This is a genomic window from Herbidospora sp. RD11066 (assembly GCF_054661255.1).
Window position 1 is genome coordinate 312,533 of sequence record NZ_BAAGDO010000006.1, and the last position, 54,974, is coordinate 367,506.

At 71.3% G+C, this 54,974-nt stretch carries 56 protein-coding genes (1 of these 56 cut by a window edge); 26 read left to right on the forward strand and 30 right to left on the reverse strand.

What is annotated here, in order from left to right; all coding sequences use genetic code 11:
* Positions 1–183: 183 nt before the first annotated feature.
* Positions 184–2,028, reverse strand: a complete 1,845-nt coding sequence (locus ACYQ78_RS24330) for a C1 family peptidase (RefSeq protein ID WP_459803201.1) — start codon at positions 2,026–2,028, stop codon at positions 184–186.
* Between the two features lie 125 nt (positions 2,029–2,153).
* On the opposite strand from ACYQ78_RS24330, the gene ACYQ78_RS24335 reads away from it, so the two are divergent.
* The 7 genes from ACYQ78_RS24335 (at position 2,154) to ACYQ78_RS24365 (ending at position 9,478) form a co-directional block, all read left to right on the forward strand.
* Positions 2,154–3,872 (forward strand): S1 family peptidase, encoded by a 1,719-nt coding sequence (locus tag ACYQ78_RS24335; protein ID WP_459803202.1) that lies wholly within the window; start codon positions 2,154–2,156, stop codon positions 3,870–3,872.
* A gap of 173 nt (positions 3,873–4,045) precedes the next feature.
* Positions 4,046–4,552 carry a hypothetical protein gene (locus ACYQ78_RS24340; RefSeq protein WP_459803203.1) on the forward strand — a complete coding sequence of 169 codons (507 nt, stop codon included), beginning with the start codon at positions 4,046–4,048 and terminating at the stop codon, positions 4,550–4,552.
* Positions 4,549–5,562, forward strand: a complete 1,014-nt coding sequence (locus ACYQ78_RS24345; protein WP_459803204.1) for a peptidoglycan-binding protein — start codon at positions 4,549–4,551, stop codon at positions 5,560–5,562. The genes ACYQ78_RS24340 and ACYQ78_RS24345 overlap by 4 nt, the downstream gene beginning before the upstream one ends.
* A 65-nt stretch (positions 5,563–5,627) precedes the next feature.
* Positions 5,628–6,419: an ABC transporter ATP-binding protein gene (locus tag ACYQ78_RS24350; protein WP_459803205.1), complete on the forward strand. Its 792-nt coding sequence runs from the start codon at positions 5,628–5,630 to the stop codon at positions 6,417–6,419.
* A complete protein-coding gene (locus tag ACYQ78_RS24355) occupies positions 6,412–7,602 on the forward strand; it encodes an ABC transporter permease (protein WP_459803206.1) in 1,191 nt (396 codons plus the stop codon). The genes ACYQ78_RS24350 and ACYQ78_RS24355 overlap by 8 nt, the downstream gene beginning before the upstream one ends.
* A 35-nt stretch (positions 7,603–7,637) precedes the next feature.
* Positions 7,638–8,291, forward strand: a complete 654-nt coding sequence (locus ACYQ78_RS24360; RefSeq protein WP_459803207.1) for a response regulator transcription factor — start codon at positions 7,638–7,640, stop codon at positions 8,289–8,291.
* Between the two features lie 5 nt (positions 8,292–8,296).
* The gene (locus ACYQ78_RS24365) at positions 8,297–9,478 is read left to right on the forward strand and encodes a sensor histidine kinase (protein ID WP_459803385.1); all 1,182 of its coding nucleotides are present in this window, start codon (positions 8,297–8,299) and stop codon (positions 9,476–9,478) included.
* On the opposite strand, the gene ACYQ78_RS24370 is transcribed toward ACYQ78_RS24365, so the two are convergent.
* Positions 9,393–10,328, reverse strand: a complete 936-nt coding sequence (locus ACYQ78_RS24370; protein ID WP_459803208.1) for a hypothetical protein — start codon at positions 10,326–10,328, stop codon at positions 9,393–9,395. The genes ACYQ78_RS24365 and ACYQ78_RS24370 overlap by 86 nt on opposite strands.
* Before the next feature lie 61 nt (positions 10,329–10,389).
* The gene (locus ACYQ78_RS24375) at positions 10,390–10,779 is read right to left on the reverse strand and encodes a GntR family transcriptional regulator (RefSeq protein ID WP_459803209.1); all 390 of its coding nucleotides are present in this window, start codon (positions 10,777–10,779) and stop codon (positions 10,390–10,392) included.
* Positions 10,780–11,054: 275 nt separating this feature from the next.
* On the opposite strand from ACYQ78_RS24375, the gene ACYQ78_RS24380 reads away from it, so the two are divergent.
* The 4 genes from ACYQ78_RS24380 to ACYQ78_RS24395 are packed head-to-tail and all read left to right on the forward strand — an operon-like array spanning position 11,055 to position 13,649.
* Positions 11,055–11,555 carry a hypothetical protein gene (locus ACYQ78_RS24380; protein WP_459803210.1) on the forward strand — a complete coding sequence of 167 codons (501 nt, stop codon included), beginning with the start codon at positions 11,055–11,057 and terminating at the stop codon, positions 11,553–11,555.
* A complete protein-coding gene (locus ACYQ78_RS24385; protein WP_459803211.1) occupies positions 11,552–12,103 on the forward strand; it encodes an SdpA family antimicrobial peptide system protein in 552 nt (183 codons plus the stop codon). Before ACYQ78_RS24380 ends, ACYQ78_RS24385 begins: the two co-directional genes overlap by 4 nt.
* Entirely contained in the window at positions 12,097–13,002 is a 906-nt protein-coding gene (locus tag ACYQ78_RS24390) for a sporulation-delaying protein SdpB family protein (protein ID WP_459803212.1), read from the forward strand. The genes ACYQ78_RS24385 and ACYQ78_RS24390 overlap by 7 nt, the downstream gene beginning before the upstream one ends.
* A complete protein-coding gene (locus tag ACYQ78_RS24395; RefSeq protein WP_459803213.1) occupies positions 12,999–13,649 on the forward strand; it encodes an LmbU family transcriptional regulator in 651 nt (216 codons plus the stop codon). The genes ACYQ78_RS24390 and ACYQ78_RS24395 overlap by 4 nt, the downstream gene beginning before the upstream one ends.
* A 53-nt stretch (positions 13,650–13,702) precedes the next feature.
* Here ACYQ78_RS24395 and ACYQ78_RS24400 read toward each other — a convergent pair whose 3' ends face one another.
* Together ACYQ78_RS24400 and ACYQ78_RS24405 are read right to left on the reverse strand one after the other, a co-directional pair.
* Positions 13,703–14,077 carry an SSI family serine proteinase inhibitor gene (locus ACYQ78_RS24400; RefSeq protein ID WP_459803214.1) on the reverse strand — a complete coding sequence of 125 codons (375 nt, stop codon included), beginning with the start codon at positions 14,075–14,077 and terminating at the stop codon, positions 13,703–13,705.
* 131 nt (positions 14,078–14,208) lie between these two features.
* Positions 14,209–14,589 (reverse strand): hypothetical protein, encoded by a 381-nt coding sequence (locus tag ACYQ78_RS24405; protein ID WP_459803215.1) that lies wholly within the window; start codon positions 14,587–14,589, stop codon positions 14,209–14,211.
* A gap of 90 nt (positions 14,590–14,679) precedes the next feature.
* On the opposite strand from ACYQ78_RS24405, the gene ACYQ78_RS24410 reads away from it, so the two are divergent.
* Entirely contained in the window at positions 14,680–14,892 is a 213-nt protein-coding gene (locus ACYQ78_RS24410; protein ID WP_459803216.1) for a hypothetical protein, read from the forward strand.
* Between the two features lie 4 nt (positions 14,893–14,896).
* Entirely contained in the window at positions 14,897–15,571 is a 675-nt protein-coding gene (locus ACYQ78_RS24415; RefSeq protein ID WP_459803217.1) for a YqeB family protein, read from the forward strand.
* A gap of 193 nt (positions 15,572–15,764) precedes the next feature.
* Here the strand turns inward: ACYQ78_RS24415 and ACYQ78_RS24420 are convergent, their stop codons facing one another.
* From ACYQ78_RS24420 to ACYQ78_RS24430, 3 genes are read right to left on the reverse strand one after another with little or no spacing between them, the layout of a single operon-like run.
* Positions 15,765–16,454, reverse strand: coding sequence for a helix-turn-helix transcriptional regulator (locus ACYQ78_RS24420; protein WP_459803218.1), 690 nt, complete (start codon positions 16,452–16,454; stop codon positions 15,765–15,767).
* Between the two features lie 9 nt (positions 16,455–16,463).
* A complete protein-coding gene (locus tag ACYQ78_RS24425) occupies positions 16,464–17,396 on the reverse strand; it encodes an alpha/beta hydrolase (RefSeq protein ID WP_459803219.1) in 933 nt (310 codons plus the stop codon).
* 13 nt (positions 17,397–17,409) lie between these two features.
* Positions 17,410–17,625 (reverse strand): hypothetical protein, encoded by a 216-nt coding sequence (locus ACYQ78_RS24430; protein WP_459803220.1) that lies wholly within the window; start codon positions 17,623–17,625, stop codon positions 17,410–17,412.
* Positions 17,626–17,774: 149 nt separating this feature from the next.
* Between ACYQ78_RS24430 and ACYQ78_RS24435 the strand changes: the two genes are divergently transcribed.
* Genes ACYQ78_RS24435 through ACYQ78_RS24445 form a run of 3 tightly spaced genes read left to right on the forward strand, consistent with a single transcriptional unit; the run spans position 17,775 to position 20,703 of the window.
* Positions 17,775–18,908, forward strand: a complete 1,134-nt coding sequence (locus ACYQ78_RS24435; protein WP_459803221.1) for an ATP-binding protein — start codon at positions 17,775–17,777, stop codon at positions 18,906–18,908.
* Positions 18,905–20,020, forward strand: a complete 1,116-nt coding sequence (locus tag ACYQ78_RS24440; RefSeq protein ID WP_459803222.1) for a hypothetical protein — start codon at positions 18,905–18,907, stop codon at positions 20,018–20,020. Before ACYQ78_RS24435 ends, ACYQ78_RS24440 begins: the two co-directional genes overlap by 4 nt.
* Entirely contained in the window at positions 19,990–20,703 is a 714-nt protein-coding gene (locus ACYQ78_RS24445; RefSeq protein ID WP_459803223.1) for a response regulator, read from the forward strand. The genes ACYQ78_RS24440 and ACYQ78_RS24445 overlap by 31 nt, the downstream gene beginning before the upstream one ends.
* Here the strand turns inward: ACYQ78_RS24445 and ACYQ78_RS24450 are convergent.
* Genes ACYQ78_RS24450 through ACYQ78_RS24460 form a run of 3 tightly spaced genes read right to left on the reverse strand, consistent with a single transcriptional unit; the run spans position 20,688 to position 22,836 of the window.
* Positions 20,688–21,749, reverse strand: coding sequence for a Gfo/Idh/MocA family protein (locus tag ACYQ78_RS24450; protein ID WP_459803224.1), 1,062 nt, complete (start codon positions 21,747–21,749; stop codon positions 20,688–20,690). The genes ACYQ78_RS24445 and ACYQ78_RS24450 overlap by 16 nt on opposite strands.
* Positions 21,734–22,393, reverse strand: coding sequence for a ThuA domain-containing protein (locus tag ACYQ78_RS24455; RefSeq protein WP_459803225.1), 660 nt, complete (start codon positions 22,391–22,393; stop codon positions 21,734–21,736). The genes ACYQ78_RS24450 and ACYQ78_RS24455 overlap by 16 nt, the downstream gene beginning before the upstream one ends.
* Positions 22,394–22,401: 8 nt before the next feature.
* Positions 22,402–22,836, reverse strand: a complete 435-nt coding sequence (locus ACYQ78_RS24460; RefSeq protein WP_459803226.1) for an Rrf2 family transcriptional regulator — start codon at positions 22,834–22,836, stop codon at positions 22,402–22,404.
* A gap of 72 nt (positions 22,837–22,908) precedes the next feature.
* On the opposite strand from ACYQ78_RS24460, the gene ACYQ78_RS24465 reads away from it, so the two are divergent.
* The 3 genes from ACYQ78_RS24465 to ACYQ78_RS24475 are packed head-to-tail and all read left to right on the forward strand — an operon-like array spanning position 22,909 to position 25,075.
* Positions 22,909–23,649, forward strand: a complete 741-nt coding sequence (locus tag ACYQ78_RS24465; protein ID WP_459803227.1) for an SDR family oxidoreductase — start codon at positions 22,909–22,911, stop codon at positions 23,647–23,649.
* 20 nt (positions 23,650–23,669) lie between these two features.
* On the forward strand, positions 23,670–24,482 hold the full coding sequence (locus tag ACYQ78_RS24470) for a M55 family metallopeptidase (RefSeq protein ID WP_459803228.1): 813 nt from the start codon (positions 23,670–23,672) through the stop codon (positions 24,480–24,482).
* 11 nt (positions 24,483–24,493) lie between these two features.
* Complete coding sequence (locus ACYQ78_RS24475; RefSeq protein ID WP_459803229.1) at positions 24,494–25,075, forward strand: DUF6518 family protein; 582 nt, start codon at positions 24,494–24,496, stop codon at positions 25,073–25,075.
* On the opposite strand, the gene ACYQ78_RS24480 is transcribed toward ACYQ78_RS24475, so the two are convergent.
* Positions 25,044–26,795 (reverse strand): ABC transporter ATP-binding protein, encoded by a 1,752-nt coding sequence (locus tag ACYQ78_RS24480; RefSeq protein WP_459803230.1) that lies wholly within the window; start codon positions 26,793–26,795, stop codon positions 25,044–25,046. The genes ACYQ78_RS24475 and ACYQ78_RS24480 overlap by 32 nt on opposite strands.
* A gap of 52 nt (positions 26,796–26,847) precedes the next feature.
* Here ACYQ78_RS24480 and ACYQ78_RS24485 point away from each other — a divergent pair, with 52 nt between their 5' ends.
* The 3 genes from ACYQ78_RS24485 to ACYQ78_RS24495 are packed head-to-tail and all read left to right on the forward strand — an operon-like array spanning position 26,848 to position 28,337.
* Complete coding sequence (locus tag ACYQ78_RS24485) at positions 26,848–27,258, forward strand: MarR family winged helix-turn-helix transcriptional regulator (RefSeq protein ID WP_459803231.1); 411 nt, start codon at positions 26,848–26,850, stop codon at positions 27,256–27,258.
* Positions 27,259–27,291: 33 nt separating this feature from the next.
* Positions 27,292–27,657: an MmcQ/YjbR family DNA-binding protein gene (locus tag ACYQ78_RS24490; RefSeq protein ID WP_459803232.1), complete on the forward strand. Its 366-nt coding sequence runs from the start codon at positions 27,292–27,294 to the stop codon at positions 27,655–27,657.
* A gap of 11 nt (positions 27,658–27,668) precedes the next feature.
* Complete coding sequence (locus tag ACYQ78_RS24495; protein WP_459803233.1) at positions 27,669–28,337, forward strand: hypothetical protein; 669 nt, start codon at positions 27,669–27,671, stop codon at positions 28,335–28,337.
* Here ACYQ78_RS24495 and ACYQ78_RS24500 read toward each other — a convergent pair.
* The 12 genes from ACYQ78_RS24500 to ACYQ78_RS24555 all read right to left on the reverse strand — a co-directional run bounded on the left by ACYQ78_RS24500 (position 28,324) and on the right by ACYQ78_RS24555 (position 39,669).
* Positions 28,324–28,656 carry a helix-turn-helix domain-containing protein gene (locus ACYQ78_RS24500; protein WP_459803234.1) on the reverse strand — a complete coding sequence of 111 codons (333 nt, stop codon included), beginning with the start codon at positions 28,654–28,656 and terminating at the stop codon, positions 28,324–28,326. The two genes, ACYQ78_RS24495 and ACYQ78_RS24500, sit on opposite strands and share 14 nt — an antisense overlap.
* Positions 28,653–28,808: a type II toxin-antitoxin system RelE/ParE family toxin gene (locus ACYQ78_RS24505; RefSeq protein ID WP_459803235.1), complete on the reverse strand. Its 156-nt coding sequence runs from the start codon at positions 28,806–28,808 to the stop codon at positions 28,653–28,655. Before ACYQ78_RS24505 ends, ACYQ78_RS24500 begins: the two co-directional genes overlap by 4 nt.
* Positions 28,809–29,035: 227 nt before the next feature.
* Positions 29,036–29,410 (reverse strand): hypothetical protein, encoded by a 375-nt coding sequence (locus ACYQ78_RS24510; RefSeq protein WP_459803236.1) that lies wholly within the window; start codon positions 29,408–29,410, stop codon positions 29,036–29,038.
* A 22-nt stretch (positions 29,411–29,432) separates the two neighbouring features.
* Positions 29,433–32,048, reverse strand: coding sequence for a beta-L-arabinofuranosidase domain-containing protein (locus ACYQ78_RS24515; RefSeq protein WP_459803237.1), 2,616 nt, complete (start codon positions 32,046–32,048; stop codon positions 29,433–29,435).
* Between the two features lie 142 nt (positions 32,049–32,190).
* On the reverse strand, positions 32,191–32,460 hold the full coding sequence (locus ACYQ78_RS24520) for an HPr family phosphocarrier protein (protein ID WP_459803238.1): 270 nt from the start codon (positions 32,458–32,460) through the stop codon (positions 32,191–32,193).
* Entirely contained in the window at positions 32,460–33,485 is a 1,026-nt protein-coding gene (locus ACYQ78_RS24525; protein ID WP_459803239.1) for a zinc-dependent dehydrogenase, read from the reverse strand. The genes ACYQ78_RS24520 and ACYQ78_RS24525 overlap by 1 nt, the downstream gene beginning before the upstream one ends.
* A complete protein-coding gene (locus tag ACYQ78_RS24530; RefSeq protein ID WP_459803240.1) occupies positions 33,482–33,919 on the reverse strand; it encodes a PTS sugar transporter subunit IIA in 438 nt (145 codons plus the stop codon). Before ACYQ78_RS24530 ends, ACYQ78_RS24525 begins: the two co-directional genes overlap by 4 nt.
* On the reverse strand, positions 33,912–34,223 hold the full coding sequence (locus ACYQ78_RS24535) for a PTS lactose transporter subunit IIB (RefSeq protein ID WP_459803241.1): 312 nt from the start codon (positions 34,221–34,223) through the stop codon (positions 33,912–33,914). The genes ACYQ78_RS24530 and ACYQ78_RS24535 overlap by 8 nt, the downstream gene beginning before the upstream one ends.
* A 5-nt stretch (positions 34,224–34,228) precedes the next feature.
* Positions 34,229–35,329, reverse strand: a complete 1,101-nt coding sequence (mtlA, locus tag ACYQ78_RS24540; RefSeq protein ID WP_459803242.1) for a mannitol-specific PTS transporter subunit IIC — start codon at positions 35,327–35,329, stop codon at positions 34,229–34,231.
* 72 nt (positions 35,330–35,401) lie between these two features.
* The gene (gene pfkB / locus ACYQ78_RS24545; RefSeq protein WP_459803243.1) at positions 35,402–36,340 is read right to left on the reverse strand and encodes a 1-phosphofructokinase; all 939 of its coding nucleotides are present in this window, start codon (positions 36,338–36,340) and stop codon (positions 35,402–35,404) included.
* Complete coding sequence (locus ACYQ78_RS24550) at positions 36,337–37,098, reverse strand: DeoR/GlpR family DNA-binding transcription regulator (protein WP_459803244.1); 762 nt, start codon at positions 37,096–37,098, stop codon at positions 36,337–36,339. The genes pfkB and ACYQ78_RS24550 overlap by 4 nt, the downstream gene beginning before the upstream one ends.
* A gap of 93 nt (positions 37,099–37,191) precedes the next feature.
* Complete coding sequence (locus ACYQ78_RS24555) at positions 37,192–39,669, reverse strand: ABC transporter substrate-binding protein (RefSeq protein WP_459803245.1); 2,478 nt, start codon at positions 39,667–39,669, stop codon at positions 37,192–37,194.
* Positions 39,670–39,853: 184 nt separating this feature from the next.
* Here ACYQ78_RS24555 and ACYQ78_RS24560 point away from each other — a divergent pair, with 184 nt between their 5' ends.
* The 4 genes from ACYQ78_RS24560 to ACYQ78_RS24575 all read left to right on the forward strand — a co-directional run bounded on the left by ACYQ78_RS24560 (position 39,854) and on the right by ACYQ78_RS24575 (position 43,530).
* Entirely contained in the window at positions 39,854–40,981 is a 1,128-nt protein-coding gene (locus ACYQ78_RS24560) for an ROK family transcriptional regulator (protein ID WP_459803246.1), read from the forward strand.
* 62 nt (positions 40,982–41,043) lie between these two features.
* Positions 41,044–41,187: a hypothetical protein gene (locus ACYQ78_RS24565; protein WP_459803247.1), complete on the forward strand. Its 144-nt coding sequence runs from the start codon at positions 41,044–41,046 to the stop codon at positions 41,185–41,187.
* An 88-nt stretch (positions 41,188–41,275) separates the two neighbouring features.
* Complete coding sequence (locus ACYQ78_RS24570; protein WP_459803248.1) at positions 41,276–42,850, forward strand: asparagine synthase-related protein; 1,575 nt, start codon at positions 41,276–41,278, stop codon at positions 42,848–42,850.
* On the forward strand, positions 42,847–43,530 hold the full coding sequence (locus ACYQ78_RS24575) for a lasso peptide biosynthesis B2 protein (protein WP_459803249.1): 684 nt from the start codon (positions 42,847–42,849) through the stop codon (positions 43,528–43,530). The genes ACYQ78_RS24570 and ACYQ78_RS24575 overlap by 4 nt, the downstream gene beginning before the upstream one ends.
* Here the strand turns inward: ACYQ78_RS24575 and ACYQ78_RS24580 are convergent.
* The 6 genes from ACYQ78_RS24580 to ACYQ78_RS24605 all read right to left on the reverse strand — a co-directional run.
* Entirely contained in the window at positions 43,506–44,522 is a 1,017-nt protein-coding gene (locus ACYQ78_RS24580) for a hypothetical protein (RefSeq protein WP_459803250.1), read from the reverse strand. The two genes, ACYQ78_RS24575 and ACYQ78_RS24580, sit on opposite strands and share 25 nt — an antisense overlap.
* A 35-nt stretch (positions 44,523–44,557) precedes the next feature.
* Positions 44,558–46,984, reverse strand: a complete 2,427-nt coding sequence (locus ACYQ78_RS24585) for a helix-turn-helix transcriptional regulator (RefSeq protein WP_459803251.1) — start codon at positions 46,982–46,984, stop codon at positions 44,558–44,560.
* A gap of 123 nt (positions 46,985–47,107) precedes the next feature.
* Positions 47,108–48,445, reverse strand: a complete 1,338-nt coding sequence (locus ACYQ78_RS24590; RefSeq protein ID WP_459803252.1) for a DUF1996 domain-containing protein — start codon at positions 48,443–48,445, stop codon at positions 47,108–47,110.
* A gap of 161 nt (positions 48,446–48,606) precedes the next feature.
* Complete coding sequence (locus ACYQ78_RS24595) at positions 48,607–49,494, reverse strand: GNAT family N-acetyltransferase (RefSeq protein ID WP_459803253.1); 888 nt, start codon at positions 49,492–49,494, stop codon at positions 48,607–48,609.
* 112 nt (positions 49,495–49,606) lie between these two features.
* The gene (locus tag ACYQ78_RS24600) at positions 49,607–52,225 is read right to left on the reverse strand and encodes a glycoside hydrolase family 3 C-terminal domain-containing protein (RefSeq protein WP_459803254.1); all 2,619 of its coding nucleotides are present in this window, start codon (positions 52,223–52,225) and stop codon (positions 49,607–49,609) included.
* An 80-nt stretch (positions 52,226–52,305) separates the two neighbouring features.
* On the reverse strand, positions 52,306–54,974 hold the 3' portion of the coding sequence (locus tag ACYQ78_RS24605) for a non-ribosomal peptide synthetase (protein ID WP_459803255.1). 367 nt of this gene lie beyond the right edge of the window; 2,669 of the gene's 3,036 nt are visible here — the last part of the coding sequence; its start codon lies beyond the right edge, outside the window; it ends in the stop codon at positions 52,306–52,308.

Here is a 54,974-nt window from a genome sequence, read left to right on the forward strand (position 1 = left end):
TAATCGGCTGGGCGAGGCCAACGCCGACGGAGAACTGGGAACCCTTTACCGGCTGCGTGGACGGAGCAGGGAAGCTGCCGCGCACTACTCTGCAGCCCGCGATGTCTATCTGGCGTTGGGCCGCGTCCAAGACGCTGAGTGGTGCTCGAACCGGCTGGCTTGAGGGACGTCACACCCGAATGGTCAGTGGTACGGCGTGAGCGTCACGTCCAGGGCCGACCGGCCCAGCATGCGGAGGAGGGCCGAGGTCATGGTGGCCGCGTCGGTGTCGAAGTCGGCGTGGCCTCGCGCGGCGCAGTGGTCGGTGATCGGGGTCATGGTCCCCGAGAGGACCACGGGGAGGTCCAGGCCGGTCAGGTGCTTGGCCATGCCGAGGATCGGGACCTCGCCGCCCGCCTGCTCGGGGCGTTCGAAGGCCCGCGAGACCAGGTAGAGGATCGACTTGCGGTAGATCGCGCCGCACGTGTCGTCGAGCTCCCGTTCGTCCGTCAGGGCGAAGGTGGTGAAGCGGCCGATCTTGGGCCGGAGCGGCTCCATGGTGCGGCGGAAGTCGGCCACGGTGATCGCGGGGGCCAGGAAGGTCGTGGACGCGATGGGGACCTCCGCCGCCACCAGCCGCTCGGCCAGTGCGGCCAGGAAGATCGAACCGGCGCTGTGGCCGACCAGGTGGACCCGGGTGCCCGGCTGCACGTGGTTCCTCAGGGCCAGGGCGGTCAGGGTGGCGCCGGGGTGCGCCGACCGCGTCGCCGTCCAGTCGACCGGGCCCGCGACGGGCTCGGAGGCGGCTCTCGCGTTCTGTTTCATCTGGTCCCAGGCCCAGGCCAGGCTGCTGCGGGCCAGGACCTCCACGGCGCGGTCGGCGCCTTCGGCCAGCCATTCGGCCGGGCCTCCGGCGGGCAGGAAGCGGCCGGTCAGGTCGGCGAGCTGGTCGAGGAGGGTCTCGATCGCGCCGGTCTGCCAGGCGAAGGTGATCGGGTAGATCCGGTTGGCCAGCCACCAGCCGAGGTCCCGGCGCGCGATGTCCTGGCCGGTGCCGCCGCTGGTCAGGCCGCCGTGGGCGTAGAGGACGACGTGGCGCTCCTGGCCGCCCCACTTGGCGTGGGTGGCGTCCATCTGGGTGAGGGCGGCCTCGATCTGGCGCGGGGAGCTCTCGAAGGAGCCGATCTTGGCCAGGCGGCCGTCGTTGCCGAGGTTGACGACATAGGGGGCCAGGTCGATGGCCGACGCGCCCGCCTGAGCGTCTTCCGCCGCTCTGGTGCGGGTGTTCAGGGGGGTGCCCCGGACGCCGGGGCGTACCGCGTAGGCGTCGTAGGCGGTGGCGAGCCACTCGGTGTAGGGGAGGGTGGCGAAGCCCTGTCCGGCCCAGCCGGGGCCCCAGGAGTTCTGGACGAGGAAGCCCGTCTCGTCGTAGCCGACCAGGGCGAAGGCGTGGCCGCCCAGAGCTCTGTGGTCGGGGAGGCGGCGGATGACGTGGGCGCCGTTCTCGGTGACCGGGTCGATCCAGCCCTCGTGGATGACGGCCGACACGCAGACCGCGCCCGCCTCGGTGATGGCCGACTGGAGGTCGTCGAGGTTGCCCGGGGTCACGCGGTAGTAGGCGCCCATCGGGATGCGGGCCGCCTCCGCGGCGACCAGGGGGTCGTTGAGGTCGGGCTCGGGGGTCGTCCACGACTGCTCGGGGAGCACGCCGTGGTGGTACCAGCCCTTGAGGACGCCCCGGAGCGACGAGCCGACGTCCTCCTCGCCGGCGAACTCGTCGTAGCGCCGTCCGAGGCGGTAGAGCATGTACGGGCTGACCGCCGGGCCGCGCCGGGCGGCGGCGATGACGGCGGCCAGGGCGTGGCCCGTGCAGGAGGCCCCCTCCTGGGTGAGGACCCGCCGGCCGGCGCGGTTGTCGACCACGTCGGGCAGCGGCCGCAGGAGGGGGCGGTACGGGAGGTCGCGGGCGTCGTACACATCGGGGAGGACGGCCGCGACGAAGGGGCGGCCGTCGATGGAGATGGTCCCGGGCGGGACGGCTTTGGCCATGTCCGCCACGGTAGGAACGGGCCAAACGTCTCACCACCGGGTCTGCCCTGGGGTTTTCCCTCGGGTAATGGAAACCCCAAGTCACTCACAAGTGGTGGACAAGGCGCCTATCCGACGATCAGTCCGTGAACCTCAGAAACCTCATCGTCGCCGCCGCGGCGGTGTCGGTGCTCGCCGCATCTCCCGCGTACGCCGATGAGACGCCAGACGTCCCGATCGGCACCCGGCTCGCCGCGCAGACCCACCCCGCCGTCCAGCTCACCAGCCTCACCTACACCGGACAGGTCAGCGTGCCCACGCCGGCCGTCAACGAGGGCAACCTGTACGCCCTCGTCGACAAGATCACCAACGACGTGCTCGCGGGGAAGATCGCGCAGGACCAGCGCAGCATCGCGAAGTACATGTTCGAGCAGATGAACGCCAACGTCGGCGCCTACCTCGTGCCCGGCACCCCGATGCGGACCGTGGACGCCGAGGTCGGCGGCATGTGCACCGGCTGGTGGGTCACCCCCGACGGCTACATGGTCACCGGCGCGCACTGCGTCGAGATGGGCGACAAGGAGCTCAACGACGTCTTCGCCCAGCAGGCGCTCTCCAAGTTCTACGAGGAGGACGCGCAGGGCATCCTGGAGATGGTCAAGGACCTCTCACCCGACGAAGAGATGATCAAGCTCGCCGAGAACCTGTTCATCAACTTCAACGCGGCCAACATGCAGATCGACGGTCTCAAGAAGGAGATCGCGGTCCTCCAGGCCCACCCGGGCGGCGGCGTCGACAAGACCGCCAAGCCGATCGTCGCCGAACTCGTCGACGTCGGCGAGAGCTACCCGGGCAAGGACTACGCGCTGCTCAAGGTCAACGGGCAGCAGAACCTGCCGACCGTGCCGCTCGGCAACGACACCGACGTGCAGGTCGGGTCGACCGTCTACATCAGCGGGTTCCCCGGGCTGGTCACCAACACGCCGTTCTTCAGCCTGGAGTCGAAGCTCGACCCGGCGCTGACCGAGGGGCCGTACAACGCGCTGCGGACCACCGACAAGGGCGTGCCGTACATCCAGACGCAGGCGCCGTCGTACCACGGCAACTCCGGCGGGCCGGTGTTCTCCAAGGACGGCAACGTGATCGGCATGCTGATCGCGGGCACGGTCTCCCAGGGCGGGGAGGCCTCGGAGAACGAGTCGTTCGTGCTACCGGTCTCGGTCATCAAGGAGAAGCTGAACGAGAAGGGCATCAAGCCCGCCGCCTCGGCCACCACGACCCGCTGGAACGCGGCACTGGACGCCTTCTTCCTGCACCACTACTCGCAAGCGCTGCCGATCTTCCGCGAGGTCCAGGCGCTGCACCCGACCCACCCGTGGGTCGCCGAGTACATCACCAACTCGCAGCAGTTCATCACCGCGGGCAAGGACGAGACGCCGCAGTCGTCGAGCTTCTGGCTGCTCATCGGCGCCGGGGTGATTGTCGCGATCCTGCTCGGGCTGGTCCTGCTCCGCCTCGTGGTGAAGAGCGCCAAGCGTAAGAAGCGGGCCCAGATCCCGGTCTACAACGGCGCGCCGCCCTACCAGGCCGCCGCCCAGCAGATCCCGGCCTACCAGCCGCCGCCCGCCCACTCGCTCCCGCCGGCCGCCGAGAACACCACGCGCTACCGCCCGCCATCGCAGCCCTACCAGGCCTACCAGCAGGCCCACGGCCAGTACCCGGGCCAGCCTTACGGGCAGCAGCCGCAGGGGGGCGGCCCGGTTCCGCAGCAGCAGCCGCCGCAGCCGCAAGAGCGGAACGTGGCCGACTTGGAGCGCGAGCTGGAGCAGCTCCGCCGCCAGCTCGGCAACCGTCCGCCGCAGTAGGGTCCGGTCCGTTCATCGGCGCGGGTCCCGTCGTCCGGAGAAGCTCATTTTCCGTTACGCCTCCGGAGTGGCCGGCCTCCTTCCGGAGCAGAATTCCCTTATCCGTTCGCATAAACATCGGATAAGGGAATTCGCTTAGCGGGTGTTTAACGGCGGCTCGCTAGAAATTCCCCATGACTCGATTCAGAATGGCCGTCATCGCGGCCCTGCCGCTGTTCCTGGCGGCCTGCGGCACCGGTCAGACCGCCGGTGTGGCCACGGCCGGAGGCGTTTCCGCGTCGGCCGCCGCGCCCAGTCCTTCGGCCTCGGGGGACGGCGTGAAATTCGCCCAGTGCATGCGTGAGCACGGCATCGACGTGCCCGATCCCGAGCCCGGGGGCAACGCGGTCAGGGTGCGGGTGGGGCAGGGCGTCGATCCCGCGACGGTCGACAAGGCCAATGAGGAATGCGCGCAGTACCGGCCCATCGGAGCCGGGCCGAAAATGGGCGACGCGGCGTTCGCGGACGCCGTGCAGAAATACGCGAAATGCATGCGGGACAACGGCGTCGACCTGCCCGACCCGGAGGTCGACGGCGGGCGGATGATGATCAAGGCGCCCAAGGGCGGGCTCGACTCCCCGGAGGCGAAGAAGGCGCAGGAACTCTGCGAGAAGCACCTGCCCGGCGGGGGACCTCAGTGAGGAGGGCGCTGCTCGTCGGCGGAGTGGCGGTGGCCGCCCTGGCCGGGGGCGGGGTCGCGGCGGCCTCGTTCGACGAACCCGCCGCCCCGCCGCCACCTCCGGTGAAGACGGCGGAGATCACCCGGGGCGACCTGGCCGACGCCGAGACCGTCGGCGGCACCCTCGGCTACGAGAACCGGCGCGAACTGCCCAACGCGGCCCGGGGCACGGTCACCTGGACCCCCGAGGAGGGCGCCGTCGTCCGCCGCGGCAAGCGGCTCTACTCCGTCTCGGGCAAGCCCGTCACTCTCCTGTACGGCACCACCCCCATGTACCGCGAGCTCTCCACCGGCACCTCGGGGCGGGACGTCCGCCAGCTGGAGCGCAACCTCAAGGCGCTCGGCTACGACCCCGGCACGGTCGACGACGACTTCACGTGGTCGACGCGGGAGGCCGTACAGGACTGGCAGGAGGACCTGAACCTCGACGAGACCGGTGTGGTCGGGCCCGAGGAGGTGGTGATCGCCTCCGGCGCGGTGCGGGTCGCCGAGGTGACCACCGAGGCCGGGATGCAGGCCGGCCGGTCCGTCATCGTCACGACCGGGACGAAACGCGTCGTCCACGTCGACCTCGCGGCCTCCGACCAGCAGCTCGCGAGGCTGGGTGCGGCGGTCACGCTGGAGACCCCCGACGGCCGGACCGGAAAGGGACGGATCACCTCGATCGGCACGGTCGCCCGCCCGCCCGCGCAGGACGGCGGCGAGGCGACGATCGACGTCGAGATCACCGCCCAGGGCGGCCTCGGCCGCTTCGACCAGGCCCCGGTGGACGTCGGCCTGACCAGCGAGACCCGCGAGAACGTCCTGTCGGTCCCGGTCGAGGCGCTGTTGGCGCTCCGCGAGGGCGGCTACGGCGTGCGTGTCGCGGGCACCACGATCACGGTCACGACCGGCCTGTTCGCCGCCGGCCGCGTCGAGATCGAGGGCGCCGGACTCTCCGAGGGCATGAAGGTCGAGGTACCGGCCGAATGAGGGCAAGTCACCAAATGGAGCCACAGGGCACAGAGCTGCCGGGCGCACAGCGGCCAGGTGCGGAGATGCCAGGTGCGGAGCCGCCGGGGAAGGAGCGGCCACGCAAGGAGCCGCCGGGTGCGGAGTCGGCGGGCGCGGAACCTCCAGGTCAGGAGGGGGCGGGCGCGGTCTTGAATGTGCGGGCCGGGGTGTCGGCTGTTGTTGAGCTGGTGGGGGCCTCGAAGCTCTACCCGGGTGGTGTTCGCGCCCTCCACGGCGTCGACCTCCAGATCGAAGAGGGGGAGTTGCTGGCCATCGTCGGGCCGTCGGGGTCGGGGAAGTCGACGATGCTGCACCTGATCGGCACGCTCGACCGGCCCTCCGAGGGCACGGTCAAGATCGCCGGATACGACGTCGCCACGCTCTCGGACCGTGAGCTGTCGGCGCTGCGGGCCCGGCACATCGGGTTCGTGTTCCAGCGGTTCCACCTCTCCGACGGCGTGAGCGCGCTCGACAACGTCGCCGAAGGGCTTCTCTACGCCGGGACGAACCGCCGCGAACGCCGCGAGAGGGCCGCCGAGGCCCTCGAACGGGTCGGGCTCGGGCGCCGGATCGGGCACCGGCCGAACGAGCTGTCGGGCGGCGAACGCCAGCGGGTGGCGGTGGCCCGCGCGGTCGTGGGGGAGCCGTCCCTGCTGCTCGCCGACGAGCCGACCGGGAACCTCGACTCGGTCTCCGGCACGGGGGTGCTCACCCTGCTGCGGGAACTGAACACCGCCGGGACCACCGTGGTGATCATCACCCATGACGCCGAGGTGGCCGCGTCGGCGCCGCGCCGGGTGCGGCTGCGCGACGGATCGGTGGTGTCGGATGGCTGAGCTGAGACCGGCCCGGCTCACGTGGGGCGACCTGGTCAGGGTCGGCGCGGCCGGGCTGCGGGCGCGGCCCGCGCGGGCGGTGCTGTCGGCGCTCGGGATCGCCATCGGCATCGCGACGATGGTCGCGGTCGTGGGGGTGTCGTCGTCGTCCAAGGCGCAACTGCTGGCCGAGCTCGACCGGCTCGGCACCAACCTGCTGCGGGTGACCCCCGGGCAGAGCCTGTTCGGCGAACCCACCTCGCTGCCGGAGACCGCTCTGGCGATGGTCGGGCGGATCGGTCCCGTCCAGGTGGCGGGCGCGACCGGTGACACCCGCACCCCCGTCTACCGCACCGACCGCATCGACCCGCACGAGACCGGCGGGCTGACCACCCGGGCCGCCTCGACCGACCTGCCGCGCGCGTTGCAGACCTCGATGGCGAAGGGCGCGTGGCTGAACGCGGCGACCGCGGAACAGCGGGCCGTCGTGCTCGGGGCGGTGGCCTCGGAGCGGCTCGGGGTGCGGGCCGCCGGGGAGCAGGTGTGGATCGGCGGCCGGTGGTGGACCGTGGTCGGGATCCTCGCCGCCTCACCGCTGGCGCCGGAGGTCGACCGGTCGGCGCTGGTCGGGTTCGGGGCGGCGGGGACGTACCTGAACTTCGACGGGCATCCCACCACGATCTACACCCGCACCGACCCCGGCCAGGTCGACGCCGTGCGGGCGGTGCTGCCGGTCACGGCGAGCCCGGAGGGCCCGGAGGAGGTGGAGGTCAGCCGTCCCTCCGACGCGCTGGCGGCGCGGGCTGCGGCCGACTCGGCGTTCACGAACCTGCTGCTGGGGATCGGCGCGGTCGCGCTGCTCGTCGGCGGGGTCGGGGTGGCCAACACGATGGTCATCTCGGTGCTGGAGCGGCGGCGCGAGATCGGGCTGCGGCGCTCGCTCGGAGCGACCCGTGGGCAGGTGCGCGGGCAGTTCCTCACCGAGTCGCTGCTGCTCTCGGGGCTGGGCGGGGTGGCCGGGGCGGTGCTGGGGGCGGCGGTGACGGTGGCGTACGCGACCTGGATGGATCTGCCCCCGACGGTGCCGGCCTGGGCGCCGGCCGGAGCGCTCGCGGCGACCCTGCTCGTCGGGACGGTCGCCGGGATCTACCCGGCGATGCGGGCGGCCCGCATGTCGCCCACCCTCGCCCTCGGCAGCGCTTAACCGGTGTTTACCCCCCGACCGGCAGGATGCGGACCATGCGGGTACTGGTGGCCGAAGACGAGAAGGTGCTGGCCCGGGTCGTGGCGGCCGGGCTCAGAAGAGAGACGATGGCGGTGGACGTCGTCCACGACGGCGACGCCGCCCTCGAACGCGCGATGACGAACGACTACGACGTCATCGTGCTCGACCGCGACCTGCCGGCGGTGCACGGCGACGACGTGTGCCGCCGCCTGGTCGCCGAGCGGATCCCGGCCCGCATCATCATGCTGACCGCCGCGGGCGACCTGCGGTCGAAGGTCGAGGGCCTGTCGATCGGCGCCGACGACTACCTGCCGAAACCGTTCGACTTCCCCGAGCTGGTCGCCAGATTGCGGGCGCTGGCCCGGCGGGTGCCGTCGGCGCATCCGCCGGTGCTGGCGCGGGCCGGGGTGACGCTCGACCCGGGACGCCGCGAGGTGTTCCGCGACGGCCGCTACGTCGCGCTCAGCCCGAAGGAGTTCGCCGTGCTGGAGATCCTGCTGCGCGCGGGCGGCACGGTGGTCAGCGCGGAGGACCTGCTGGAGAAGGCCTGGGACGAGAACATCAGCTACTTCACCAACTCGGTGCGGGTCACCGTCATGACCCTGCGGAAGAAGCTCGGCGACCCGCCCGTCATCGAGACGATCACCGGCGCGGGATACCGGCTGTGACCCCGATGCCGGTGCGGATGCGCCTCACCCTGGTCTACGGCGGCCTGTTCTTCGCGGCGGCGCTGGTGCTGGTGACGATCAACTACTTCGTCGTCAGCAGCCGCCTCGCCCAGCGGGTGAGGATCCAGCTCCCGCCCGGCGACCTGCCGCCGCCCACCGGCGACAAGCAGCTGTTCGTGGGGGTCTTCAACAAGCTGGTCGACGACTACCACTCGTCGGTGCTGAGCTCCCTGGTCCAGTGGTCGCTCCTGGCCGCCGTGCTCGTCGGCCTCGTCGCGCTCGTCTCCGGCTGGTACGTCGCCAAGCGCGCCCTCGACCCACTCCAGCGCGTCACCGAGACGGCCCGCCGCCTGTCGACCGACACCCTCCACCGGCGCATCTCGATGACCGGGCCGAACGACGAGATCAAGGACCTGGCCGACACGTTCGACTCCATGCTCGAACGCCTCGACAACGCCTTCGACGGCCAGCGCAGGTTCGTCGCCAACGCCTCCCACGAGCTGCGCACCCCGCTGGCCATCAACCGGGCGCTGCTCCAGGTCTCCATGTCCGACGGGCTGATCCCCGACACCCTGCGCCCGGTGCGCGACGAGCTGCTCGCGTCCAACTCCCGGCAGGAACGCCTGATCGAGGGCCTGCTCACCCTGGCCCTGAGCGAACGCGACCTGACCGGCAAGGAACCCGGCGACCTGGCCGAACTCGCCCATCCGTCGCTGCTGGCGCACGGCCTGACGCTGCCGCGCCAGCTCCCGGCGCCGGTGGTGGGCGACGGGGTGCTGCTGGAGCGGATGATCCGCAACCTGGTCGACAACGCGGTCGCCTACAACGACGACCGCGCCGAGGTGAGGCTCCGCACCGGCAGCGCGGCCGGGCATTCGTACGTGACGGTCGAGAACACCGGCCGGGAGATCGCCCCCGCGCAGGCGGCCCGGCTGTTCGACCCCTTCACCCGGCTCGACGCCGACCGCACGGGCTCGGCGGGCGGCGCGGGCCTGGGGCTGTCGATCGTCCGGGCCATCGCGCGGGCCCACGGCGGCTCGGCGGAGGCCCGCCCGAGGGAGGGCGGCGGCCTGATCGTGACGATCCGGCTGCCCGTCCCGGCTAGGGGCGGGGAAGTCCGGCCGCCGAGCGCAGCGCGCGGCGGATCTCCTCGGCGCCCAGGGCCGCGTGGTCGACCGTCACGGTGAACTCGGTGCCGTCGCGGAGCGCGACCAGCAGCGCCTCACCCTTGCGGATGACGACCGCGCGGGTGCGCAGGCTGCGGATACGCCAGCCCCAGCCCCACTGGCCCGGGTCGACCTCGATGGCCTCGGCGGTCTCCATGTCGGCCAGGTCGATGCGGCGCAGCGCGGGGCGGGGGAGACGGCCGCGTACCGTCAGGGTCCGCCCGTCGAAGACGGCGGTCACCCGGGACCACAGGTGGAGCGTGGCCAGCGACAGCGCCAGGGGAATGACCACCCAGATGACGCCCGCGACGACCAGACCGGCCAGCAGGCAGGCGGTCACCAGGCTCCGCCAGAACAGCGGGCGGTTCTTCGCGGAGCCGATCCAGACCGAGCGGCCCTGCCGGGGCGGTCCGGCCACCGGATCGTCGGGCAGCACGTCGTCGAGGTCGGCGGGGCGGCGCCGGGGGCTGACACAGACGTAGGCGAACACCGCCGACGCGAGGGCCGCGCAGATGGCGACGGCGGGGGCCCATGACGTCGCGTGGGCCTCCTGCCAGACGGTGGCGCCGTAGTTGCCGACCACGGTGGCCATCACCGACGCCGTGTCGAGCAGGACGGCCAGGCCGACCGACACCCCGGCGGCGGCACGTCGGCCGATCGACCCGGCCGGGCGGAGCAGCGCGACCAGCGCGAAGACGGCCCACACGAAACAGGAGAGCAGCAGGTCTTCGACGACCGACGTCCACAGGCCGATGGCCTGGTCGGCGACACCCGCCGTGAAATGGACGGCGATCGGGTCGGGTAACCGGGACTCGAAGGCCCACGGGAGGAACAGGGCGGCGAGGTGGAACACCGCCGGGAAGAGGATCACGACCCCCGCAAAGCGTGAGCCTGACCTTTTCACATTCGGTTCCTGAAGGTGCGACCGGATTTCACTGGTCCAGGATCTTGTCATAGGAAGCCCCGCTTTGGAAGGCTTCCGAGACCAGTTCGATCAAGCGCGCCCGCGTGACGCCCACGCGGTGGGCCTCGGCCGCCACATGCGCGATCGCGCGGGCCAGCCGGGGGTCTCCGACGCCGGGCGGCTGGGCGACCACGACCGTGCCCCGGCCGCGCCGCACCTCCAGCAGGCCCTCGTCGCGCAGCAGCGCGTAGGCCCGGAGCACCGTGTGCAGGTTCACCTGGATGTCGTTGGCCAGGTCTCTGGCCGGGGGCAGCCGGTCGCCCGGCTGGAGCAGACCGTTGGCGAGGGCGTGGCGCAGGCTGTTGGCGATCTGGTCGAACAAGGGTTCCGCCGAGCTCGGATTGATGCTCAGGCGCATGCTCTCACTCCCCGCCTTCTGCCCGGCCGTCGGCCCCTGGAACGGTTGAACACGCTCTTCATCCTGTCACCGCCCCCGAAGTGGAATATGTCGCCGGCTCATGTTACGTCCAGTCGGGGATCATGACTTGTTATAGGGCAAATGCCGCCAATGCGTCTTTACCTGGGCTTATTTACAAGGTTGTTCGAGAAGTTATATAACAACTCGCGTTGGGATCAAGACGGCAACGCCCTGGAGTTGGCATGCGACCAATGATCGTCGGAACCATACTGGCCGTGAGCCTCGTCACCGCGGGATCGGCCGCCGGAGCGGCCGTCCCCTCCTCCACCCGGTTCACCGGCGAAGAGCTGTTCATGGGGCTCTTCCTCACCCAGGGCCCGGCCGCCGAGGTCTACTCCGACATCCGGGGCCCCCACTCGGACGCCGTCTGGACGAGCTCCGAGGCGACCACGCTCACCGCCCGCATGAACGCGCTCGACCCGGCGTTCTTCGCCGCCTTCGAGGCCGACCTCACGAGCGGCGACCGGGTGCGGGTCAAGAGGGCTGCCGACCGGGCCGGGGCGCTCGCGGCCAAGGTGGCCACGGTGCAGAACGGCGCCGCCGTGTCGGGGGAGTTCGGGCTCAGCGGCTCGTTCATCATGGTCGACCGGACGATCTACAAGAGCACCAGCGTGGTCGTCAACAAGAACAAGTACTGGGGCGAGCGCGACGCGGTCTCCTCCGAGCTCGACCGCGAGCGGTGGGCCGACGACGTGGCCGACGCCCTGGCGCGGTGAACGACCACAGACTCGGGGCGGTCGCCGTCGCGCTGGGGATCGGCTGGTTCCTGGTGGCCGCCTATGTGGTGATCGGCCAGCTCCCGTCGGCCGCGCTCGAACTGCCCGGCCAGCGCGACGTGAAGGAGCAGGCCATGGTGGTGGCGCCGCAGGGCTGGGCGTTCTTCACCAAGTCGGCCCGCGACCCCAACGACGTGGTCTGGCGGCGCGGCGCCGGGGGCGGCTGGCACCCCGCGGAGGCCGGACCCCACTCCGAGGCGCGCAACCTCTTCGGCTGGAACCGGGGCTCCCGGGCCCAGGCCGCCGACCTGGGAATCCTCGTCACGGCCGTGCCGGCCGCCCAATGGGCGACCTGCGACGACGGCCGGACCGAGGAGTGCCTCTCCCGGGTCACGGCCGCGTTCCCCCTGCGCAACCCGGCGCCCGAGCCGCGACTGTGCGGGGAGATCGGCGTCGCGCGGCAGGAACCCCTGCCGTGGGCGTGGGCCGGGGCCGCCGACCGCACCCGCATGCCGGTGTCGGTCGTCCGGCTGGAGGTCGCGTGCTGACCCGCCTCGGGGTGGCGGTCCGCTCGGTCGCCGAGGTCTCTCCCTGGACCAATGTGTACGGACTCGCCCGCACGATCCTGGCCCTGAGCACCCTGGTGACGCTCCTGGCCACCCGAGCCACCGACCTGTTCCGGCCGGTGGCGGGGGTGCCCGGCTTCCCGCACTGCACGGGGCTCAGCCGATATGGATTGTTCTGCGTCGTCGATCCGGCGGCCGGGCGGCTGGTCGCGATCGCCGTTCTGCTGGTCGTCGCCTCGGGCTGGCGGCCGAGGTTCACCGCGCTGCCCCACTGGTGGGTGACGGTCAGCTTCCAGGCCAACGGGAGCCTCCCCGACGGAGGCGACCAGGTCGCGGCGGTGCTGACGTTGCTGCTGCTGCCGATCGCCCTCACCGACGGCCGTGCCTGGCACTGGGAGTCGCCGCGGCGGGTGGCCGATCCGGTCGCGTCGCTGGTGGCCTGGTCGGCGTTCCTGGTCATCCGCGTGCAGGTGGCGGGCATCTACTTCCAGGCCTCGGTGGCCAAGTTCGGCCGCGAGGAATGGGCCAACGGCACCGCCCTCTACTACTGGCTCGGCGACCCCGTGTTCGGCGCCCCCGGATGGATCTCCCCGCTCCTCCAGCCGGTGCTCGCGACCCAGCTGGGGGTCACGCTGTTCACGTGGGGGGCGCTCGCCGTCGAGTTCGCCCTGTTCATGGGGCTGGTGGCGCGCCGGGCCGTCCGGCCCTACCTGCTGGCCGCCGGGCTGGCGCTGCACGGGTCGATCGCGCTGCTGATGGGCCTCGGGAGCTTCGCGTTCATCATGGCGGGTGCCCTGGTGCTGTACCTGCGCCCACCCGACCTGCCCTTTTCCCGCCCGATGCCCGTTTCCCGAGTGCCGAGCAATGCGGAGGTGCCATGAGTGGCCGTACAGGAAGTGGCGTGGTCAAGAAGGACGACGGCGGCGCGCAGCCGCCGGAGCCCGGCCGGCGCATGGGGATCGACCGCACGGTCGTCACCCGCAGGACCGGCCTCCAGTTCCCCAACCAGCTCTCCTACCCGGCGTGGGAACGGATCGGCAAGCAGATCTCGCTCATCTGCGACTCCTCGTCGTGGTGGCTCGGCGACTGGCTCGTGTACGGCGAGCAGACCTACGCCGACCGCTACCGCATGGCCATCGAGCAGACCTCGCTCGACTACCAGACGCTGCGCAACTACGCCTGGGTCGCCCGCCGCTTCAGCCTGGCCCGGCGGCGCGACAAGCTGAGCTTCGCCCACCACGCCGAGGTCGCCGCGCTGCCGGAGGAGGATCAGGACCTCTGGCTGCGCCGCGCCGAGCAGTCGGGCTGGTCGCGCAACCGGCTGCGCCGCGAACTGCGCGGCACCCCTCCGGCCGTCGAGCCAGGTCCGGGCCCGGAGCCCCGCGTCCAGTTCACCTACAGCCGGGAGCAGCTCGAACGGTGGAAACAGGCGGCCGACCTGCAGAACAGCGACCTGGCCAACTGGATGGTCGAGAGCCTCGAGAGCATCGCCCAGGAGGTCATCGGCCAGAAGCGGCCGGTCTCCTGACCACCGCCCGGGTGGCCGTCTCGCCGGCGAGACGGCCACTCCGTGACCACCGGCTACGAGAAGTCGAAGACGCTCCCGGTGGTGCTGAGCAGCTCGCAGCGGTTGCCGAAGGTCTTCGACCACGCGACCCGCCGCCCCTCCCAGATCCCCGAGGCGGTGGCCACGTGCGGAAGGTATTCGAGCGTGCAGATGGCGTCGGGGTTCACGTTGAGCGCCTCGAACCGCCCCCCGACCTTGCCCAGCTGCTCACACGCCACGGCGGTGTTCGGATGCCCGCTCCCGATCCCCCCGCAGACCAGCGTGGTGGCGGTCGTCGCCCCGTCGGGGGCGGTCAGCGTGAGCACGAGGGCCGAGGGCGCCTCAGCGGCGGCGGGCGAGGCGGCGAACAGCGGAACGGCGACGAGCGCCGCGGCGAGGACAGTACGCACGTGATCTCCTTCTAGTCTCTTGATCGCTACGGATAGTAGTCACAAGAGATCAAGGAGTCATGGGAGGCGGGGCGGCGAGATGCTTCACCCGCATGGGCGGCGCTGGGCATCGGCGAGTCGCCGGGCTGTTGTCAGGACCTCTTGGGCGTGGTCTGGCACTGACACCCGGCGTGGCGCTCGGCCCATTCCCTGGCGTGCTCCTCGTAGTTAGGGAACCACGTGTCGTAGATCTCGCTGACGCGCTGGTGGGCGCATTCGATGACGTCGCCCTCGCGGTCGGTGACCTCGGCGTAGATGTCTCCGTGGTTCACCCAGACGATGACCTCCTGGATGCCGGCGGCGCGATCCTCGTCCGGTTTCGGGACGCTCACCTCGAAGGCGGGCTCGTCTCCTTGGTAGTCGTTGCGGACGCGGAAGGTCTCGCCCGGTTTCAGCCAGCGGTCTTCGGCCAACGGTTCGAGCCAGAGGACGAGCCATCCGGTGGAGTTGTTGCTCACCTCGATCGCGGCCATGGGTGCACCCTATCCCGCGAAATATTCGGCCGTTATCCGAAAACCGACAATGGCCGGCGTGTTTCCCGGAATCGCGGCTAGCCTTCGGGTATGCGGAAATTCGTGGAATTCCTGGGCTTCTTATTTCTCATTCAGGGTGTCGGTGGTCTGGTCTATGAATGGATCGGCTGGTTCCGGCTCTGGGTCGTCGTGAGATACCTCGACTTCCTCCAGGGCTACGAGATCGTGGCGAACATCGGCCTGATCGTGCTCGGCGTGGTGGCGCTGGCGGTGGCCTGGAGCGGCGGCGGGAAGAAGGACTGAACCGGTGGAGTCGCGGGTGGGCGAACCGCGCTGGCTGACCGTCACCGCCTGGACCGCCCTGCCGGTAGCCGGGGCGGGGCTCGGCTGGCTGGTGAAGGTCGCCGGGGTGTGGGCGGCAGAGTTGCCGTGGGCGCCCTACCAGGAGGTCGTCGAACTGGTGGTGCGGCTGGTTCCGGAGCCCTGGCTGACGGTCGTGACGTGCGCCGTGGGCGGGGTCGCGGGGCTGGTGGGGGCGTTCATGCTGCGCTGGGCGGCGCTGTCGGTGACGCTCGACGGCGAGGTGGTGCGGCTGCGGCGGGCCGGTTCCCGCCGGGAGGTGCCCAGGGCCGGGGTCGCGTCGGTGTTCTGGGAAGAAGGGCATCTCGTCGTGCTCGGTCCGGGCGGGGCCGAAGTGGCCCGGGAACCGTGGGATCTGAGCGTCGAGCCGATGCGCGCGGCGTTCCGGCGCCACGGCTACACGTGGCTGGAAGGCGACCCGCACCGCGAGGCGTTCCGCGAATGGATTCCCGGCGAACCCGACCTCGACGCACCCGCCAACGCGGTGCTGCGGGCCCGGCAGATCCTGCGCGAGAAGGTCGGCGACGGTGACGCCGTGAGCGAACTCCGCGACGAACTGGCGAAACTCGGCATCGTCGTGCGAGACGCGAAGAAAACACAATTCTGGCGGCGCATTCCTTAGTCCCGGCGGAACACCACATGACGGATGCCGAAATTCGCAGTGCCGCCGTGACGCGAACGAAAGGGCCGGGCCGGTGCACCGCCCGCCGGATTCCCGCTCGATGCGGACTGCCGCAGTGATTCGCCTCAGAGCGGGAGGCGCCCGGTCTCCGAGGCGGGTGTGGCCGGGTGGCGGGTCATCCAACGGGTTCGGCTTATGCGGGCTGCCGCAGTAAACCGGCCTCGGAGGCGAAGGTGGCCGTTGGGCGGGCCGGGGCGCGTTCGCCGGTGGCCTCGGCGCCCGCGATGCGGTCGAGGCGGAAGACGCGGACCGCCTCGCGGAGGCGGCACCAGCCGACCAGATACCACTCGCCCCGGCGGTTGCCGACGAAGACGCCCGGTTCGACCTCGCGCTCGGTCGGGACGCCCTTCGCGTCGGCGTAGCCGATGCGGAGCACCCCGCCCGATAAGACCGCCGAGTCGATGACGGTGGCGATCGGGCCGTCGGGGCGGTCGTCGTCGCGGATGAGCTGCACCCGCTCGGCCAGGGCCTTGGCGCGTTCGCCCTCGCCGTCGGGCATCGCGGCCATCACCTTGCGCAGGGCGCTCCTGGCCTGTTCGGCGAACGGGAGTTCCTCGTGGCTGAGGGCGACCGCGATGGCGACCGCCTCCTCCGGGGTGAAGTTGAGCGGCGGCAGCGACATGCGGGTGTCGAGGACGTAGCCGCCCCGGCGGCCGAACTCGGCGTAGATGGGGACGCGGGCCTCCTGGAGCGCGGCGACGTCGCGTTCGATGGTGCGCACGCTGACCGCGAACCTCTCGGCCAGCTCACGGGCTGACCGGGGCCGGGGCGAGACGGCCCGCAGGTCCTCGACGAGGGCGTATAGCCGATCCGTACGGTTCACACGGGCAGCCTAGATTCGGCCACCGACAAAACCCCGCCGCAGCGCCTCGATCTGCTCCTCGGTGGAGCGGCGGACGAGGGGGACCTCCTGCGACGTACCGGCGAACCCGTGGAAGGCGCCCGGCCACAGGTGGAACTCGACCGGTACCCCGGCCCCGGCGAGGCGCATCGCGAAGAGGGTGTCCTCGTCGCGGAAGACCTCCAGTTCGCCGACGTCGACGTAGGCGGGGGGCAGGCCCGACAGGTCGGTCGCGCGGGCGGGGGCGGCGTAGACCGGAACGTCGGTCATCTCGGCCAGGTAGGCCTTCCAGCCGAAGCGGTTGTTGCCGCGCGGCCACACGATGGCCTCCTCGAACTGGGCCGCCGACAGGGTGTCGTCGCGGTCGTCGAGCATCGGGCACAGCAGCAGCTGGAAGCAGAGCGCCGGGCCGCCCAGGTCTCTGGCCATCAGGGCGCATCCGGCCGCCAGGCCGCCGCCCGCCGAGTTGCCGCCGATCGCCAGGCGGCTCGCGTCCACTCCCAGCGACGCCGCGTTCTCGGCCGTCCAGACCAGGCCGCGGTAGCAGTCGTCGATGGGGATGGGGTAGGGGTGTTCGGGGGCCAGGCGGTAGTCGACCGAGACGGCCGTGCAGCCGAGGGCCTCGACGATGCGGGAGACGCGGGCGTCGTCCATTTCGGGCAGGCCGAGAACCATGCCGCCGCCGTGGATCCAGTAGAGGCAGGGCAGCGGTTCGTCGCCCGCGCCGGCCGGGCGGTAGACGCGCAGGCGCAGGCCGTCGGCGTCGACGTCGGTCACCTTCGTCCCGGCTCCCGGCGGGACGCAGGCGAGCGCCCGCTGCCGCCGGATCTCCGCCAGATCGGCGGTGGCGAGGTCGTACGAGAGCGGCGGGGTCTCTTCCAGGAACGCCCGCAGGCCAGGGTCGAGATTCGGGTGAAACGTCATGAACCCATGCGTATCAGGCCAGGTATGACCGCGCCACCCGGGAGGCCGTCTCGTCGTCGATCTTCTTGGCCAGGCCGAGGAACAGCCGGACGATGCTGGCGATCAGGCTGACGAGGGCGGGCAGGTCACCGCGGCTCACCCGGTCGTCGAACTGGATCGCGATCCCCGGATCCGTGACGCGTGCCGAGATGATCGTCGAGCGGATCTCGCTCTCCGTCGCGTACTGCATTACCCGTCCCTTCCACCGTGACGATTACCGTCTCAATTAGACCGGGTTACAGACGCGTACCTATGACGGCCATTCGACCGACAGCCGGACAAACGGCTCTACACTCGCAGGGCGCGGTCATGATCCAGCCTTGCCGAGTGGGGCGTCTGATGACATTGGGTGTTCGGCTCGACGCGGGTGGACGCATGCCCGCGACCGCCGCGCTCGACCGGGTCACCGCCCGCTGCGCGGCCGTCATGCGGGGGGTCGCGGGGGTCGTCGCGGCCACCGCGGCGCTGCTGGGCCTGGCCCCGCCCGTCGACTCCTCGGTGCTCTTCCCCGTCGTGTCCGGGCTGCTGTGCTGGAGCGTCTTCTTCCTCTGGGCCGGCTGGACCTACGGGCTGCTGCCGCAGGTCGTCGTCTCCGAGGTGCTCATCACCTGCGCGCTGTGCGTCTTCCAGAAGGAACTCGTCGCGGGCACGCTCATCGGCGACAGCGCGAGCTGGGTCGGCGGGCTGGTCACCATGACGATCGTGGCGATCAACCTGGCCTGGCGGGCCGAGGCGGCCGTCCCGGCCGGGCTCGTGGTGGTCGTGGCGCACCTCTACGGCTCGGGCGCCTTCGCGGTGGCCGGGATCCACGTGCTCCAGGTGGGCGCGACGGCCCTGCTCATGAGCCTGCTCAGGAAGGGCGCCGCCAACGCCGACCGCGAGCTCGCGGCGGCCCGCGACGCCGAGGAGAAGGCCACCGTCGAACGCGAGCGCCGCCGCGACGAACGCGCCCAGAACAGCCGCATGCACGGCAGCGTGCTCGCCACCCTGATGATGATCGGCGCCGGGGGCATCGGCGCGACCTCGCCCATGCTGCGCGAGACCGCCGCCCGCCACCTGGCCGACCTCGACCGCATGTCGGAGGGCGGCGGCACCGGGCCTGACCACGTGCCGCTGCACGACCGGCTGGCCGCCGGGGCGACCCGGTCGGGCCTGGCCATCCACACCCGGCTCATGCCGGTGTCGGTGCCGTGGGAGGTCGGGGAGGCGTTCCTCGAAGCGGTCGCCGAGGCGCTCGCCAACGTGCTGCGGCACGCCAACGTCACCACCGCCGCCGTCACGCTGACCGAGGACGACGGCGAGGTCGTCGTCGTGGTCCGCGACCGGGGGATGGGCTTCGACGTGGCCCGGGTTCCCGACCACCGCTACGGACTGCGGGTGTCGATCCTCGCGCGCATGGAGATGGTGGGCGGCCGGGGCGTGGTCGAGTCGGGCCCGGAGGGAACCCGCGTCACGTTGAGGTGGACCCGATGACCGCGTCCGAGACGAGCGTCCGCCGTAATTACAGCCTCGGGGCCCGCCGGGCCGCCGTGTCGATCGTCGCCCTCTGGCATCTCGGCTTCGACCTGGTCGGGACCATCGGCTTCTGGGACTCCTACCGTTACCCCTGGCTGGCCGGGTCGGCCTGGCTCCTCTACACCGCGATCGGCGTGGTCACGGCGGTGGCCCTGCTGAAGGAACTGCCCCTGCGCTTCGGCGTTTGGCCCTACGCGGCCGGTGCCCTGGCGGTGTCGGCGATCGTGATGGCGGCCTGTGAGCCCGGTGACGTCGTCAACGCCGCCGACTGGGCCTGGGGGTCGGTCGGCTGGCTGGCCATGATCCTTTTCTGGCCCCGATCGACCTGGCTGCGCGACCTGAGCGTGTTCCTGCTGGCCAACGTGGTCGTCACCCTCGCCGGGCTGGCCCTGGCCGGGGCGCTCGATCCGCAGTCGCTGAGCAAGTTCCTCGTCGTCAGCGTCGGCGCGATCACCCTCCAGGCGGGTGCCAGCGCCGGTGGGCACGCCCTCGACCTGGCCGCCCGGTGGGCGGTGGAGAACTCCAACCGCACCGCCCGCGCCGAGGCCGACCGCAAGGCCGCCGACCAGGTGCACGCCGACCGCCTGGCCCGCTACGCCGAGGTCCGCTCGGCGGTGGCGCCGGTGCTCAACCTGCTCGCGGGAGGCGCCGACCCGGCCGACCCCGACGTCCGCCACGAGAGCGCGGTCGGCGCGGCCCGGCTGCGCCGCCTGATCGCCGAGACCGACGACGCCCCCGACCCGCTCCTGCACACCCTGCGGGCCTGCGCGTTCGACGTCGAGCGCCGGGGCGTCGTAGTGCTGTTCCTGACGGCGGGCACCGTCCCCCCGCTGCCCCTCGACGTGCGGCGCGCGCTCACCGAGGCGCCGATCGAAGGGATGGCGCGGGCCCGGCGGCAGGCCAGGGTCACCCTGGTCGCCACGCCGCGCGAGGTCATCATCAGCGTGCTCACCGACGCCCCGTCGCTGCCCGCCCCGGGCGCCGTCAGCGCCGACGGCGTCGCCACCCGCGTCGAAACCGAGAACGGAGGAACGCAACTGTGGATCGAGAGCCGCTGGACCGCCCGGTGACCCTCGCCGTGGTGGAGGACCTGCCGGTCGTCCTCGACGGCATCCGGTCGTGGGTCGACGCCGACCCGCTGAAGCAGATCGAGATCGTGGCCAGCGGGAACACCGTCGACTCGGTCCTCGAAGGGGCCGGCGCCGACGCCGACGTGCTGCTGCTCGACCTGGAGCTCGACAACGGCGTCAACACGCTCCCGCGCATCCCCGAACTGGTCGCGGCCGGGCGGCGGGTGGTCGTCTACTCGGTGTCCGAGGACGACGCGACCGTGATGGCCGTGCTCCGGGCGGGCGCCGCGACGTTCATCGCCAAGAACGAGACCAGGGAACACTGCGTCGACACGATCGTCGCCGTCGCCCGCGACCGTCCCTACGTGCCGCCGGTGATGGCCGGGGCGCTGGTCGCCGCCGACGGGCAGACGTCCCGGCCGATGCTGTCGGGCCGCGAGCGCGAGGCGCTGCTGCTGTGGTTCCAGGGCATGAACAAGCAGTCGGTCGCGCTCCGCATGGGCATCTCGGAGGCGACCGTGAAGCAGTACATCGAACGCGCCCGCGTGAAGTACGCCTCCACCGGCAGGGCCGCCCCGACGAAGACGACCCTGCTGGCCAGAGCCATTCAAGACGGCCTGATCACGGCCGACGACATCATCGAATACCAGTCGCTGGCCGCCGACCATCACACCAGGGACTGAAGCTCCACCGGGTCGGGCCGCTCACACGTGCTCGAGATCGTCTCGGCCCGCCCGGTGATGGCCGACCGGAGGAGCGACTCCATCACGTCGAGGACGTGCAGGGCGAGCTCCCCGGAGGCGCGCGGGCGAGGGGCGGTGATCATGTCGTACACGCCGATGCCCCGGTCGGTGTCGCGGTAACCGGCGGTGACCGGCAGGGTCTCCCACGCCTGCCCGACCCGGTGGACGAACACATCGCCCTCGAACCTGTTCGGATCGGGCACGACCAGCGTGCCGAGTTCGCCCTGGACCTCGATGTTGGGCGCCCGCGTGGTGAGGCCGTCGAACGACATGATCAGCGTCGACAGGGCGCCGGAGGCGTGGGTCAGCACCCCGGTGACGTGCGTGTCGGTGGTGACCGGAAGCCGTTCGCCCTGCCTGGGGCCACTGCCGATCACCCTCTCTTCTCGTGTACGGCTAGACGCCCCGATCGCCGAGACGACCGGCCCGAGCAGCGTCACCAGGGCCGTCACGTAGTAGGGACCCATGTCGAGCAGCGGGCCCCCGCCCGGCCGGTAGTAGAAGTCGGGATCGGGATGCCAGGGCTCCGGACCTCCCGTGATCATGGTCGCGACCGCGGCGGCCGGGCGGCCGATCAGCCCGGCGTCGAGGTGGTAGCGGGCGGTCTGGAAGCCGGTGCCGAGCACGGTGTCGGGCGCGCAGCCTAACCGCGAACCGTTGAGGCTCCGCACGATCAGCTGAGCCTCCTCCAGCGTCGCGGCCAGGGGCTTCTCGCCGTAGACGTCCTTCCCGGCGGCGATGGCGCGCAGCGCGACCTCGGTGTGGGCGGCCGGGATGGTGAGGTTGAGCACCAGGTCACTGGCGTCGAGGAGGTCGTCGACGGCCATCGCCCGCGCGCCGGTTTCGGTGGCCACGGCCTGTGCCCGATTCGGGTCGAGGTCCGCGACGGCGTACACGACCAGACCCGGAAGGTTCCTCAGGGTCGCGGTGTACTGACCCGAGATCTTGCCGCAGCCGATGATCCCGATCTTCACCGGCTCGCCCATGCGAGTCCCCTCTCGACGATCGTGCGCACGGCGTCGTTCTTGAGGGTGTCGAGGTCGTGGCCGGGCGTGGCCACGAAGACCCGGCCCTCGCCCCACTCGCGGACCCACACCGCCGGAACCGTCACCGGCCGCTTCCAGGGCCCCTGCGCGGCGTGGGTGGTGGTCGCGAGCACGGTGCTGTACGGGTCGGTCAGCACCCAGTATTGCTCGGTGAGCAGGTCGAAGTCGGCGACGCCCGCGGTGATCGGGTGGTCTTCCCCGGTGATCTCGATCCGGTGGGGGACGAACGTCTCTCCGCCGAGTTCCGGATGGCAGGCGAACTGCCCGCCGGTCAGGTGGAGGTAGTCGGTGTCGCTGCGGAAGGAGTCGACGATGCCGCCGTGCCAGCCCGCGAACCCGGTGCCCGCCGCGACCGCCGAGGTCAGGCCGGCGGTCTGCTCGCGGGTGATCGTGCCCATCGTGAAACACTGGAGGACGAGATCGGTCGTGGCCATCAGATCGGGGTCTTCGTAGGCGGCCGGGGAGTCGGCGATCGTGACGGTGAACCCCTGCTCACGCAGGTAGGGGAGGAAGAGATCGGTGGCGGCCTCGGGCTGGTGACCTTCCCAGCCGCCTCGGACGACAAGCGCGCGACGTGATTTCACGGCGTGAATTATCCCATTTTGCGGGCATTTATGTCATTAAGCAGATCGGCGATCGTCGTGGCCGCCAGCTGCCTCTGGAGCCGATCCTCCACTTCCGCGTACACCCCGTCGAGAGCCGGGCGGATGCCCGCCCCGACCGGGCACCCCTGGTTCGGCGGGGTGGCGTGCATGGCGAAGAGCGGCCCGTCTTCGACCGCGCGGTAGACGTCGAGCAGCGTCACGTCCTGAGGCTCCCTGGTCAGCCGCCAGCCCGCGCCCGCCCCGCGCCGCGACTCGACCAGCCCGGCGGCGCGCAGCTCGCCGAGGCAGCGCCGGATCACCACCGGGTTCGTCTGGACGCTCCCGGCGATGCGGTCGGAGGTGGCGACCTGACCGTTCTGCTGGTCCATGGCCATCCAGGTCAGGACGTGGGCGGCGATGGTCAGCCTGCTGTTCGCACTCATTTGACTCCAGTGTAACCGGTCTGGTTACATCGTAATTCGTAACCACTTTGGTTACAACTGAGGAGGCAGATCATGGGGACGTTCGACGGCAAGGTGGCCGTGGTCACCGGCGGCACCAGCGGCATCGGCCTGGCCGCCGCCCGGCGGCTCGCCGACGACGGCGCGAGGGTCTACGTCGTGGGCCGCCGCGAGGCCGAGCTCAAGCAGGCGGTGGACGAGATCGGCGACCACGCGATCGGGGTGCGCGGCGACGTGGGCGACCTCGACGACCTCGACCGGCTCTACGCCACGATCACCGAGGGCATCGACGTGCTGTTCGTCAACGCCGGGGGCGGCGAGTTCACCCGCCTCGAAGACGTGACGGAGAAGCACTTCGACCAGACCTTCGACACCAACGTGAAGGGCACCCTGTTCACCGTCCAGAAGGCGCTGCCGCACCTGCGCGAGGGCGCGTCGGTGATCCTCACCGGCTCCACGGCCGCCGGTTCGGGCGCCGAGGCCTTCGGCGTGTACGCCGCGTCCAAGGCGGCGATCCGCTCCTTCGCCCGCACCTGGGCCAACGAGCTCAAGGGCCGTGGCGTCCGGGTCAACGCCCTGATCCCCGGCCCGGTCGAGACCCCGGGCATCTCCGGCCTCGCCGCCGACGAGGCGGGCGCGGAGGAACTGAAGGGATATCTGGCCGGGCAGGTCCCGCTCGGGCGGATGGGCCGCCCGGAGGAGATCGCGGCGGCGGTCGCCTTCCTGGCCTCCGACCAGAGCAGCTTCGTCACCGGCTCGGAGCTCTACGTGGACGGCGGCCTCAACCAGATCTGACCGACCGGCGTCCAACGGTCATGAAGATTCTGATCTCCGTGGACATGGAGGGCGTCGCCGGCATCGTGCACTCGTCGGAGACCGGGCCGGAGCGCCACGACTACGAACGCGGCCGCAGGCTCATGACGGCCGAGGCCGACGCCGTGGTGAAGGGGGTGCTCGACGCCGAACCGGAAGCCGAGGTGGTGGTGGCCGACGCCCACGGCCCCTACCGCAACATCCTGCCCGAGAGCCTCGACCGGCGGGCCCGGCTGATCCGTGGCAAGCCCCGGGAACTGGGCATGATGGCGGGCCTGCTCGACGGCGTCCAGGCGGCGATGTTCGTGGGCTACCACGCCCGCGCCGGCGCGGGCGGCGCGGTCCTCGCCCACACCATGTCCGACGCCGTCCTCGACGTCCGCCTCAACGGCGCCTCACACGGGGAGATCGGGATCAACGTCCTGCTGGCGGCCTCCTACGGTGTGCCCGTCGTCCTGGCCGCCGGAGACGACGTGGCCTGCGCGGAGTTCGGCGCGCTGGTGTCCCGGGCCGTCACCGTGCCGGTCAAGCGGGGTCTCGGCCAGAACGCCGCCGACAGCCTGCACCCGCAGGAGGCGTGCGACCGGCTGCGGGACGCCGCGGGGCGGGCTGTCAGGCTCCACGCCGACGCCAGGTCGATTTCGGTTCCCCGGCCGCTCCGGGTCGACGTCGACCTGCACCCGCCCCGCGCCGCCGACCTGGCCGCCCTCATCCCCGGCGTCACCAGGACCGGGCGCACCGTCACCTTCGACGCCGAGAGCATGGCCGACGCCTACCGGACCCTGCGGCTCATCGTCGTCCTAGCCGGGGCGTAGAGTCGCGCCTCATGATTCGGGTCGCGATCGCCCTGGTGGCGGGGCTGGCGGCGGGGGTGCTGACCAACCTGGCCCAGGGGTGGCTGCCCGGGGCGTGGAACCAGATCGCCAACTCGGGGGCCGTGTGGTCGGTGGCGGCGTTCGTGGCCGGGGCCCTGGTGGCGGGAGGCCTGCTGCGGGGGCTGTTCGCCGGGCTCGCCGCCGAGCTCGGGCTCGTCGTCGGCTACTACGGCTACGCCGAGTTCGGCCGTGACGGCATGGGGAGCCCGTTCTGGCCGCTCGTGTGGGTGGTCATCGCGTGTGTCGCCGGACCGGTGTTCGGGGTCGCCGGGTTCTGGTGGCGCGACGGGGCCGGGTGGCGGCGGGTGCTCGGGCCGGCCGCGCTGTCGGGGGTGTTCGGGATGGAGGCCGCGCACTACGCGTTCGGCCTGGGGTACGCGCCGCAGGCGTGGGTGTGCCTGGCGGTGTTCCTGCTGGTGCCGCTGCTGGCGGGAACCGTCCGGGGGGCCTTCCTGACGCTGCTGACGGCGGTGCCGTGCGCCGCCGTCGCCTACGCGGTGATCATCCTGCCGCTTCGACTGCTGTCAGGGTGAGTTCGTCGCGGTTGACCAGGGTGGCGTAGTGGCCGCCGAGAGCGAGGAGTTCGTCGTGGGTGCCGCGCTCCACGATCCGGCCCCTGTCCAGGACGATGATCTGGTCGGCGTCGCGGACGGTCGACAGCCGGTGGGCGATCGTCAGGGTGGTGCGGCCTTCGGCCAGGTCGTCGAGCGCCTCCTGGACGGCGTGCTCGGTCTGGGTGTCGAGGGCGCTGGTGGCCTCGTCGAGGATCAGGACCGGTGGGTTGCGCAGCAGAGTCCTGGCGATGGCCAGGCGCTGCTTCTCGCCACCGGAGAAACGGTAGCCGCGCTCGCCGACGAGGGTGTCGTAACCCTCGGGGAGTGACATGAGGTGGTCGTGGATGCGGGCCGCCGCGGCGGCGGCGTGGAGCTCCTCGTCGGTCGCGTCGGGCTTGGCGAAGCGCAGGTTGTCGGCCACCGAGGCGTGGAAGAGGTAGGTCTCCTGCGACACCACCCCGACCGTCTCGGCGAGGGAGGCGAAGGTGAGCTCTCTGACGTCCACGCCGTCGATGGTGATCCGGCCGCCGGTGACGTCGTAGAGGCGGGGGAGCAGGTAGCTGAGGGTGGTCTTGCCCGAGCCGGTCTCGCCGACGATCGCCAGCCGGCTGCCGGGTGGGACGGCGATGTCGATGCCGGTGAGGGTGGGGATGGCGGGGTCGTAGGAGAAGTCGACGTGCTCGAACCGCACCTCGCCCCTGACCCGGTCGAGCTCGCGGTCGCCGGGGTGGATGTCGACCTTCAGGTCGAGATATTCGAAGATCCGCCCGAACAGCGACATCGAGCTCTGCACCTCGACCCCGAGCTGCAGCAGTTGCACCGACGGCCGGAACATCGAGGTCTGGAGGGTGGTGAACGCGACCAGCGTGCCGACCGACACGGCGCCCGTCCACCCGACCGCCCAGTAGATGACGGCGGGCATGGCCGCCATCACGATCTGGATCGACGACTGCCGCCACCGCCCCGCCATCGACGACCGGACCTCCAGGTCGGCGAGGTCGTCGCTGGCCCCGGCGAACCTGTCGGTGAGGGTCTCGGTACGCCCCATCGTGCGCCCCAGCAGGATCCCGCTGATCGACAGCGACTCCTGCACCATCGAGGCCATCGACGCCATCCGGATCTGGCGCTGCGTGGTGATCCTGCGGCGCTCCTTGCCGACCTTCCGGCTGATCCCCACGAACACCGGCAGCAGCCCGAGCGAGATCAGCGTGAGCCGCCAGTCGAGCGCGACCATCGCCACGATGGTGGCGATCACCGAGGTCAGATACGAGATGAACGACGTAGCTGTTGTTGTCACCACGGCCTGCATCGCGCCGATGTCGTTCGCGATGCGCGACTGGACTTCACCGGTCTTGGTCCGGGTGAAGAACGCCAGCGACATCCGCTGGAGATGGTTGTAGACGGATTTGCGCAGGTCGTGCATGACCCGCTGGCCGATCGTGGTCGAGATGAACGTCTGCACCACGTCGAGCACGCTGGTGGTCACGGCGATCACGATCATGCCCAGGGCCAGCAGCGACAGCAGCCGCGCGTCGCGTTCGGGCAGGGCGACGTCGAGGATCTCCCGCAGCAGGAACGGCGAGGCCAGCGACACCACCGACGACAGCACGATCAGGGCCCCGACCGCGCCCAGTTTGCGGCGGTGGGGCCTGAAGAGGCGGATGACGCGCCTGAGCGGCGCTCGGGGTTCATTGTCCATGATGTACACTCAAACGGAGGTTAGCTCACATTCATTCCATGAGGCGAGTGCTTTGTCCGACGGAGAACTCTTCGAGTTGATCCACCGCGTCGACCACCGGATCCGGCGGGGTTTCCGCGAACGCCTCGAACCCCTGGGCGTCAACCCGGGCCAGTCACGCGCGCTGCGCGCTCTCATCTCGGCCGGAGAGCCCCTGCGGATGACCCGCCTGGCCGAGCTGCTCGGCATCGTCCCCCGTTCCCTGACCTCGGTCGTCGACGCCCTGGAGGCGTCCGGCTTCGTGGCCCGCTCGGTCGACCCCTCCAACCGGCGCTCGACACTGGTGTCGGTCACCGCTGAGGGGCTGGCCGTCCACGAGAGGGCCCGGGTCGCCCGGCGCGAGGCGGCGGCGGAGGTCTTCTCGGTTCTTTCGGACGAACAGCGCGAACGGTTGGCCGGCCTGCTGTCCCTTCTCGACGGCTGAAAATGTCGGTGGCGTCTGGTAGCCCTTGGGGTCATGGCGGTGAGTGTGGAGGAGTTCCTGACGATGCTCGACCATCTGCCGGAGGCCGAACAGGGCTTCGGCGGTGACTGGGTGTCGCTCAGGGTGCGCAACAAGGGCTTCGGCTACCTGTGGGAACGCACCGAGACGGTCGGCCTGAAGACGACCCTCGAAGAGCAGGCGGCCTTGGTCGGCGAGCGGCCCGACGTGTTCGAGGTCCAGTTCACGACCGAGTCGACCGGCTGGGTGGTCGTCCATTTGGCCCGCATCGAGTCAGACGAACTGTTCGAGCTGGTGACCGACGCGTGGTGCATGACCGCCCCGAAGTCCCTGGTCGACGCCCATGAGATCATCCCCTGGCCGTTGCTGAATCAGATCTAGGAGCTCACATCGTGGCCACCGCCTGGGACACCGCTCTGACGCAGGCCTTCGGGTCCCTGCTCGGCCGCCCGCTGGCCGACCACGACCCGGCCTCGGTCTACGGTGCCTTCTATGGCGGCAACTGGCTCTACGAGACCGAGCTCGACCGCGACCCCGGCTGGGTGACCCCCGAGGCCCTCTCCGGGAGTGAGACGGTCTCCCACCCCGAGGTCCTCATCCTGCTCGACGGCTACACGCCGCTCCGCTTCGACGCGAGCCGCTCCCTCTTCGAGGTCGACCCGGCCGACTTCGACGAGGGCGCCGTCGCCGCGGTCTCGGTGTTCGCCAAGCCCGGCATCGTCCGGGGCGCCGACCTGGCGGGGCTGCTGGCGGGCCATCCGGGTGAGCCGGGGTGGACGGTCTGGCAGGCGTGCATCGCCTCCGACGGCACCCTCCTCGGAGCGCTCAAGGCCGCCACCGCCATCGGCGACGGGCCGGAGAGCCTGATCCCGCCGTCGGACGAGCCGACGGAGAAGGCGGCGCTGGCCCATCTGGAGGCCTTCTCCGATCCCGAGTCCCACGACCTCGCGCTGTGCTCCTATGCCCTGAACGACGCGGTGGTGGCGATGTGGGAGGGCGCGGTCGATCAGTACGAGATCACCATCTGGAACCTCGACCGCTTCACCTTCAAGCGACCTTGACGGTGTGGTCGCCGAAATCGGCGACCACCTCGAGGGTGCCTCCGAGGGCGGTGACGTAGCTTCGGACGACGTCGAGGCCGCCGATCTGGCCGTGTTCGATCTGGGAGACGCGGGCCTGCGAGATCCCCATGCGACCGGCGAGCGTCTGCTGGGATACACCGAGACGTTTGCGTATGTCGGCGAGTTGCGCACCGCGCAACTCGGCCCGCATCTGCTCACGGCTCGCTTCGCGGTCGGCGGCCCGCTCGGGGGAGTCGCACTCCGGATCGATCTCGCGGCGCCGGGCCTTGGTGTCCGACCACTTCACGAACTCGCTCATGACTCCTCCTCGTACGCCCGGGCTTCCTGGTACCGCAGGTAGCGCTGCTCTGCGAGGGGGATCGCGGTGCGGTACCACCTGTTCCATTCTCCCGATTTGTCGCCTGCAACCAGCACTATGGCCTCCCGGCGGGGATCGAAGACGAAGAGCATCCGGATACTCTTTGAGGTTGTGCAATGTCCGTGAGTGGTAGATGCGATCGACCAATGGCCTGCCCAGGCCGGGCCTTCTGAGCGCAAGTTCGTCGAGCGCCTCTTCGGTCTTGTCCGCCGTCTCGGGTCGTTCTCGCGGTGTCCCAGGCACCGCCTGATCGCATCATTCAGCGAATATAAGAAAACCTTATGAATCTGTCCGGGTAAGTCAAGCCTGGAACGCCGACTTAGCACTCCGTCGCGGCGTAGGTGGTGTGGTGGGTGGAGGTTCGGCCGTCGGCGGTCGCGGTGATGGTCACCTCGCCTGCCGGGAGTTGGCGGAGCCGGGAGTTGAACGACTGGTAGGCCTGTTTGCCTGGCGCCACTCCGTTCACGGTCTTCGAGCCGTACGGCGTCGTCAGGGTCATCGTGACCGGTACGGCCGAATCGTTGGTCACGCTCACGGCCACGTAAGCCGTCGTTCCGATGCACCGGGTCGTCGCCGTGATCGTCAGGGCGATCTCCGGTGGGAAGGGGGCCGTGCGGGCCGTGTCCACCACCTTGGTGCCGTCGGCCGCGCTGAGGAGGCCCGCGTTCACCCAGGTCCCGACGGTCGACTCCACGTGGGTGGCGAAGGCGACCTGGTCAGGGAAGGGGGCGGCGGACCAGATCTCGTCCAGGAAGGTGTCGCCTATCGCGGTTCGCGACGGGTTGGGGACGCCGGAGTCCAGGCCGGCGAAGACGATCTTCGGTTCGGTTCGCCGGAAGTAGACGTGGGTGGGATCTTCGGTTGAGGGTGAAGTGCAACGGCTTGCTCGGTACGGGGGTCAGGGCGCCCAGCAGGTCGCCCGTGAGGGAGGCGGCCCCGTACAGGCCGTGGTTCAGGAAGGTCGTGCGGGGGTCGCGGACGACCAGGTTGACCGGGCCGTAGAAGAGCGACTGGAGGCGGGCGTCGTCTAGGGCCGGTTCGGTCCACAGGCGGAACGGGATCGAGATCCGCACCTCGTCGCCGTCGTGCCAGTCGCGGGTGACGGTGAAGTAGGTGCCGGGCTCGGGGGTGCCGGGGACCGGCCGCCCGTTGACCCGGACGGTGAAGCCGTCGCGTGACCACGACGGGACGCGCAGGTGCAGGTCGAACCGGGCCGAGCCGGTGATCTTCAGGGTGGTGCCCTGCTCGACCGGGTAGGCGGTCGTCTGGGTGATCGTGACGCCCTTGTCCGACCAGGTCAGGGTGGACGGGCTGTAGAGGTTCACGTAGAGGCCGCCGGGCGACGCCAGGTAGATCGTGTCCTGGTATTTGGTCGCGCTCTCCATGCCGGTGCCCTCGCAGCAGGTGGTGCCCTGCTTGGGGGTGTAGTCGCGTACATGACCCGGGACCAGGCCGATGAAGTAGGTGACCAGCGGCTTCTCGGCGTCGGGGCGGTCCTGCTTGGAGCCGAGGACCTGGTTGTAGAGCGCGCGTTCGTAGTAGTCCATGTACTTCGGCTGCTGTTCGTGGAAGAACAGGGTGCGGCTGAGTTTGAGCAGGTTGTAGGCGCAGCAGGTCTCGGCGTTGACGTCGGTGATGGTGCCCGCGATGACGCCGGGACGGCGGAAGTTCTCGCCGGTGCTGGTGCCGCCGATGCTGTACATGCGGGGCGGGACGACCATGTTCCAGAAGCCGCGCGCCGCCCGGAAGTAGCGTTCGTCGCCGGTCTCGTCGTAGAGGCGGACCAGGCCGGTGAGGATCGGGATGTGCTGGTTGGCGTGCAGGCCGTCGAGGATGTCGGTGCCCGCTGCGCAGTTGTCGATGAGCCGGTCGAGGTCGAACAGCCTGGCCAGGGCGAGGTGCTCGGGCTTTCCGGTGATCGTGTGGACGTCGCAGATCGCCTCGACGATGCCGCCGAACTCGCCGCTGGAGAAGATGCCCCACATGCGCTGGAGGGTGCTCGCGGGCAGCTTCGACAGGCGCGAGTGCATCCAGTCGCACAGGCCCGCCGCCAGGTCGAGCGCTCTCGCGTCGCCGGTGTTGAGATAGGCGTCCACCAGGCCACGGAGGATCTTGTGGGCGGTGTAGTAGGGCGCCCACACCACCGTGTAGTCGGTGGAGGTCATCGACTCCAGGGTGATGAACTGCGTCTCCGGATAGGCGGCCAGGAAGCCGGGGTGGCTCGGGCGCCAGGTGCGGCGCAGGGTGGCGTGCCGGCCGCGGCCCGAGGCGTCGGTGAGGTCTTCGTCGAAGGTGTACGACGCCAGGTCGCCCCGGCCCGGTGCGGTCTGGAGGGCCTGGATCTCGGCCTGGGTCAGCGCGCGTGACCAGAGGTTGACGTCGTCGAGGGCGCCGGGGAAGACCGGGTCGCCCGGGTAGTTCGAGCGGCCGAGCCAGTTGTTCACGGGGGTGCCGAGCGAGGCGGGGCTCAGGGTCATCCGGGTGTTGGTTCCGGCGACGGCGCCGTTGAGATACAGGGTCGCGGTCGAGCCGGCCAGGGTGACGGCCAGGTGGCTCCACTCGTTCAGGGGGAGTGCGAGGGTGGCGTCGATGCCCTGTTCCTGGGCGGGGCCGCCGGTGGTGATGGCGAAGCGGGGGACGCCGAAGGCGTTGGCGGTGGCCAGGTACATGTACCGGGTCGTGTTGTCGCCGAAGTCGAACACCCGGGCCCACGGGCCGTCGTGCGACGGGTTCACCCAGGCCGAGATCGTGATCGCGGGGGAGCCACCGAGGACCCCGGCGGGGAGGTCGACGTACTGGTGGGAGCCGCGGGCGTTCTCCACGGCCCCGCCGAACTTTCCTGGGACCACGTTCACGGCCGGGTCGGTGCGCAGGGCGTCGCGGACCTCGGTGAGGGCGCCGACCATGGAACGGATCCTGTCGGCGTAGACCTTCTCGCCGGTGCCGCCGTAGGCCTGGGACAGCATCGTGAGGAAGTGGCCGGTGTAGTGGCCGCGCAGGTTGCCGTTGGCCTCGCCGTCGAGACCCTCCCAGCCGCCGGGGGCGACCGCGCCGAGGGTGGGCAGGCCGGCGTTGGCGCGGAAGACCTGGAGGAGGCGGTCGACGTCGTAGCCGCGTCCGTAGTCGAGCATCATCGCGCGTTTGGCGGCGAAGATCCCGTCGCCGAGGGTCACGTCTCGAAGGGCGAAGGGGCGGGCGGTCCAGTTCGCCGGGATGGGGAGCGTGCCGGGCGCGGTCAGGACGGTGGCGGCGCCGTCGGAGGCGGGGAGCAGCGCGGCGAGGAAGGGCGCGGTGGCGGCTGCGCGCAGGAAGGAGCGTCTGCCGAGTTCCATGTCGAACTCCATCTGTTAGCGCTATCAGCAGCTCGTACACAGATCAGAGGATTTTGATCTCGGACACACTGTGAGCGTTAACAGGATGATCGTCAAGCGGCCGGGCGCCCCCCGAATGGGCGCCCGGCCGTCCCCTCATTATTCACTCGGCGTCGAGGTCGCGCTCCAGCAGTTCCACCAGCGTCGCGAGGGCGGCGTCGGCGCCGTCGCCCTCGGCCGACAGGGTCACCTCGGTCCCGTGGACGGCGCCGAGCGACAGCACCCCGAGCATGCTGTCGGCCCTGACCGCCTTCCCTTCGCCGACCCGGATCTTCACCTTGACGCCGGTTCCGGCCGCGGCCTGGACGAAGAGCTTGGCCGGGCGGGCGTGCAGGCCGGTCGCGGCGGCCACGGTCACTGTTCTCTCTGGCATCACGGCTCCACGGTGACTTTGATGGCCTCGCCGCGCATCACGATGTCGATGCCCTCCAGGACGTCGGTCAGCGGCAGCCGGTGGGTGATCAGGTCGGCCACCGGCACCGCGCCCGACGCGATCAGTTCGAGGGCCTGCTTGTTGTGCGCGGGGCTCGAACCGTTCGCCCCGACGATGGTCAGTTCGCGGTAGTGGACGAGGTTCGAGTCGAGCCTGATGATCGGGTTGTCCTTCGGCAGGCCGCCGAAGAAGCTGATCCGGCCCTGCCGGGCGACCATCCCGAGCGCCTGCTCCTGGGCGATCCCGGAGGCGGCGGCCGTGATGACCACGTCGGCGCCGCGGCCCTCGGTCAGCTTCAGCACCGCCTCGGTCACGTCGTCGCCGTGCAGCGCGGCGTCGGGGTTGACCAGGACGGCCGCCATCTCCAGGCGCTCGGGGTTGAGGTCGGCCAGGATGACCCGGCGCGCTCCCCGGGCGCGGGCCAGCCGCACGTGCAGGCAGCCGATCGGGCCCGAGCCGATCACGACGACGTCGTCGCCGGGGCCCACCCGGGCCAGCTCCTGCCCGTTGAGCACACAGGCCAGCGGCTCGGCGACCGACGCCTCGGCGAAGCCCACGCCCTCCGGGATCCGGTTGACGCCGTCGACCTTGAGCACCTTCGCCGGGACGACCATGTACTCGGCGAACCCGCCGTCGTAGTGGTAGCCCATCGACTCCTGGTTCGGGCAGACCGTCATCCGGCCCCGCCTGCACTCGCCGCACTCGCCACACGGGATGGCGGCGATGATCTGCACCCGGTCCCCGGGTTCGAACGGGCCGGTGCCGGTGACGACCTCGCCCGCGATCTCGTGGCCCATCACGCGCGGCGGCCTGATGTGGTGGTGCCCGAACTTCAGGATCTTGGCGTCGGTGCCGCAGGTGGAGCAGTTGCGTACCCGGATCAGGAGTTCGCCCGGACCCGCCACCGGCTCCGGGGCGTCTTCGACCCGGATGTCGCCGGGCGCGTGGAAACGCGCGACCTTCATTCTGTTCCTTCCAGCAGGAGTCGGAGGACCTCGGCCTCGTCGGCCGTCTCGCGCAGCGCCTCGGCCGCGTCGGGGTCCATGAGGATTTCGGCCAGTTCGGCCAGCAGACGGACGTGCCCGTCGCCCTTGGCGGCGATGCCGACGCACAGTTTCACCTGGTCGCCGTCCCAGTCGACGCCGTCGGGGAAGCGCAGCACGCACACCGCGTCGTGGTGGACGACCTCTTTGGCCTTGACCGTCCCGTGCGGGATCGCGACGCCCTCCCCCACATAGGTGGAGAGCGTGCGCTCGCGTTCCAGCATCGCCCCGACGTACGGTTCGGCCGCCGCCCCGACCGCCACGAGCATCTCGCCGCACTGGCGGATCGCGTCGTCGCGGTCCTTGGCCACGCAGTCGAGCTTCACGGCGCGGGGGTCGAGCGGGATGTCAGCCACCGACCACGCCACCGTTCTTGATCGCGTTGACCAGCTTCGTCACCGCCGGGTCGCCGATGAACACCTGGAACGGGATCAGGACCGCTCCCTCGGGCGTCGTCTTGCGGGCCCGCGCGGCCAGGCCCTGGTGGGTGACGACCACGTCGGCGTCGGCCGGGATCTGGTCGACCGGTGAGTGGACGACCTCGATCCCGTTGCCCTTGAGCTGCTTGCGGAGCGTGGAGGCCAGCATCACGCTGCTGCCCATGCCCGCGTCGCAGGCGATGACGATCTTCTTGACTGCGGCGCTGTCGATGCCGGCCATTGGGGTTACGCCTCCTGCGGAGTGGTGGATGTCTCTTCTTCTGCGGGGGTCTCCTCCTTCTCGCCCCGGCCGAAGCCCAGGAGCGCCGAGGCGACCACGAAGGTGACGCCGGTGGCGACGAGGATGCCCGCGAGTACGCCGAAGTAGCCGCCCGCCGGGGTAACGGCCAGGTAGGCGAAGATGCTGCCCGGTGCGGGGGAGGCCACCAGACCCGAACCCGTCGCGATGAAGACGAGGATGCCGGAGGCACCACCGGCGATCATGGCGAGGATCAGGCGGGGCTTCATCAGCACGTACGGGAAGTAGATCTCGTGGATGCCGCCGAAGAACTGGATGATGATCGCGGCCGGGGCGCTGGGCCGCAGGGCCCGCGGGCCGAAGAAGAAGTACGCGAGCAGCAGGCCGAGACCCGGGCCGGGGTTGGTCTCCAGCATGAACAGGATCGACTTGCCCGCCTCGGCGACGTCGGCCGCGCCCAGCGGCGTGAGCACGCCGTGGTTGATCGCGTTGTTCAGGAACAGCACCTTGGCCGGCTCGATGATGATCGAGGCCAGCGGCAGCACGTTGTTGCTGACCAGCCAGTTGGCGGCGTCTCCGGCGACCTTGGTGACGCCCTCGATGATCGGCCCGATGCCCCACACGCCCAGCAGCGCCACGGCGCCGCCGATGATGCCCGCCGAGAAGTTGTCGACGAGCATCTCGAAGCCGGCCCTGATGCGATCTTTCACCGCGTCGTCGAACAGCTTGAGCAGGAACGCGGCCAGCGGGCCGATGATCATCGCGCCGAGGAACATCGGTACCTCGGCGCCGACCACGACGCCCATCGTGGCGACCGCGCCCACGACCGCGCCGCGCTGGCCGTGCACCATGCGCCCGCCGGTGTAGCCGATCAGCACCGGCAGCAGGACGGTGATCATCGGGCCGACCAGGGCGGCGAACATCTCGTTCGGGATCCAGCCCGTCGGGATGAACAGGGCCGTGATCAGACCCCAGGCGATGAACGCGCCGATGTTCGGCATGATCATTCCGGCGAGATAGCCGCCGAACCTCTGGATCGTGGCCTTTATACCGGTGCCCTCGACTGGTGGGGTGTAGTCGGTGGTCATGTGTGCTCCTTTCCGGGGAGCTCGGGGGGTATGGAAAGGGTTCTTCCGGGAGAGAACGAAGCTCGGCCGCGATCAGCCCCCCGACAGCGGCCGCGTGGGATCGGGTTCGCCCACGGTCACCCGATCACGTCTGATGTCGCCGGGCCCCGGCATGCGGCTGCCCGGCAGCTGCACCGCCGCGCCCGCCCAGGCCAGCCCCTCGACGAGGGCCGCCCTCCCGCGCGCCCCCGCCGCGAGGAACCCGGCCAGTAACGCGTCGCCCGCCCCGACGGAACTGCGCGGCTCCTCCGCCGCGCACTCGCCGTGCCAGACGACCCCGTCTTCGACCAGCAGCGCGCCGTCACGCCCGAGGCTGGCCAGGACGGTCTCCGCGCCCATCGCGCGCAGCTTCGCGGCGGCCTCCATGGCGTCGCCGACCGTGTCGATCGGTGCCCCGGTCGCCTCGGCCAGCTCCTCGCGGTTGGGCTTGACCAGCCGGGGCCCGGCCGCGACGGCCGCGACCAGGGCGGGCCCGCTCGTGTCGATGGCCACGTTGATGCCGGCCTTCCTGAAGCGGCGGCAGAGGGTGGCGTACACGTCGGAGGGGACCTGCGGCGGCAGGCTGCCGGACGCGACCACCCAGTCGGCGCTGTGCGCGGCGCTGAGCACGGCGTCGGCGATCTCGTCGAGCTCGGCCGCGCTGAGCGTGGCGCCGGGCTCGTTGACCTTGGTGACCGTGCCGTCGGGCTCGGCGAGCGTGATGTTGGAACGGGTGGTCCCGGCGACCGGGACCATGACCATGTCGATGCCCTCGATGTCGAGCAGCTCGATCAGCCGGCGCCCCTCCTCCCCGCCGTAGGGGACGACGGCGCAGGAGCGCACGTTGTTGGCCAGCAGCGCCCGCGAGACGTTGACGCCCTTGCCGCCGGGATCGAGATGGGCGGCGGCGGCCCGGATGACCTCGCCCCGCGCCAGCGAGGGGATGTCGACGGTGCGGTCGAGGCTGGGGTTGAGGGTCAGGGTGAGGATCACGCGCGCACCACCTCGGGGCCGTGGAGAGCCAGGTCGGCGGCCACCTGGGGGTCGAGCACGGTATCGGTGATCACGACGTCGATCTCCGCCAGCGTCGCGAACCGGGCCAGGTAGGTGTCGGCGAACTTGGTGTGGTCGGCCAGCAGCACGCTGCGCTGGGCGGAGGCGATCATCGCCCGCTTGATCGCGGCCTCGGCCGGGTCGGGCGTGGTCAGCCCCTTGGCCACCGAGATGCCGTTGGTCCCCATGAACGCCACGTCGACGTGGATGTCGGCCAGCGGCCGCAGCGCCCAGTCGTCGACCGTCGCGAGGGTCCGGCCGCGCACCCGGCCACCGATCATGATCACGTTCAGGTTGGCCCGCGCGGCCAGGATCGTGGCCAGCGGCGGGGAGTTGACGATCACCGTCAGCTCCCGGTCGACGGGGAGCTCCTGGGCCAGCCGCCGCGTCGTCGACCCGGCGTCGATGATGATCGCGCCGTCCTGGGGCAGCTCGGCGATGGCCGCTTTGGCGATGCGTTCCTTCTCGGACGTCATGACCTCGTCGCGCGCCGCCAGCGCGGGCTCGAACCCCAGCCGCTCGACGGGGATGGCCCCGCCGTGCACCCGCCGGAGCACCCCCGCCTTCTCGAGGACGGTCAGGTCACGGCGCACGGTCTCGGTGGTGACGGCGAACTCCTCGGCGAGGGTCACCACGTCGACCCGCCCGGCGGCGCGGGCCCGGCGCAGGATCTCCTGCTGTCGCTCCTCGGCGTACATGATGTTGGTTTCGTCCTTGGGTGTTTGTTGTTTTATCTGTGATTACACCCGTTTTGCGTGGACGGTCAAGAGGTCGAAACCAACACGAAACAATCAGCGACCGCCGGGGCAGGGGCCCGCGCCGCATTCGAGCAGGACCCGGGTGGCGCCGCTGCCCGGGTCGACGCCGAGGACGAACAGGGCCTTGGCGGGCGGGAACCGGTGGTTCCTGCCGAGGGTGATGTCGCCCGTGGCGCCGTTCAGGCCCTCGATGCCGGAGCTCGCGAGCCAGCTGTAGACGGCGTTGGCGGGGAAGTCCTCGGCTGGGAAGTTGAGGGCGAACGCCTCGTCGGTGGCCCGCGACGCCACCAGCACGGCGTCGTAGGCGCCCGCGGCGTCGCCGTTCGGCCGGTAGGCGGGCAGCCCGTGGCCGGTGAAGAAGCGGGTGAAGGCGGTGGCGAAGGGATGCGGGGTGGCCTGCGGCGTAGCCGAGGAGTCGAACGCCAGGTAGGAGAACTCGCCGAAGGGATAGCGGGAGATCAGCGCGCGGGGATCGTCGAGGAACTCGCTGGGCATGCCCTCGGTCAGGAAGCCGATCCTGGTTCCGTCGTCCCTCGCGCAGTCCTCGCGGTCGCCCATGGCGTCGAGCAGTTCCCGCAGCCGGGCGGTGCGGGCGGCGTAGATCACGTGGCCGCTCCGCCGGTCCAGCCGCTCGCAGATGGCCTGGGCGGCGTCACGCGCGCCGGGCCCGGCGCCCGTCTCCGCGTAGTCGACGCGGTAGGTCTGTCCGGCGCCGTAGCGGACCTCCAGTTTGCGGGTGAGGTCCACGCTGAAGACCTCGTCGTCGGGATGGGTGACGACGATCGCCGTCGGCCTCCGCTCCACGTCGCGGGCGAAGGCGGTCATGATCCGCGCGATCGGCCCGTTCGACGGCGACACCTGGACGTAGCGCAGCGGGGCCTCCGGCCCCTCCACCATCGCGCTGCCCGTGACGGAGCTGCCGACCACCAGGATCTTGCCGTCGCTGAGCTGCCGCACGGCGGCGAGGGAGGCCGGGCGACTTTGGGTGATCCCCACCACGGCGGCCACGCGGTCGCGCTCCGCCCGGTCGAGGATCATCTTCGTGACCTCGGGCCCGTGCCCGAACGCGTCGCCCGGGTTGGCGATGAGGACCCGCAGTTGCATGTGGTGCGCGCCGGGGCGGCCGTTGAGCTCGGAGACCGCGAGCAGCGCTCCCCTCAGGCTCTGGATTCCGCTCAGCGTCGTGTTCCCCGAACCGGCGCGGACGGTGACCGGGGCGTAGTAGACCACGGCGCGCGTCGGCTTGCCCGGTTCCAGGGCTCCGTTGACGAACGCCGCCAGTCGCTCCAGCTCACGCAGCTTGTCGCCCCCGGCGCCGGGTGGCGCGAGGCTACAGTCGATGCCGTCGGTGACGCCCACGATCTCGCCGCCCGCGACCGGGCGGCACGGGCTCGGGCCCTGCGGCGGGACGACCAGCAGCGCCGCGACCGCCGCAGTCACCAGCCACGGCGCCAGCACCGGGACGTAGTCCCAGCGGCGGTTCCTCCGGGTGTGCACCCTGAGGGTGTCGAGGTAGCGGGCGCCGTCACCGTTGTCGGCCTCCTTCGACAGCGGGACGACGTACACGACCGACTCGCGTGAGCCCGGGTCGGCGTAGAGGGCCTCGATCCGGTCGGCGGCGTGGCCGGCGTCGAGCCGGACCGCGACCGACGGATCCTCGGCGGTGAGCGCTCCCAGCACCAGCATCGAGGACGGCTCGCCCGCGCCGACGAGCCGCGCGTAGTCGCCGACGAACTGCCTGCACGGCGAACCCGTGCCACCGACGGTGCCGAGCAGCACGACGAACGACCACCGGCGCCGTCGCCGGTACACCCACAGCCGGGAGGGCCGCGCGGCCCGGCCGAGATCCCGCAGCAGCGCCGTCAGCAGCACCTCCTGGACGGCCGCCTCCCTGATCACGGTGCCCTTCGCGGTGATCTCCAGCGCGACGTCGAGGAGCCGCCGGTCGTGCCGCCCCAGCTTCCCGCCGACCCAGCGCAGCGACCGGTTCCCGGACAGCCACCGGCCGTAGATCCAGCGCGGGAGCGTCTCGGCGAACACCAGGACGATCCCCGAGAGGAAACCGACGACCGGCAGCTCGCCGGTCCTCGTGGCGACCGCGAGCGCCGTGCGGAGCCACGGGCGCCGGGCCAGCAGCTTCGCGTACAGCTCGTCGCGCACGATCGTGCGCCGGTCGCGCTGGCCGGGCCTGGCCTTCTCCAGGGTGAACACGTCCCGGCACGTCTCCAGCAGGGGCAGCCGCAGCGAGCCGCAGCCTTCCGGCATCGAATCGCGCAGCTTCTCGGCGATGACGGGGACCAGGCCGATCGCCTGCTCGGCGTCGTCGTCGGTGACCCGGGCGTGCGGCACGACCCCGCCGCCCACCGCCGTCGCCAGTCTGCCGATCAGCATCCCGGCCGCCGGGCCGTCGAGCAGCACGGCGGGCCGGTCGCCCTTCTCCGGCCGGGTGGCGATGGCGGCGGTGAAATGGGGGAGGAGCTCGTGCACCCCTCGGGGAAGCAGGCCGGGCATGGGGGATTCCCGTCGAATCGCAGAGGCATTACCGGATGATGTGTTCCGAATGCGGAGCGTATCTGCGTTTCCGTTTCCCCTGTAACGGTTTCACGACGTTCCGTGATCGCTTTTCGATGTGAAGCCGCTGTGTCACGATCGAGGCGGCACGACTCGTATTTCGAAAATCGGGGGCGGGGTGCCCGTGCGCGAGACGCGTGACTTACTCGATCCGGAGACCGAGAGCGACAGCGTGCTCCAGGTCATCAGGGCTCTGATGTGCCGTTCCGGCCTGCGCACCGAGCTCGCGCGCCGCACCGGCCTGTCCAACGCGTCGGTCAGCAACGCGGTGAAGAAACTCGTGGCCGACGGCACCGCCTACGGCGCGAGGAAGGAACCCGTCGTGCTGCATCCCACGACGGGGGTTGCCGTCGGGATACAGATCGGCGCCCGGCAGGCGACCGTGGCCGCGCGTTTACCGCACTGGTCCCACGACCAGGCGCGGGTCACCCACCTCGGGCTGGGCCTGCGCGACGGCGCCTCCTGGCTCGACGCCGCGACGGCGGCCGTCGCCGATCTCGTCGGTTCGATCGGCCGGGGGCCGGGCGACATCGCGACCATGGGCCTGGCGGTGCCGTGGGCGGTCGACCCCCGCGACCTGTCCCCGTCGCCTCCGGCGCCGTGGTACGCCGCTCCCGACCTCCACCGGCAGCTCGCGGCACGGTTCGGCCAGGTCAAAGTGGTCGTCGACGCCGACGCCAGGCTGGGGGCCTTCAGCGAGCAGACCTACCACCACCCCTACGAGACCCTGCTTTACATCGAAGCCGCCGAGCACGTCCTCGGCGGGCTGATGGTCGGGCCCAGGATGGTGCGCGGCGCCCTCGGCCGGGCCGGCAGCATCGGCCACCACTCGGTCGACCCGGCCGGGCTCGACTGCTGGTGTGGCAAGAGGGGCTGTTTGGAACGTTACATCTGCGTCCCGGCGGTGCTGGAGGGGATGTACGTGAACGCGCGGGCCCGGGGAGAGGAACCGCCCTCGTCGATCGGCGACCTCATCGAACGGGCGCGTGGCGGGGACCCCAACTGCCTCTGGGCGCTGCGCGTCGCCGGACGGAATCTGGTGCGGGCCCTGCGCGAGAGCGCGGCGACCCTGGAGACCCAGGCCGTCGTGATCGGCGGCCCGCTCGCCCCTGGCCTGCGCCTGGTCGCCGGAGAGTGCGAAAAGGAGCTCCAGAACTCGGAGTGGACCGGCCACATGGTGCTGCGCTTCGCCGAACCGGACGCCGCCGCCCATGGCGCCCTGATTCTCGGGCTCATCGGCCATCTCCGCTGAGTATCGCTACCATCACTCTGGTCTCGTCCGTATCCCCACTTCACAGGCACAGGTGGTCATTCATGTCAGTAGAGGGGCCCGAACTGCCGACGCCGGAGCCCGACTATGAGCCGCCTGCCCTCATCCGCCTCGGCCGGGTCACCGAGCTCTTCGGCGGAAACTCCTCCAGCGGGAACGCCGACGCCAACTCCGACTACTACTGGTGACTTCGGCATCCTGATCCGGACCGTCGAGGGCCTGTTAGTCGGCGGCGCCGACCTCCCGGGAAAGCCGGTCTGGCCCGGCAGCGACGCCGTGCGGGTCTACGGATCGCCACCGTTCGACCTGTTCAGAGCCGTCGACCGGGGGTCGGAGCGGGTCCTGTTCCTCGGCCATGTCCTGGCGACGGACGAGGAGCTGGAGACCGGCCCGGTGCGGCATCTCCCCGGCGCCTACTCCTGCGCGATCGTCACCGCCGACCGGGTCGAGGTCCATTCCGACCGCGCGGGCCAGTTCCCCCTTCATTTCTCCGTACGCGGCCACGAGACCCTCATCGCCCACCACGCGACCCTGCTGGCCGAGCTCCATTCCCGGGCCCCCGACCCCCTGGCGGCGGCCGTGCAGATCGCCTGCCCCACGGTGCTCCCGCTCACGACCGGCCGTTCCTTCTTCACCGGCATCGGCGTGTACGAGAACACGCTCCCCCCGGTCGCCGCCTCTCTGCGTGAGGCGCTGGTGGAGGCCGTGCGCAGACGTGGCACCGGAGTGACCTCCGACTTCAGCGGCGGGATCGACTCGACCACCCTGGCCTTCCTCGCCGCCGCCCACGCCCCGGTCGACGCCGTCGTCTACCACCATCCCCACGTCCCCACCGCCGACCTGGCGGAGGCCCGCCGGGCCGCCCGCCTGAGCGACCGGATCACCCTGGACGTCGTGACGGGAACCGCCGAGACCCTGCCCTACCGGGGGATCGACGCCGCGCCGGACGGGCTCGACCGGCCCGCGCCCGGTCTCCTCGCCCACCGGCGGGCCGCGCTGCGGCTGGCCTGGGCCCGCGACCGGCGCTCGCCCGCCCACCTCACGGGAGAGGGCGCCGACGCGCTGTTCCAGCCGCCGCCCTCCTACCTCGCCGACCTGGTCAGACGGGGCGACCTGCGGAACTGGGCCGCCCACAGCGCGCGGCTGGGCCGGATGCGGCAGACCTCGTCGCTCGACCTGGCGGTCCGGGCGGCCCGGCTCGCCGTCACCTCCCACGACCGGGCGCTGCGCGGGCTGGGCCGGTTCCTCCAGCGTCCGGTCGCCACCCCGTCCAGGCCGGGGGAGGCGGTCGGCTGGTGGAGCGTCTCCGGTGAGGCCGCCGGATGGCTGAGCCCGCGGGCCCGCGCCTCGCTCGCCGACGCCGCCGCCGACCGCGAGACGGCCCGCCGGGTGCCCGAAGGACTGACGCCCGCCCGGCACGCGATGCTCGCGGGGATCCGGTCGGCCGCCGCCGCGCAGCGCTTCCTCCGCACGCTCGGCGACCGGATCGGGGTGGCGGTGCACGCCCCCTACCTCGACGACGCGGTGATCGGCGCGCTCCTCGCGGGCCCGGAGCCGCGCCCCGACCCGGCCAGGGCCAAGCCCCGCCTGGCCGACGCCGTGGCCGGGCTCGTTCCCGCCGAGGTGCTGACCCGCCGCACCAAGGGCGCCTACCAGGCCGAGGAGTACGCGGGCGCCCGCGCCGCCCGGCCGGAGATCGCCGCGCTGCTGCGCGACTCGCGGCTCGCCGACCTGGGCGTGATCGACCCGGCCGCCGTCCTGACGACGCTGACCCGGCTCAACGCGGGGGCCCAGGTCCCGCTGAGCGCCCTCGGCCGTCTCGTCGCCCTCGAAGTGTGGCTGCGGAGATGATCTATCACCTGCTCGACGACGAACGGGGCCTCGTCCTGGTCGACGTCCGCTCCGGCGAGTGCCACGTGCTGAACCGGCCAGGGCTGGTGACCTGGAGCGTCCTCAGCACCGGCGGCACGCGTGACGACGCGGTGTCCGCACTGGCCTCCCGCTACCCCGCGGTCCCCGGCGACCGATTGCGCGACGACGTCGACACCCTCCTGCGCGACCTGCGGGAGGCGGGACTGGTCCCCGGCGACACCGCCCGGGCCCTGCCGCCCGGCGCCTCCCACGGCCCCGAGCCGGTGGCCGTCCCGATGGCCGCCGACGCCCCCGGCCGTCCCCGCGCGACGGCGGCGATCCTCCTGGTCGTGGCCGCGCTCCTGCTGCTGTTCCCGTTCAAGGTCGCCCACCGGGCCGCCCTGCTCGCGGGCCGGGGCCGGGCCCCCCTCGACCCGCCCCGGGCCCGCCGCATGGTCGCCGAGGTGACCCGGGCCGCCGGCTGGTTCCCCGGCCGCGCGGCCTGCCTCCAGATCTCCCTGGCCACGGTGCTGTGGGCGGGCCTGGCCGGACGCCGAGCCGACTGGTGCTTCGGCGTGCTCCCCGACCCGTACACCTTCCACGCCTGGATCGAGGCCGACGGCGAACGCATCACCACCGGAGACGAACCGTCGTATCACCGGCTGCGGCCCCTGCCGTAGTCCATCGGCAGGGCCTGGAGGCGTTCGACGGGGATCTCCGAGAGGACGAAGTATTTCTCAGGTCCGTCCGGCGAGATGATGTCCGTCGGGTCGAACAGTGTGAAGTAGGGGTCGACGCCGCCGTTCGCGGCCATGTACGGCCGCGGGTCCTCCGCGTAGGTCACCAGGGCGCCGCCCTTGTCGGTCATGATCAACCCGTATTCCTGCATCGCGCGGGCGATCGTCCGGGCCGCCGGTGAGGTCAGGGTCGAGATGTCGAACGCCGGGTCGAGGCGGAAGCGCTGGCCCTCACACGGGATGTCGGCGCCGTCGACGTAGCCGTCGTTGCGGGTGGCGGGCCAGCTGTTGCAGTCGGTCCGGGTCCGGACGGTGACGATGTTCAGCGCGTGGTCGATGTAGCCCCGCCGCAGTTCCTCGATGCGGATCGTGAAGGCCCCGAACGGGAGGCCGGTCGCGGTGGCGCCCAGGGGGTTGTCGAAGATGCCCGGGTTACGCGAGAAGTTGTCGATCTTGCCGCCCCAGCAGGCCGACCAGTTCCCCTGCGCGTCCTTCTCCGCGCGCCAGAAGTCCCAGTAGGTGTCGGTGGAGGGCTGGTAGATGGCCACCGACGCGTCGGTGCCCTTCGAGACGATCAGGTCCGGGGGTGTCGGCACCGCGCGCAGCGAGTCGGCGATGACCGGGGCCAGGTGGGGGAGGCCGAGGCAGTCGGAGAAGCGCCACTTCTTGCGGGGCGTGTGCCGGCCGACGGTGTAGATCGGGGCGGAGTACTCGTCGGTGTTGATGGCCCAGCTGCCATAGTTCTGTTCCTTGTCGAGCTTGATGTTGTTCACGATGGCCTGGGAGTTGGGGGCCAGGGTCACGTGGCGGGGGATCTTCTGGTTCCACGGGCCCCACTTCGCGAAGCCGTTGGTCGGCTTGGGGTGGGCGTCGGCGGTCGCCGGGGCCATGACCAGGGCCGCCGTGATGATCAAGGTGATCGCTTTGCGCAGCATGGCGCGAGGGTAGGCGGGGCGGTCGCCCCGGGGCTTCAGGGTGCGACCCCAGGGATTCCGGGGCCCGACCCCAGTTCCCGCAGTTCCCGCCGCGAGCTGATGTCGAGCCGCCGGAACACGTGGCCCAGGTGGAACTCCACCGTCTTCACGCTGACCACGAGCCGGTCGGCGATCTCGCGGTTGGTCAGGCCGTCGCAGGCCAGCCCGGCGACCGTGCGTTCGGCGGGGGTGAGGTCGTCGAAGGGGCGCGCGGGTGCGTCGACGGACAGGCCCGCGTCGCGTGCGGCGCCGCGCACCTGGTCCTGGTAGGCGCGGGCGCCGATCCTCTCGAATTCCCGGTACGCCTCCCGCAACACCCGCTCGGCCGCCTTCCGCCGCCCCCGCGCCAGGTGGCAGCGGCCCACGAGCAGGTCGATGATCGCGCGCTCCAGCGGGAACGGCGTGGCGTGCGCGCGGGCCTGGGCGAAGCAGGCCAGCGCCCGGTCGTGGTCGCCGCGGGCCGTCGCGATCTGCCCGGCGGCCCGGAAGAACCCCAGCGACGACGGGAAGTCCGGCAGGTCGCCCGGCCTCCCCAGCCGGGCCAGCGCCTCCTCGCGCACCGGGCCGAGCAGGTGGGTGCCGGGTTCGCCGGCCGGATAGATCCCGGTCAGGTCACCCGACGCCTGGAGCACCCACGACGGGTCGTCGCGGGCCCGCGCGATGGCGATGGCCGCGGCGGCGGCGTACACGCGGGCGGCGGGGGTGCCGGTGGCGCGGGCCCAGCGGGCCGACTCCTCCGCGTGGGCGCCCGCGCGGGCCCACTCACCCATGGCGGCCAGGGGGTAGGCGGCCTGGGCGTGCAGCATGGCGTAGTCCCAGATCCGGCCGTTGTCCTCGGCGTCGGCGACGGCCAGCTCGGTGTGCAGCACCGCCTCGGCCAGTTCGCCGCGGCGGTAGAGGGCCTCGCCGAGGAAGCCGAGGGCCTGGCCGACCCGCAGCGGCTCGCCGCCCGCCGCGCGGTGGACGGCCAAGCGCAGGTCGGCGCAGGCGCCGTCGAGATCGTCGCGCCAGAGGCGGATCATGCCGCGTGCCACCAGGCCGTCGAGGCCCGCCGGGGCGCCGGGGGTGTCGGCGGAGGCGAGGAACTCCAGGGCCTCGGGCGCGCGTCCGGCGACGGCCAGGCCGAGGGCCTTGGCGAACCAGGCGAAGGCGGCGACCCAGGGTTCCTTGGCGCCGTCCACGGCTCTCGAACCGAAGGTGATCATGTCGGGGTAGGAGACGGTGACGACGCCGATGACGGCGAGCTGGGTGGCGATCCGGGCGTCGATGTCGTCGGGGCCCTCGATCTGGTCGGCGGCCAGGGCCTCTTTCAGCAGCGACCTGGCCTCGTCGACCCGGCCCATGAGGAGGGTCTGGTAGCCGTACACATATCCGGCCCAGCGTCCCCGCGAGGCGGCCAGCCACTCACGGAACGGGAGGGTCCTGGCCAGGTCGCCCGCGATGAGCATCGCCTCCAGGGCGATCAGCCGGAAGCCCCGATCTCGTGTCAGGGGGAGCGAACCGGCCAGCAGGACGGCGGCCTCCTGGGTGCGGGAGTCGCGCTGTAACCGGACCGCCTCGACGGCGATCTCGGCGGCCAGGGCCTCGTCGGGGGCGTCGGCCGCGGCGATGCGGTGGCGCAGGGAGGTCTGCCCGGCGTGCAGCGCTTTGCGGCGCGCTTCGGGGATGTCGTGGTAGAGCACGCTGCGCACCAGGGCGCTGGTGAATTCGAGCCCGCGTCCGGTCCGGCGCACCAGGCCCGTTTCGACCGCCGCGTCGGAGTCGCCGAGCCATCGGCGGCCCAGCACGGAGCCGGCCTCCAGCAGGGCCCTGACCTCGGGCGGGCAGCCGCGCAGCCGCTCCCGGACGGCCGCCGCGAACGACCGGGGCGCGGGCAGCGGGCCTGAGCCGAAGGCGAGGGTGTGCGGGTCGAGCTCGTCGAGCAGGTGGCGGGCGTGCAGGGGGTGGCCGCCCGTGTGGTCGTGCAGGCGGGCCGCCCCGGCGGCCGACAGGTCGGGGTGCCCGGAGAGCGCGGCCAGCCGGATCAGGTCGTCGGCCGGCAGGCCGGGCAGCGTGACGTGCTCGGTGATCAGCCGCCGCCAGCCGTCGCCGAGAGCCGTCAGGTCGCCGATGACGACCACGAACACGTCCGGGAGCCGCCGGATCGTCAGCCGCAGGGCCCCGAGCTGGTCGCGGTCGGCCCAGTGGGCGTCGTCGAGCACCACGACGCAGTCGCGGAAGACCGGTTCCGGGCCCTCCCAGGCCAGCTCGGGCTCGTGTTCGTCGGCGGCGGCCCAGAAGACCGGGCGGGCCTGGCTCGCGACGAAGCGGCGGGCCAGCGCCGTCTTGCCGATTCCCGGTTCGCCGTCGATCCCCACCACGTGTGCTCCGGTGGACGCCAGCCAGTCGAGCTCGGCTTGGCGGCCGACGAAAACCTCCCGCATTCCGGCTATTGAACGCGGTCAGAGCGGATCGCCATAGCTTGGCGGGAGACGTACGGGAAAGCGGCTTGTGTTCTTTGAATGTTTCACGGAGGCTCCCGGCCGCGCCGAGCCGGGAGGTGTCGGTTACGGGAGTTCGAAGTTCTCCGTCAGAGCCGCTCCTCGGTGGGGTTTGTACAGGTCATAGCCGCGCGGGTTGCACTGGAGGCCGCCGTTGATGCAGTGGCGGACCAGCGCGGCCAGGATCGCCGGGTTGTCCCACGCGTTGAAGAAGTCGTAGTGCCACGAGTAGCCGCGGCCACTCGACAACCTGGCGTTCGACAGGTCTCCGCTCGCCGGGAAGGCGATCTTGAATTCGAGCATCGGCACCGCCACCGGGTGGGACGCCGGGCAGTAGCCGCCGACCGGGTAGGCCATGTGGCTCTTGTGGTTGGCGCTGTCGAGGTTCACGCCGTCCCAGCAGCTCGGGGCCTGGTAGCGCACGTTGACCTGGCTGCCCGCCGGGCAGTTGGCCGGGATGTCCCATTGGAAGGACAGGTCGCCGCACTCGAAGCCCTCGACCCGGCCGGGGGAGTCGCGGAACTCGGCGAGCGTGGCGGTCGGGCTGCCGACGACGAAGCGCAGGCCCTGCGGGAAGGGCACGACGCGCCAGTATTCGTTGATGCCCGACTTGTAGTAGATGACCTGGTTGCCGATCGGGGCGATGAGCTGGTCACCCTTGTAGAAGCTGGGGAACCAGTACGCCGACTTGTCGTGCGGGTTGGTGCACGACGTGCCGCCGCCGAGCAGCGAGGCCGAGGTGCTGGAGGCGTTCGTCGTGGTGTTGCCGACGAACGAGTGCATGTGCGAGGCGCCCGGCAGGCCGGGGTAGACGATGGGGTCGTCCGGGCGGTTCTGGGTGAGCGAGCAGTTGGCCTGGAACTCGCGGTGGGTGACCGGGTCGGTGAACGTCGGGCTCGGCACCGGCTGCTGGCCGGAACCGCCCGTGCCGTAGACCTTGAACTCCCACAGCGAGTAGCCGTAGCCGGTGCCGCGCTGGGTGCCGTAGAGCCGGACGTACCGCCCCGAACCGGTCACGTTCAGCGTCTGGGTGCCGCCCGCGCCGGTGGTGGTGGAGTAGATGTCCGTGTACGGCCCTCCGCTGTTGGCGGAGGTCTGGATCTTGAACGTCTTCCCGTAGGCGCCCTCCCACTGGAGGACCACCTGGGAGATCGTGGCACTGCCGCCCAGGTCGACCTGGATCCACTGGGGGTCGCTGAAGGCGCTGGCCCAGCGGGTGCCGGTGTTGCCGTCGAACGCGGCGCCGGCGGCGTAGCCGGCGCCCTCGTCCGACGAGGAGGTGGCGGGGCGGCCCTGCGAGATCAGGGCGTCGGCGGCCATCGCGGGGGCGATGACCGCCAGCCCGGCCGCGATCGTCGCCACGAGCGTGGCGATGATCAGGCTCAGACGTATTCGTGGATGCACGGCGTCTCCTCGGACAAGAAGGGGGGTGATGGAGAGCGCTCTCCAAAGGAGAGTGGGCCGTGTCATCTCACCTTGTCAAGACCGAGCCGGAAACACGCGGTTTACATGGGCGGATTCACAACGCGAGCCACAGCCGGCCTGCGGCCGTCTGAGCCTCGCTTTCACATAGGTCGCGACCAGACCGTGTCGACCTGGTGCTCGATGGTGACGTATCCCGCCTTGGCGAAGGCGCGGGCCATCGGGACGTTGGTGACGTCGGTGCTGGCCCGGATCCTGGGAACGTCGTTTCCCGCCAGGATCCGCGTCCCCTCGGCGAGGAGCTGGGCGACCAGGCCCTTGCCGCGATGGGCCGGGACGACGCCGATGTAGGCGATGATCGGGTTGTAGGCGTTCCTGGCCGGGATGACGAAGCCGACCGGCTCGCCGCCGACGACCCCGACCCGCCACCACTCGCGCGGGGACCGGTAGAGGTCGAGCTCCTCGTCGTACTGGGCCTCGGCCTGTTCCCGCGGGGTCATGGTCTCCAGCTCCTTGACCGTGTGGGCGTCGAGGCTGCCCTCGACGACCCGCGCCATCAGGCCGACCAGCTCGTCGCGGCCCGCCGGTTCGCGGAACTCCAGCGTGGTGGGGGCGATGGGCGTGCCGGGACGCCATTCGAGGCGGAGCCGTTCGACCAGGGGCCGGGCGCCGGTGCTCTCCAGGGTCTCCAGCCAGGTGGTGTCGTGGTCCCGCCAGTCGGGCGGGACGAACCGCAGGAACGGCGGCGGGGTGCCGTCGGCGACCTGCGGGATCGCCGTCTCCAGCAACGCCCGGCCGGTCTCGGGGTCGGCGAGGTCGAAGACGTCCATGAGCAGGGGCTTCTCGGTGCCGTCGCGGCCCCACCAGGCGGCGCGGGCGACCGGGACGCCGTCGCGGAGCGCGAGCCACATCCAGTCGAGGCGGCGGCGACCGGCCTCGAGGTCGGCGTCGAACTCCGCGTTCAGCGACGAGGGGAAGGTACGGAAAAGGTCAAGTTCGTGCAGGCCCTTCAGGGGCCGGATGTCGAGCATGGGCTTCCTTTACGGATGCGCCCGGTCACTCCTCGCCCTGCCGGGAGGAACCGGGCACGGTGTTGTCAGACATGATCGATCCCTCCTTTCTTCCGGCCCCTAGGAATACCGGTCACCCCGATGGGGACGCAACGCATTTAAGCCGCAGATCGACCACCGACCGTCCGGCGTGCACCACGAACTCCCCTTCTTCCGTACGCCACCCGTCACCCTCCCAGTGCTGGAAGGCCCTCCTGGGGAGCTCGACGACGACCTCCCTGGCCTCCCCGGGCTCGGCGCGCACGACCGCGAACCCGGCCAGCCACCGGTGCGGCCGCCCGACCCCCGACCCCGGCTTCGAGAGATAGACCTGCACGACCTCCCGCCCCGCGCGCTCGCCCGTGTTCCTGACCCTGACCCGCACCCGGTCGTGGTCGGCGGTCAGATCCTCGTAGGACCACGTCGTGTAGCCGAGCCCGTGCCCGAACCAGTAGCTGGGCGAGCGGTCACTGGTCAGCCACCCGCGATGCCCGACGTCGAGCCCTTCGGCATAGATGACCTGCCCTTGCACGGGCGCCGCCCCCACGAGCGGGACGTCGCTCCAGGTCGTCGGCAGCCTGCCCCCCGGCTCCCTGTTTCCGGTCAGCACGTCGGCGACCCCGTGCCCGCCCTGCTGACCCGGGAACCAGCAGAGCAGCACCGCGCCGGCCTCATCACGCCACGGCATCGCGACCGGCCCGCCCGAGTTCACGACCACCACCGTCTTCTGTACGGCGGCCACGGCCTTCACCAGGTCGTCCTGCCTGCCGGGAAGACCGAGGTCGGTGCGGTCGCGGGCCTCGCCCTCGATCTCCTCGGTGGTCCCGACCACGACGATCGCCACATCGGCGCCCCGGGCGGCGTCGACCGCCTGCCGGATGGCCGCGTCGTCGTCGAGCCGGGGCGGATCGGCGGCCAGCACACACGCCCGCCCGGAGTGCGGCTCGATCGCCCTGGTGCCGGTGACCAGCACTTCCGCGCCTTCTTCGAGCCAGACGAGCGCATGCCGGAACGGCGGCTTCAGGTGGACGGTGGCCGGGTCGTCACTGTCACAGGGGACGTGGGTGTCGAGGATCCGCTGCCCGTTCACGGAGAGGGTCAGCCGTCCCCATCCCGCGATGGACAGCCGCCAATGTCCCGAAATTTCGGGACGCAGGAAGGAGCTGATCTCAACGGTCCGCGTGCCCTCCACGACGGAAGGCTCCGGCAGCCACCCTGTCCGCCGATCCTCGACGAACAGCTCCTCGCCGTCGTCCCCCAGCATCCGCACCCAGACGTCGTCGACCGGCGCGGGCTCGTCGTGGACGTCGACCCCTTGGGCGTAGACCAGATCAGGCGCCACCTGCCTGAGCCCGTCGAGAATCGAGACCACACCGGAGGGATACACCCCCGCGCTTCCGCCGCCCTGGATCCGCGTCCGCGCCGCATGCGCCCCGATGACCGCGATCCGCGGCGTGCCCAGCGGCAACACCCCGCCGTCGTTCTTCAGCAGCACACACGAATCCGCCACCACCTGCCGGAGCAACGCCAGCTCGGCGGGATCGTTCTGCGAGTCGGACTGAGGCACCATGTCGGCCGCTTCGGGAGCAACCCCACCCCGGGCCCGCTGCACCCTCTCGGCCAAGGACATCGAGGAACCGGTGCCCACCCGCACGATGTCGTCGGCCACCTGCTGAACCTTCGCGACCTGCTCGGCGGTCTCCTGCGGAAGCTCGCCGCACGCCTGCTGAACCTTCGCGACCAGGGGCATCGAAGTCACCGGCGCGTGCTCCACCCGTTCGGCCAGGGGCGTGGAGGCAGCCCCGTCGTCGGGCTGTCGTGATCGCTCGTGCGCGATTCGGCCATGGGCCGGGGGAGTGGTCAGGGTGGCCGGCGGCATCGTCGTGGGCGACGCGGTTTCCCGGGCGCCGGCGCGGACGCGTTCGGCCAGGACCCGCAATCGGGCGATCTTGTCGTGGATGATCGCCTCGGGGACCGTTCCGTTGCGGATGGCCTCTCGCAAGGGGTCGCCCCAGAAGTCGTTGGGGCCCGGCATCGCGAGGTCCTGGCCCGACAGGGCCGCAGCCTCGGTCGAGCGGACGCCGCCCCAGTCGGAGACGACCACGCCCTCGAAGCCCCACTCCGTCTTCAGCGGCTCGCGGAGCAGGGGGTTCTCCGTCATCAGCGCGCCGTTGACCTGGTTGTACGCCGACATCACCACCCACACCCCCGCCGCCACCGCCGCCTCGAACGGCGCCAGGTAGACCTCCCGCAGGACCCGGGCGGCGATGAGCGAGTCGTAGGTCATCCGCTCGGTCTCGGCCTCGTTGCCCACGTAGTGCTTGGCGGTGGCGGCGACCCCCCGCGACTGCACGCCGCGGATATAGGCGGCCCCGACCAGCCCCGTCAGCAGGGGGTCTTCGGAGAAGCACTCGAAGTGGCGCCCCCCGAGCGGGGAGCGGTGCAGGTTCACGTTCGGGGCGAGCAGCACGTCGACGCCCTTGCGGCGGGCCTCCGTGCCGAGGAGGGCGCCGAGGTCTCGTACGAGAGCGAGATCCCAGGTCGCCGCCAATGCGGTTGGGGAGGGCAGGACGAGCGAGGTGCGCCGCTCGTCCCAGCCGGGGCCGCGCACCCCGACCGGGCCGTCGGACAGGACGAGTTCGGGTAACCCGAGGAGGGGTTCCGAAGCGGTCCGCCATACCGACGACCCGGACAACAGCCGGACGAAGTCCACAGATCCCTCCACGACTTAGGTGGTTTGGAGAGCGCTCTCCATTGAAGGGATCCGAGACGTGCCCTGTCAATCCACCAAACTCAATCCACCAGGCGCGCGGCCTCCTCCTCGGTGAGCCCGTCGAGCTCCTCGGTCAGCAGGTCCTCGATGGTCCTGGCCAGCTCTTCGACCGTCCGGCGCAGGAACAGATAACGGATCGGCACGTCGAGATCGATGATCGCCCGGATCCGGGCCGCCACCCGTACCGCGATGAGGGAGTGACCGCCGACGGCGAAGAAGTCGTCGAGGGCGCCGACCCGGTCGAGGCCGAGGACCTCCCGCCAGATGTCGGCCACCAGCCGTTCGGCGTCGGTGCGCGGCTCGACGAACGCGGCGCCGCTCTCGGCCACCGGGTCGGGCAGCGCCTTGCGGTCGACCTTGCCGCTGATCGTCATCGGCATCGCGGCCAGGCGGGTCCAGAGCGCCGGCATCATGTACGCCGGAAGCACCGTCTCCAGATGGTCGCGCAGGTCACCGAGGTCGGCCGCGCCCACGATGTAGCCCACGAGGATGTCGCCCCGCGCGGTCACCGCCGCCTGGTCGACGCCCGGACACGTGAGGATCGCCGCCTCGACCTCGCCCGGTTCGACCCGGAAGCCGCGGACCTTGACCTGGTTGTCCATCCGGCCCAGGAACTCCAGGTTCCCGTCGAAGCCCCACCGGGCCCGGTCGCCGGTCCGGTAGACGCGCTCGCCCTCGAACTCGACGAACCGCTCGGCGGTCAGTTCGGGGCGGACGTGGTAGCCGTCGGCCACCCCGGCGCCGCCGATGAGCAGCTCCCCGGCCACGAACGTCGGCGCCACCCCACCGGCCCGGTCGGCGATGTAGCAGGTGGTGTTGGCGATCGGCCGCCCGATCCTCGGCTCCTCGCCGGTTTCGGTGACCTCCCAGGTCGTCGACCAGATGGTGGTCTCGGTGGGGCCGTACACGTTGACAAGGCGGCCGAGTCGCGGCCGCAGCTCGCGCGACAGCTCCTCGGGCAGCGTCTCGCCGCCGACCAGCCCGGTGATCGCCCGGTCGGTGAACCCGGCCTCGATGAGCACCCGCCAGCCCGACGGGGTCGACTGGATGTGGGTGATCCCGGCGTCCCTGATCAGCTTGGTCTGCGCGGCGCCGTCGACCGCGACGTCCCGCCCGGCGATGACGGCCCTGCCACCGCCGACGAGCGGCAGATAGAGCTCCAGCGCCGAGATGTCGAACGACACCGACGACAGCACCAGCCAGACCTGTCCGGGCTCAGAACCGAACAGATCGGCCATCCCGGCCAGGAAGTTCGCCAGCGCCGAGTGGCGGATGACGACCCCCTTCGGGCGGCCGGTGGAACCCGAGGTGTAGAGCGTGTACGCGTGATCGTCCGGCCCCGGCGGGAACCCCTCGACCGGCTCGGCCCGCAGCGCCTCCGAGACCAGGACCACCTCGAAGCCGCCGGGCAGCCGCTCGGCCGGGCCCTCGTCCGCCAGCACCACGACCGCGCCCGAGTCCTCCAGCATGTACTGGATGCGGGCGGGCGGATTGTCGGGGTCGATCGGCAGGTACGCCGCCCCCGACCGCATCACGCCCAGCAGCGCGGGCAGCACCCGCACCGACCGGTCGACGCAGACCGCGACCACGGAGCCCCGCCGGTCGCCGAGCCGCCCCGCGATCCGGGACGCCGCCTCGTCGAGCTCCCGGTAGGTGAGCGACGACGCGCCGTCGGAGAAGGCCACCGCGTCGGGCGTCCGGGCGACCTGGTCGGCGAACAGTTCCGGCAGCGGCGCCGTCAGAGGCCGCGACGTCGCGTTCCACGTCGTGACCAGCGTCTCCCGCTCCTCGGACGTCATGAGGGGGAGCCGCGAGACCGGCAGCGCCGGGTCGTCGGCGATGCCGTGCAGCAGCACCCGCCAGCGTTCGAACAGCGCCCGCACCGTCGGCTCGTCGAACAGGTCGGTGTCGTAGCGGACCACGGTCACCAGGTCCCTGCTGTCGTCACCGGCCCAGAAGACGTCGACCGCGACGTCGCAGCCCACCCACTTCCACCCGTGCGGGAACGGGGTCGCCGTCAGCCCGGAGAAGCGCTGCTCGCGCTCCAGCTCGCCCGGGTGCAGGGTGAGCGTGGTCTGGTAGAACGGCGTGACGCTCAGGTCGCGGCCGATGTCGAGCTCCTCGACGAGCCGCTCGAACGGCACCCGCCGCCGCGACAGCGCCCCCAGCAGGGCGGCCATCGTGCCGCGCAGGAACTTCTGGAACGGCGGGTCACCCGACAGGTCGCCGCGCAGCACCAGCATCCCCGACAGGCCCGCCACCAGCGCGTGGGCCTCCTCGGTGTCCCGCCCGCCGTCGGGGACGCCGACGGTCACGTCGTCCTGGCCGGAGTGCCGCGACAGCAGCACCTGGTAGGAAGCCAGCAGCAGCGCGAACAGCGTGCAGCGCGAGACGCGGGCCACCTCGGAGAGCCGGGAGACCAGCGCCGCCGGGATCCGGAACGCGATCTCGTCGCCGTGCCCGATGCGCTCGGCCGGGCGGGGCCGGTCGGCGGGCAGCTCCAGGGTCGGCGGGTCGGCCAGGCGCTCCCGCCAGTAGGCCAGCTCCTTCGGGTCGATCTCCGGCGCCTGGGCGGCGTGCTCCCTGGCGGTGATCTTCAGCGGGTCGGGTTCGCCGCCGCCGTAGAAGATCGCGAGGTCGTCCATGAGCACGTCCAGCGACCAGCCGTCGGCGATGATGTGGTGCGTCA

Bases quoted from the DNA above. Each gene is read 5' to 3' on its own strand.
- ACYQ78_RS24360 (WP_459803207.1), top strand. From the start codon at position 7,638: ATGCGGGTACTGGTGGCCGAAGACGAGAAGGTGCTGGCCCGGGTCGTG.
- ACYQ78_RS24575 (WP_459803249.1), top strand. From the start codon at position 42,847: ATGATCTATCACCTGCTCGACGACGAACGGGGCCTCGTCCTGGTCGAC.
- ACYQ78_RS24405 (WP_459803215.1), bottom strand. From the start codon at position 14,589: ATGGCCGCGATCGAGGTGAGCAACAACTCCACCGGATGGCTCGTCCTC.
- ACYQ78_RS24565 (WP_459803247.1), top strand. From the start codon at position 41,044: ATGTCAGTAGAGGGGCCCGAACTGCCGACGCCGGAGCCCGACTATGAG.
- ACYQ78_RS24395 (WP_459803213.1), top strand. From the start codon at position 12,999: ATGAGTGGCCGTACAGGAAGTGGCGTGGTCAAGAAGGACGACGGCGGC.
- ACYQ78_RS24375 (WP_459803209.1), bottom strand. From the start codon at position 10,779: ATGCGCCTGAGCATCAATCCGAGCTCGGCGGAACCCTTGTTCGACCAG.
- mtlA (WP_459803242.1), bottom strand. From the start codon at position 35,329: ATGACCACCGACTACACCCCACCAGTCGAGGGCACCGGTATAAAGGCC.
- ACYQ78_RS24460 (WP_459803226.1), bottom strand. From the start codon at position 22,836: ATGAGTGCGAACAGCAGGCTGACCATCGCCGCCCACGTCCTGACCTGG.
- ACYQ78_RS24550 (WP_459803244.1), bottom strand. From the start codon at position 37,098: ATGTACGCCGAGGAGCGACAGCAGGAGATCCTGCGCCGGGCCCGCGCC.
- ACYQ78_RS24350 (WP_459803205.1), top strand. From the start codon at position 5,628: ATGCCAGGTGCGGAGCCGCCGGGGAAGGAGCGGCCACGCAAGGAGCCG.
- ACYQ78_RS24465 (WP_459803227.1), top strand. From the start codon at position 22,909: ATGGGGACGTTCGACGGCAAGGTGGCCGTGGTCACCGGCGGCACCAGC.
- ACYQ78_RS24355 (WP_459803206.1), top strand. From the start codon at position 6,412: ATGGCTGAGCTGAGACCGGCCCGGCTCACGTGGGGCGACCTGGTCAGG.
- ACYQ78_RS24470 (WP_459803228.1), top strand. From the start codon at position 23,670: ATGAAGATTCTGATCTCCGTGGACATGGAGGGCGTCGCCGGCATCGTG.
- ACYQ78_RS24450 (WP_459803224.1), bottom strand. From the start codon at position 21,749: ATGGGCGAGCCGGTGAAGATCGGGATCATCGGCTGCGGCAAGATCTCG.
- ACYQ78_RS24580 (WP_459803250.1), bottom strand. From the start codon at position 44,522: ATGCTGCGCAAAGCGATCACCTTGATCATCACGGCGGCCCTGGTCATG.
- ACYQ78_RS24440 (WP_459803222.1), top strand. From the start codon at position 18,905: ATGACCGCGTCCGAGACGAGCGTCCGCCGTAATTACAGCCTCGGGGCC.
- ACYQ78_RS24430 (WP_459803220.1), bottom strand. From the start codon at position 17,625: ATGCAGTACGCGACGGAGAGCGAGATCCGCTCGACGATCATCTCGGCA.
- ACYQ78_RS24500 (WP_459803234.1), bottom strand. From the start codon at position 28,656: ATGAGCGAGTTCGTGAAGTGGTCGGACACCAAGGCCCGGCGCCGCGAG.
- ACYQ78_RS24425 (WP_459803219.1), bottom strand. From the start codon at position 17,396: ATGACGTTTCACCCGAATCTCGACCCTGGCCTGCGGGCGTTCCTGGAA.
- ACYQ78_RS24555 (WP_459803245.1), bottom strand. From the start codon at position 39,669: ATGCCCGGCCTGCTTCCCCGAGGGGTGCACGAGCTCCTCCCCCATTTC.
- ACYQ78_RS24595 (WP_459803253.1), bottom strand. From the start codon at position 49,494: ATGCTCGACATCCGGCCCCTGAAGGGCCTGCACGAACTTGACCTTTTC.
- ACYQ78_RS24365 (WP_459803385.1), top strand. From the start codon at position 8,297: ATGCCGGTGCGGATGCGCCTCACCCTGGTCTACGGCGGCCTGTTCTTC.
- ACYQ78_RS24410 (WP_459803216.1), top strand. From the start codon at position 14,680: ATGCGGAAATTCGTGGAATTCCTGGGCTTCTTATTTCTCATTCAGGGT.
- ACYQ78_RS24435 (WP_459803221.1), top strand. From the start codon at position 17,775: ATGACATTGGGTGTTCGGCTCGACGCGGGTGGACGCATGCCCGCGACC.
- ACYQ78_RS24535 (WP_459803241.1), bottom strand. From the start codon at position 34,223: ATGGCCGGCATCGACAGCGCCGCAGTCAAGAAGATCGTCATCGCCTGC.
- ACYQ78_RS24330 (WP_459803201.1), bottom strand. From the start codon at position 2,028: ATGGCCAAAGCCGTCCCGCCCGGGACCATCTCCATCGACGGCCGCCCC.
- ACYQ78_RS24525 (WP_459803239.1), bottom strand. From the start codon at position 33,485: ATGAAGGTCGCGCGTTTCCACGCGCCCGGCGACATCCGGGTCGAAGAC.
- ACYQ78_RS24475 (WP_459803229.1), top strand. From the start codon at position 24,494: ATGATTCGGGTCGCGATCGCCCTGGTGGCGGGGCTGGCGGCGGGGGTG.
- ACYQ78_RS24490 (WP_459803232.1), top strand. From the start codon at position 27,292: ATGGCGGTGAGTGTGGAGGAGTTCCTGACGATGCTCGACCATCTGCCG.
- ACYQ78_RS24520 (WP_459803238.1), bottom strand. From the start codon at position 32,460: ATGCCAGAGAGAACAGTGACCGTGGCCGCCGCGACCGGCCTGCACGCC.
- ACYQ78_RS24340 (WP_459803203.1), top strand. From the start codon at position 4,046: ATGACTCGATTCAGAATGGCCGTCATCGCGGCCCTGCCGCTGTTCCTG.
- ACYQ78_RS24505 (WP_459803235.1), bottom strand. From the start codon at position 28,808: ATGCTCTTCGTCTTCGATCCCCGCCGGGAGGCCATAGTGCTGGTTGCA.
- ACYQ78_RS24515 (WP_459803237.1), bottom strand. From the start codon at position 32,048: ATGGAACTCGGCAGACGCTCCTTCCTGCGCGCAGCCGCCACCGCGCCC.
- ACYQ78_RS24585 (WP_459803251.1), bottom strand. From the start codon at position 46,984: ATGCGGGAGGTTTTCGTCGGCCGCCAAGCCGAGCTCGACTGGCTGGCG.
- ACYQ78_RS24480 (WP_459803230.1), bottom strand. From the start codon at position 26,795: ATGGACAATGAACCCCGAGCGCCGCTCAGGCGCGTCATCCGCCTCTTC.